We start from the raw sequence: 47,506 nt of genomic DNA on the forward strand, positions 1-47,506 counted from the left end.
CGGAGTCGGCCGACGTGAAGCCGATGGTGCTGCTCACCGGGTAGTTGCCGCCGCGGAGATAGACGTTGATGTCTCCGGTCATGTTGTCGTTGACCATTCGCACGACGTCCCGGGCGTGCTGCAGGGTCTTGAACGGCGCGGTGATCGTCCCGGGGTTGCCGTCGTTGCCGTTGGGGGCGACGTAGTAGGTCGCCTGGGTCGCGGCCGAGGCCGGGGCCGCCGTTGTGAGGGAGGTCAGCAGCACCACGGGGAGAGCCGTCACAAGCACTGCTGACAGCTTGCGGACGGTGGAGGTGACGGGCTTCATCGTCTCTCCCTCCTGCTGGTGCGGACGGTAGGGAAAGCGTTCAAGTGGCGGCTCCGGGGTGTTGTCAGTGCGGTTGACGTTGATCTTCAGCGTGTTGATCTTGAGCGTTCGGCCCTTGAGCGTTCCGAGGGCTCAGGAGCGTCGGTGAGCGGCACAACCTCGCGGATCGGGGAGTGACTTCGCAGCGACAGAAGTGGTGCGAGCCTCCCTCGTCAGGGACGCGGAGTGGGAGCCTGCCCGGCACGGGCAGCCCTCGGAAGAACTGATCGCGGCGCGGCGGTGCCCCGCGTGATGGTGATGCAGCACCACCACGCGGGACCGGTTGCGGGATCCGCCAACGGCCGACGCGACACTCAGATCCGCTTCGTCAGCTCACGGAGAACTGGCTGAACTTCGCGGTGCCGGGCGCTCCGGTGTGAGCATTGAAGAACATGCCCGCATCCTCGGTGCTGTTGGCACCGGTCAGCGTCGCGGTGCCCACCGTGGTCCAGGTGGTCCCGTTGGCCGAGTAGGAGCCGGTGACCGAGTCGCCGCTCCTGACCAGGCGGAGCCAGACCGGGGCGACGGTGCCGGTGCCGGTCTTGGTGGCGCCGGAGTCCACGTAGCCGTCGCTGTTGGAGTCCCATGACATCGTGACACCCTTGCTCGGTGTGGCGGCGAGGCTGACGTATCCGGTGGAGGAAGCGGTGCCGGTGATGTCGTTGCGCAGCATCAGGCCGGCCTTGCCCCAGGCGTTGGTGTTGTCCTGGCTGTCGACATGGACGGTGACGGTCGACGACGTTCCCGCCACGCCGGACTGGTAGGCCGCGGAGTAGTCGTCGTCGTGTTGCGTGCTCGAGGCCCATGTGTCGATGCCCGCGTTGGTCAGGGAGGTCACTCCCTGGCTCTGGCCCACCGCGGCCGGGATGGAGCTGTAGGCCTTGAAGGGGGAGGTGACGATCCGCAGGTCGCTGAAGGCCGCGCTACCGGCGGTGGTGCTGTGGGCGCTGTGGATGACACCGGCGTCCTGAGTGGCGGCCATGGACGGCAGGGTGACCGCCGAGCCGATCTGCGTGAAGCCGGCTCCGTCGGTGGAATAGAAGGCGGACACCTGGGTGGCCGTGCGGGTGAGCCGCACCCACACCGGCGCCTTGACCGTCGAGGACGTACACGACATCTGGTCCAGGTAGCCGTCCGCGGTGGAGTCCCACTGGAAGCACACGCCGTGGCTCGGGGTCGCCGTGGCGACCGCGTATCCCGGGGAAGAGCCGGTGCCGGTGAGGCTGTTGCGCAGGACGACGCCCGCCTTGGCCCAGCCGTTGGTGTTGTCGATGCTGTCGACCCGCGCGGTCACCGAGGTGCCGTTGACAGCGGAGTTCGCCAGGTAGGCGGTGCCGTAGGCGTCGTCGTGCTGTCCGCCCGCACCCCAGATGTCGGCTCCCGCGTCGGTGACGGTGAAACGACTGCCGCTCTGGCCGGTCAGGGCGGGAGTGGAGGAGTAGCCGCTGTAGGGGGCCGTGACAGGGTCCGTGGTCAGGGGCCGGTACTGGGGCTGGACGCCTGCGTTGTCCATGACCGTGCGGGCGCCGGAGGGCCAGTTGCCGTCGGAGACCACCACCGTGCCGCTCACCACATATCCGCGGCTGCCGTTGAAGAGGTTGGTCGAGGGCGTGGTCGTCCAGTTGTCCCGGAGGGTGAGGTCCTTGGTGTTGTTGTTGGAGTTGCCGTTCTGCTGGGAATACCGGCCCACGTTACGGAAGACGTTGTTGGTGTCCGTGAAGTACCTGGATCCCTCGTCGTGGTAGAAGCCGTAGTAGTTGTTGTTGGTGTGGCAGTAGTTGCGATCGAAGGTGCTGCCGGGTGACGCCGACAGGGTGTACATGCAGCCGCCGTCGTTCATCTGCTGCATGATGTCGTGGAGGTAGTTGTCGGTGATGTGGTTGTTCGCGGCGGTGGTGGGGGTCGAGTAGACGGGCTGGTAGTCGTACAGACCGCGGTTCACGTAGTCCTGGCTGCCGCCCGGGTCGTTGACGCCCCAGCCGTAACCGATGGTCAGCCCCGAGTAGGGCAGGTTGTACACCTCGTTGTGCGACACCGTGGCACCGTTGACGTAGGTGACCAGGATGGCCGACATGTCCCGGGTACTCGATCGCCACGTCGTGAATGACGTTGTTGCTCAGTGTGATGTTCTTGTTGGTCATCCGGCTGTCACTGGGGTGATGCGCGTCCGCCTGCAGCCCGCCGACCATGATGCCTCCGCCGGCGTCCTGGGTGAAGACGTTGCCGGTGGCGGTGACGGTGTCGGCACCGAGGCCGACCCCGGTGGCGTGCGCGTTGGCGTCCTCGCCGATGCCGAGGCCCACCTGCCCGAGGTTGGTGAACCGGTTGCCGGTGAAGGTGATGTTGTCGGCCGCCGACACCTGGACGGCGGCCGGCATCTGGTCCCAGTGGGGGCGGGTCGCCTCGAACAGCGGACAGCCGCCCTGGCAGGAGGTCAGCGCGTCGGAGGGACGGTCCCAGGTACCGGTCAGGTACGCGCCGGTCTGCTGGCTGGCGTAGCCGTAAGTGCTGGGGCCCAGCCAGCTGGTGCCCGAGAACTGCAGACCCGAGAACGTGATGTGGGTGGCGGGAGAGGCATAGTTCCCCCCGACGTCGACGAGTGACTCCAGCTTCGGCACCTCGACGTCCGCGGTGCTCATGTTCTGCCCCGCGAGCGGCTTGTAGTACAGGGTGCCGGAGCTCGTGTCGAGGTACCACTCGCCGGCCGTGTCGAGGAGTTCGTAGGCGTTCTCGATGTAGAGCGCTGCCGACCGGAAGGGTTTGGTCAGGGTGTCGTAGCCGAAGGTGTTGTCGTCCCAGGCCGGCTGATCCATGGTGATGGTGCCGTTGCTGATGCCGGACACCGGGGAGTAGCGGTCGGTGAAGGAGCCGATGCCGTGGATCTCGGTGCGGCTCGGGGCGGCCAGGCTGTTGAGGTAGTTCAGCGCGGTGTTGGTGAAGGTGTAGCCGCTGGTGGTAGCGGTCAGGTCGGCGCGGTTGATCGAGGAGCGGGCCCTGGTCGCCAGGACGCCGTCGACGTACAGCTGCCGGGTGTCGAACCCGGTCCCGACGTTGGCCTGCCAGATGTTCTTCGCCGAGTCGCGCAGCGTCCAGCCCGTGGCCCGCTGCGCGCCGGTGATGACCGGACGGGCGCCCAGCGCGGCCTTCCAGATCACCGAGTGACCGCCGGTGCCGGAGTCCGCCGCGGTGAAGGTGAGGGGGTCCGTCAGCCGATACGTGCCGTCGGCGACCTCCACGACGATGTCGCCCGTCATGGAGTTGTTCATGGCCCGGACGTTGGTCTTGGCCTGGGTGAGGGAGCACGGCTGGCTGGTCGAGCAGGCGGTACCGGTGCCGTTGGGGGACACATAGAGCGTCGCGGCAGTGGCGGCGAACGCGGGCACGGCCTGCGCGACGACAGCCCCGGCAGAGGCGGCGAGGAGCGCGAGTGCGGCCAGACATGGTCTGAGCCGGTCACGCATTGCGGGGCGGAAGCGGGTTGGGCGCATCTGAGACCTTCCGATGGTGCAAGAGGGCATGCGCGGGGCGTCCTCCCACTCATGGGGACACAGCCCTGCGGTGATTGCGGAGGTGATACGGCGACGTAACATTAGTCGTCATACGTATGCTGTCAATATGTCCGGCAGGAATCGATCTGCAGCACAAAAGAAACCCGCCCCCCGGCCTGACGGCTCGGGGGGCGGGTTCCGACGGGCGCAAGGGCCGGCCGGGATGCCCTCAGCTGGTGAGACCGGTGTGCGGGGTACGGCGGCGGCTCCAGGCTGCTTCGATATGGGCCGTCATGGCCTGCGCCGCGCCCTGGGGGTCGCGGGCCAGGAGCCGCTCGGCGATCCGGCGGTGCTCGGCGTTCGCCTGCTCGCAGGCGTGGCCGTCAGGAGTGCCGGTGTACAGGAACGTACTGCGGGCCTGGGTGTGGACGGTCCGGATGATGGAACGACCCAGCCTGTTCCGGGACGCCTGCATGATCCGGTCATGGAAGAGCACATCGGTCTCGACGAACCGGGCGGGAGTGGCGATCTCCTCGTCGAGGCGGCCGAGCAGCCGCTCCACCTCCCGGAGATCGTCATCGGTGGCGACCTCGGCGGCCTGGGCCGCCATCTGTGCCTCAAGGGCCGAACGCACGCCCACGAGCTGGTCCAGTACGACGAGTTCGTCGTCGTGCCGGACGGTGGCCGCCAGCACCACAGGATCCAGGAGATTCCACTCCTCGGACGGGGTGACCGTGGTACCGGAACCCTGCCGCGCCCGAACCAGCCCCTTGGCCTCCAGCGACTTGACCGCCTCACGGATCGTGATGCGGCTGACGCCGAACGTCTCGCACAGTTCGGGCTCGACCGGCAGGGTGGAGCCCGATGGAATGACACCCGAGACAATGCTGTCGGTGAGGGACTCCACCACCGCATGGGCCAGCCGCGCCGGGCGCTTGGGCCAGGGTTTCAGGGCCGACGGATCCTCGACGCCGCTTCGACTGCTCTTCGCCATATGGCCCCCTCACCGGTGTGGACGATCGCTGAGTCTACTGCTCCGAACACCTTGACAGCATTCGTATGACGACTTACGTTACATGAAAATTTCGCAGCAGCAGCTGCCACTGCAAGGGGTAACGACCGTGCGCATTGCCGACGTGGAGAGCTATCCGGTACGGGTTCCGGGCGCCAGTCCGCCGTTCGTCTGGCGTGACGGGCTGCTGGGCAGCCCGCCGGACGGCGAGGCCGCGGTGCTGCGCATCTGCACCGACGAAGGAGTCGAGGGCGTCGCGATGGCCCCCCGCCGGGGCAGCGCCGTCATCCTGGCGGACCTGCTGGACCGCTTCCTGCGCAAGGAACTCGTGGGCCAGGACCCGCTGCAGCGGGAATGGCTGTGGCACCGCATGTGGGAGCTGGACCGCACCGAGGAGCTGCCCCTCTACCTGCTCGGCCTCGTCGACACCGCGCTGTGGGACCTGGCCGGCAGGCTCGCCGACCGGCCCACCTGGCAGATGCTGGGCGGTTTCCGCACCTCGATCCCCGCCTACGCCTCGACTGTCACCTACTCCTCGGTGGAGGAGTACCTGGACATCGCCGACCAGGCCCTGGAGCTCGGATACCCGGCCATCAAGCTCCACGCCTGGGGCGACGCACGCCGCGACGCCCGACTGTCGGCGGCCCTGCGGGAACACGTGGGGGACGAGATCCCCCTGATGTTCGACGGGTCCGCCGGATTCGACCTCCCCGACGCGATCTACCTCGGACACGCCTTGTCCGACGCGGATTACCTCTGGTACGAGGAGCCGATCCGGGAGTTCAGCATCACCGCGTACAAGCGCCTCGCCGACGCGGTGGCGGTGCCCCTGCTGGTGGCCGAGACCTCCGACGGGGCCCACATGAACTCGGCCGACTTCATCCAGGCCGGCGCCGCCACCTTCGGCGTCCGCGCCTCCACCCAACTGCGCGGCGGCTTCACCGGCGCCATGCGCACCGCCCACCTCGCCGACGCCTACCGGCTGCGCGCCGAGGTGCACGGGCCGGAGATCCCCAACCGACACCTGTGCATGGCCATCTCGAACACCACCTACTACGAGTCCCTGGTCATGGGCAATCCCATCAGCCGCGAGAGCGGCATCGACGCCCAAGGAGTCGTCCACGCCCCCATAGGGCCCGGCGTGGCGCTGCCCGCCGGTCTGGTCTACCCACCCGTCCTTCAGCGGTTTGTCGACAAGGAGACCTTGACACCGCCGAAGGCCTGATCCGCCCAGTCCACCCCACTCTCACGATCGCCCCGTGCCCGCCCCTCCACGCCTTCGGTAACTGATCCCTCCACACCCCTCCTCTCCGGTGCTTGAGCCGACATCCCGCGGATCTCCGCAGAACGCTGACATGAGGTCAGTCATGAACAGCGACGTTCCCGTCACCTCCCGCCGCCAGGTCAGACGCGTTGCCGGTGCGGCCCTGGGCGCCGTCTCTCCCCTCTCGCGCTCGCCGCCTGCGGCAGCGCGGACCCCGCAACCGCCGGGGGCGTCCTCCTGCCCCGCGACCTTCAAGACGACTTCGAGGCCGACATGGCCGCGATCGGCACCGACGCGACCACCCAGGCCTGGAAGCTCACCGACCCCCCTGCCAGGAGGCCTGGGCCGATACCGGCACCCCGGGCCGCTGGTCCGACCAGACCGAGATCTGGCATCCGCACCCATCGCAAGGAAATACCCAGTGAAACTTCTACGAGTCGGCGCGCCCGGCGAGGAGCGTCCCGCAGTCCGCACCGAGGACGGCCGGCTGCTGGACCTGTCCTCCGTGACGTCCGACATCGACGGCGCCTTTCTCGCCTCCGGCGGTGTCGAGCGGGCCCGGGCGGAGGTCGCGGCGGGAAGTCTGCCCGAGCTGAGCCCGGACGGTCTGCGCATCGGTGCCCCTCTCGCCCGCCCTGGCAAGATCGTCTGCGTCGGCCTGAACTACCGCGACCACGCCGCCGAGACCGGCGCGGCGATCCCTCCGCGGCCCGTGGTGTTCATGAAGGACCCAGGCACCGTGATCGGCCCGTACGACGAGGTGCTGATCCCCCGCGGCTCCGTGAAGACCGACTGGGAGGTCGAACTGGCGGTCGTCATCGGACGACGGGCCCGCTACCTCGACGGACCCGAGGTCGCGCGGGACGTGATCGCGGGGTACGCGATCAGCCATGACGTCTCGGAGCGGGAGTTCCAGCTGGAGTACTCCTCACAGTGGGACCTGGGCAAGTCCTGCGAGACCTTCAACCCGCTCGGACCGTGGCTGGTGACCGCCGACGAGGTGGGCGACCCGCAGGACCTTGCTCTGCACCTGAGCGTCAACGGCGTGAAGCGGCAGGAGGGCCACACCAGCGACATGATCTTCCCGGTCGGCCACATCGTGTCGTACCTGAGCCAGTACATGGTCCTGGAGCCGGGTGACGTGATCAACACCGGTACTCCGGCGGGGGTGGCCCTCGGCCTGACGGGCACCCCCTATCTCCGCCCTGGCGACAGCGTCGAGCTCTCCGTCGACGGTCTCGGCGCCCAGCGCCAGACCTTCGGCCAAGCGTGAAAGGCACCCCTGTGAGCAGCTTGAGGAGCTTGAGCGGCCTGTCCGGGCTGAAGGCCGTCGTCACCGGCGGTGCGTCCGGCATCGGGCTGGCCACGTCCCGGATGCTGGCCGAGCACGGCGCCACGGTGGCCGTCCTCGACCTCGACCCCTCCGGCGCCCCCGAGCCGCTGCTCGCCATCAAGGCCGACCTCGGCGACGACGCCTCGGTCAGCTCGGCCGTGGCGGAGGCCGCCGAGCGGCTCGGTGGCCTGGACATCCTGGTCAACAATGCGGGCATCGGCGCCATCGGCACCGTCGAGGACAATCCGGACGAGGAGTGGCACCGCGTCCTCGACGTCAACGTCATCGGGACGGTACGCATCACCCGTGCCGCGCTGCCGTATCTGCGGCGCTCGTCGCACGCGGCGGTCGTCAACCTCTGCTCGATCGGCGCCACCGCGGGCCTCCCGCAGCGCGCCCTGTACTGCGCCAGCAAGGGTGCGGTCCTGTCGCTGACCCTCGCCATGGCCGCCGACCACGTCCGCGAGGGCATCCGCGTCAACTGCGTCAACCCCGGCACCGCCGACACCCCCTGGGTCGGCCGGCTCCTCGACGCCGCCGACGACCCGGCAGCAGAGCGTGCCGCGCTCAACGCCCGCCAGCCCATGGGACGCCTGGTCACCCCGGACGAGGTCGCCGCGGCCATCGTCTACCTCGCGAGTCCGGCCGCCGCGTCCGTCACCGGCACCTCGCTCGCGGTGGACGGCGGCATGCAGGGCCTGCGACTGCGCCCGGCCAACCAGTCATGAGGACCGCAACACTGGGCAGCAGCGCGGTCGAGGTCACGCAACTCGCGTTCGGCTGCGCGGGCATCGGCAACCTCTACCAGCCGGTCACCGACGAGGCCGCCCTCGCCACCGTGGAGGCGGCCTGGGACGCGGGCGTACGCACCTTCGACACGGCCCCCCACTACGGACTCGGGCTGTCCGAGCGACGCCTGGGCGCCGCGCTGCGCGGACGCGACCGCGACGCGTACACAGTCTCCACCAAGGTCGGGCGGCTGCTCGAACCCCACCCGGAGGGCGGCCGTGGCGTCGATCTCGCCCACGGTTTCGCCGTGCCCGACACCCACCGTCGCGTCTGGGACTTCAGCTCCGACGGCGTCCTGCGCTCCCTGGAAGCGAGCCTGGACCGTCTCGGCCTGGACCGTGTGGACATCGCCCTGCTCCACGACCCCGACGACCACGCCGAGCAGGCCCTCACCGAGGCCTACCCGGCGTTGGAACGGTTGCGCGCCGAAGGCGTCGTCAAGGCGATCGGCCTCGGCGTCAACCAGTGCGCGCTCCCCGCCCGCTTCCTGCGCGAGACCGACATCGACGTCGTGCTGCTCGCCGGCCGCTACACCCTCCTGGAGCAGGAGGGACTGGCGGAGGTACTGCCTCAGGCCGCCGCCCGTGGCAGGAGTGTCATCGTCGGCGGGGTGTTCAACTCGGGTCTGCTCACCGACCCCAAACCCGGGGCCATGTACGACTACGCGCCCACCCCGCCCCATGTACTGGACCGGGCGCTGCGCATGAAAGCGGTCGCCGACCGCCACCGCGTACCGCTGCGCGCAGCCGCTCTGCACTTCCCGCTCGGCCATCCGGCGGTCGCGAGCGTGTTGTCCGGCGCGCGTTCCGCCGAGGAGGTCCGGGACACGGTGGACCAGATGCGGCGCACGGTACCGGCCGCGCTCTGGGCCGAACTACATGCCGAGGAGCTGCTGCCCCCGCACGTCCCCGTCCCCGCCGCCGCACCTCAGTCGTGGGCGTGACCGCCATGGAGACGAGCACCGCCGAGGGCGTCATCGACGCACACCACCACGTGTGGGACCTCTCTGTCCGCGACCAGGACTGGATCACCGGACAGGAACTTGGCCTGCTGCGCCGGGACTTCCTGCTCGCCGATCTGGAGTCCGAGGCCCGGGCCGCCGGCGTCACGGCGACCGTCCTGGTCCAGATGATCGACGTGCCGGAGGAGACACCCGAGCTCCTGGCGTTGGCCCAGGGCAGCGACCTGGTGGCCGGCGTCGTGGGCTGGACCGACCTGACCTCCCCCGATGTCGCCCGCGCGCTCGCGGCGCTGCGGGAGGGGCCGGGAGGTGAGTACCTGGTGGGCATCCGCCACCAGGTACAGGGCGAAGCCGATCCTCGTTGGCTGATGCGGCCGGACGTGCTGCGTGGGCTCGCCGCGGTGGCCGAGGCGGGGCTCGTGTACGACCTGGTCGTCAGGCCACACCAGCTCGCGGCCGCGTATGAGACCGCCCGCCTGCTTCCCGGCCTCACGTTCGTACTGGATCACGCGGGCAAGCCCCCCATCGCCTCGGGCGAGCTGCGGGAGTGGGCGGGCGCGGTGCGCCTGCTGGCCGCACTGCCCAACACCGTCTGCAAGCTCTCCGGCATGGTGACCGAGGCCGACTGGGACCGGTGGAGCGTCGAGGACCTCCGGCCGTACGCGGACACGGTGCTGGACGCCTTCGGACCGCGGCGGCTGATGTTCGGCTCCGACTGGCCCGTCTGCCGACTGACCGCCACCTACGCCGAAGTAGTGGCCGCAGCAAGGGAGTTGACGGCCGAACTGCACGTCACCGAACGCCGCGAGGTCTTCACCGGCACCGCACTGCGGACCTACGGCCTGACCGCCACCGTCTCCCCGGCCGCTCAGGAAGCACCATGCGCATAGCTCTCTTCATCACCTGCTTCAACGACATGATGTTCCCCCGCACCGGCCGCGCGGTGACCGCGCTGCTGGAACGGCTCGGCCACACCGTGGAGTTCCCGCAGGCCCAGACCTGCTGCGGCCAGATGCACTTCAACACCGGCTACCGCCCCGAGACCCTGCCCATGGTGCGCCGCTTCGCGGAGGTCTTCGCGGACTACGACGCCGTGGTCACCCCTTCCGGCTCCTGCGCGGGCATGGTCCGCGACCAACACCGGGTGGTCGCAGCCCAGTTGGGGGACGCCGCGCTCGTCGAGGCGGTCGAGCGGGTGGTGCCGACGGTGTACGAGCTGTCGGAACTCCTCGTCGACGTCCTCGGCGTCACCGACGTCGGCGCCCACTTCCCGCACCGGGTCACCTACCACCCGACCTGCCACTCGCTGCGCATGCTGCGGGTCGGCGACAGGCCGCTCAGGCTGCTGCGCGCGGTGAAGGGCATCGACCTCGTCGAACTGCCCGCCGCCGAGTCCTGCTGCGGCTTCGGCGGAACCTTCGCGCTGAAGAACGCGGACGTGTCCAACGCCATGCTGGCCGACAAGATGCGCCATGTACTGGACACCGGCGCCGAGTTTCTGTGCGCGGGCGACAACTCTTGCCTGACCCACATCGGCGGCGGCCTGTCCCGGCTGCGTACCGGCGTCGGCACCATGCACCTGGCCGAGATCCTGGCCTCCACTGAAGGGAACGTACGGTGAGCGGCGCCGACAACGTCGTATGGCTGGGCACCCCGCCCTTCCCCGAGGCGGCGCGCACCGCGCTCGCCGACACCCGGCTGCGGGCGAACCTGCGCCGGGCCACCGGCACCATCCGGGACCGGAGGCTGGCGGTCACCGCCGAGCTGGACGACTGGGAGGACCTGCGGGAGACGGCGGCGGCCGTCAAGCGCCGCACCCTGCGTCACCTCGACCGCCATCTCCTGCGGCTGGAGGAGACGGTGACCGCCGCCGGCGGCACGGTCCACTGGGCGGCGGACGCAGCCGAGGCGAACGCCATCGTCACGCAGCTGGTCCGGGCGACCGGCGAGAGCGAGATCGTCAAGGTCAAGTCGATGGCCACCCAGGAGATCGGCCTCAACGAGGCGCTCGCCGAGGCCGGCATCCGCGCATACGAGACCGATCTCGCCGAACTGATCGTGCAGCTGGGCGGCGACCGCCCGTCGCACATCCTCGTACCGGCCATCCACCGGGGCCGCTCCGAGATCCGCGAGATCTTCCGGCGGGAAATGGGCAAGTGGGGTCGGCCCGCCGCCGAGGGACTCACCGACGACCCGCGCGACCTGGCCGAAGCGGCCCGGCTCCATCTGCGGGAGAAGTTCCTGCGGGCCAAGGTCGCCGTCTCCGGGGCCAACTTCGCCGCCGCCGACACCGGAACGGTGGTGGTCGTGGAGTCCGAGGGCAACGGGCGGATGTGCCTGACCCTGCCGGAGACCCTGATCACCGTCATGGGCATCGAGAAGGTCCTGCCCTCCTTCGCTGACCTGGACGTCTTCCTCCGGCTGCTGCCCCGCTCGTCCACGGGCGAGCGGATGAACCCGTACACGTCGTTGTGGACCGGCGTCACGGAGGGAGACGGGCCGCAGGACTTCCATCTCGTGCTCCTCGACAACGGCCGCACCGCGACCCTGGCCGACGAGGTGGGCCGGCAGGCGCTGTCCTGCATCCGCTGCTCGGCCTGCCTGAACGTCTGCCCCGTGTACGAGCGCACCGGCGGCCACGCCTACGGGTCGGTCTACCCCGGCCCCATCGGCGCCGTACTCACCCCGCAGCTCGTCGGCGTGGAGAACGCGACCTCGCTGCCCTTCGCCTCCACCCTGTGCGGCGCCTGCTACGACGCCTGCCCGGTCAAGATCGATATTCCGGAGGTACTCGTCCATCTGCGGGCGAAAGCCGTGGAGGCCAAGCGGCGGGACCGGCTGCTGCCCACCCCCGAGGCGCTCGCCATGAAGGCCGCAGGCGCGGTGCTGTCCTCCCCGAGGCGGCTGGCCGTACTCCAGCGACTCGCCGCCCTCGGCGCCCGGCTGGTGGCCCGCGACGGCCGGATCGGAGTCCTGCCCGGCCCGTTCGCCCGCTGGTCCGGCACCCGTGACACCCCCGCGCCTGCCCGCGAGTCCCTGCGCGCCTGGTGGCGACGGACGAGGGAAGCAGGCCGTACGACGACGGAAGGGAAGGGCCGATGAGCGGCCGCGACACCGTACTGGGCGACATCCGGAGCGCGCTGGCCGACGTACAGGGCGCCGAAGCCTCCGTCGACGACGGCCGCGTCCCGCACGATCCGCGCCGCCACCAGGCGGAACCGGACGTCGTCGAGCTGTTCATCGAACGCGCCGCCGACTACCGCGCCACCGTCGTCCGGGTTCCGCCATCCGATGCCGTCGCCGCCGTGGGCCGCGCGCTGGCGCGCACCGGAGCGAAATCCCTCGTACTGCCACCAGGTTTCCCCGAAGAGCTGATACCCGAGGGCGCCTGGTCCCGACTGCAGGACGCTCCACCACTGACCGTCCGACAACTCGACGCAGCGGGCGCCGTACTCACCACCGTCGCCGCAGCGATCGCCCTCACTGGCACGGTCGTCCTCGACAGCGGACCCGGACAAGGACGCCGCCTGCTCACCCTGCTACCGGACCAGCATGTCTGCGTGGTCAGGGCCGACCAGATCGCCGCTGATGTATCCGAGGCATTGAGCCTGCTCCACCCACGCCAGCCACTGACCCTGATCTCTGGTCCCTCAGCCACCAGCGACATCGAACTCGACCGCGTGGAGGGCGTGCACGGACCGCGGATCCTCGACATCGTCGTGGTCGTGGACGAGTAGGTCCGGGAGAGGGGACTATCCACAGGTTTGAACGCGCGCCAGGGCGCTTCGCCACCGGAGTGGCCGTCGTGCCTGCTCCCACTTGTCCATGACCGGACTGACGCATCGGGGCTGTACCTCGTGGCTACTGCGGCCCGTACTGGTGGACCGCATGCGACGCACTCGGGACGGGCCGCCTGCACACGGCCGCCCCCAGCCGCGACCGCCTGCGCTGAGGCCGCCCAGAGCCCGGACTGCCAGCCCTCATGCCTCAGTGGCATGCCCCACGGGAACAGGTGCCCACGGGAAAGGCCGGGGCCGTTTTCAGTACGGGCAGTTTCTTCCTCACTCCGACCGATCTCGGCTACAGCTCAGTGATCCGGGGGAACTCAGACCACAGCCGTCGGCTGCCACACCGCGTCGACTCCCCTACCCGCCCATGGGCGGCGTCAACGGCCTGACTGCGGAACTGCTCCTTCCGTTTCCCTGCGTCCTGCGAGCGTCCCGAATTCAGTGCCCATCCAGCCGCAGGGGCCACATGCAGCGGGTTCACTACCTACAGCCTGGAGCATCCACACAGGTCAGAGCCATTCGTACGTGGCCGCAGCCGCGGAAGAGGCGGGACTCACCCTCCTCCACTACGACCGCGACTTCGAAACCATCGCGCGCACGACAGGCCAGCCGGTCCGCACGATCTACCTCAGGCAGTAGAGCTCGCGCGGTACCGACGGGCACCGAGCCTCTCACCACCCCGGCAGCCTGGCGGTCAGTCCGCGGTGCCCTGGGCCGTCTCCCGACACCCAGGGGGTCGCCGGGCGACACCACTTCCGGATCCTCGCGTCCAGCCAGCGTCCAGAATTCGACGTCCGGACGCCCGCACAGCCCACCCACGACGCCGTCCTCCACTCGTGGGCTGACACGTCTGCGCAGGTCAGAGTGACCTCAACCCACACAGATGGCAAAGGAGTCGAACTCACGAGCAGCGGATTCAGCCCCGTGGACCAACGCCCTGAATCCGCAACCCCAGATGAGGCGTTTCCGCAGGTCAAAGCCCTGCGCAGTGGGGTGGGTGGGACTCGAACCCACGGCCGACGGATTATGAGTCCTTTGAGGATCTTGGCGACCCTTGTCGATCAATGCCAATCTTGGCCGTTTTCCCAGCTCAGGAGCGGTTTGACACCTCACCCCTTCTCAGCCCTTGTCGGTCTTTTCCGATCCTTGTGACCAACCTGCGTCCAGAACGCGTCCTGGAAGGACGAACCCAACCAGCTTCCGCGCCTCGAAACTCGCCCGCAGCGGATTCACCTTCCAGCGCACAGAGGCTCCGCCTCGGAACTCGGGGCGGAGTCTGATTCGAAAATCCCCCTACGTCGCACTTCAGACCGATTCCGATGATGGGAGGGACACTCTCTTTCTCACCCTCGCCAGCCATAGCGCCGCTCGGGCCGGCCGGCCGCGCCGTAGCGCAGGGCGACGGCCGCCGTGCCGGTGGTGTGGAAGTGCTCCAGGTAACGGCGGGCGCTGACACGGGAGATACCGGTGGCGGCCGCGCATTCGGCGGCCGACAGGGTGCCGTCCGCATCGCGAAGCGTGCGTTGGACGAGGTCGGCGGTCTCCACGCTCAGGCCCTTCGGGAGTCCGGCGACAGCAGCGGGGACAGACCCTGCGGACAGAGCCCGGTCGATGTCGGCCTGGCCGCGCACCACCGTGGTGAGAAGCCGGCCGCGCCGTGCGGCGTACCGGTCCAGGCGGGGCTTCAGGTCCTCATAGTCGAAGGGTTTGAGGAGGTAGTCCACGACACCGTGGCGGACCGCGCCGCGCACGGTGTCGGCCTCGCGCGCGGCACTGATGACCATGATGTCGCAGTCGTGTCCCGCGGTGCGCAGCCGCGGGATGACGTCCAGGCCGAAGACATCGGGGAGATAAAGATCGAGGAGAACGAGATCCGGGCGCAGTTCGTCGACTGCGGTGATGGCCTGCTCACCCGTGCCCGCGGTGCCGACGACCCTGAACGCAGGCACCCGCTCGACGAAGGTGCGGTGGACCCGAGCCACCATGAAGTCGTCGTCGACGACGAGAACGTCGATCGTGCCGGAGGTGTCCGTCAACGTGCTGCTCCTTCCTCGATTGCTTCCGTTGAGTGGCTCACGGACATGCGCGCGGTGAACCGGGCGCCTTCGGCGGTGTTGGTCACCCTGATCTCCCCGCCCCGTCGTTCACAGACGAGCTGGGTGAGTGCAAGGCCGATACCCCGCTCGCCCTCCGCGGCGGCCTTGGTGGTGAAACCGTGGTGGAAGACCTCCTGGGCGAGTTCGGGAGCCACGCCCGGGCCCGAGTCGCACACCACGATCTCCACGCTGGACGCGTCCTGCCGGAGTTCGACCTCGATCCAGGGTTCCCGGTCGTCGAGGCCGCTTCCGGCTGCGGCGTCGATGGCGTTGTCGACCAGGTTGCCGACCACGGTCGCCACGTCGGCGGCGTCCTCCGAAGCGAGCCGGCCGAGGGAGGTGACGTCCGAGATCTTCAGGGTGATCCTGCGTTCGGCCGCGAGGGAGTCCTTCGCCATGAGGAGGGCGGCGACGGCCGGATCGTGGATGCGGCGGCCGATGGTCATGTCCAGGGACTGGCGGCGCCGGGTGAGCGCCCGGACGTAGCGTACGACCTCGTCCTGCTCGCCGATCTGGATGAGTCCGGAGATGGTGTGCAGCTGGTTGGCGAACTCGTGTGTCTGGGCCCGTAGCAGCTCGGACGTGCTGCGGAAGGAGCCGATCTCGCGTTCCAGCCGAGCCAGTTCGGTGCGGTCCCGCAGCGTGGTGACCGAGCCGAGCAGGCGGTCGTTCTTCGTGACGGTCATCCTGTTCATCACCAGCACGCGACCGTGCCGGATGACCACTTCGTCGGGCCCGTGCTCCGCTTCGGGCCGGGTGCCGGTGAGTACGTCGTGAAGACGGCCGTCGATGCCGAGCTCGCCCAGCGTACGGCCCACGCACTCCTCGGGCAGGTCCAGCAGCTGTCTGCCCACCTCGTTCACCAGGGTGAGGCGCTGCTGGGGATCCAGGGCGACCACGCCCTCGGCGATCCCGTACAGCATGGCCTCGCGGTGTTCGGCGAGCCCGGTGATCTCTCGCGGCTCCAGACCGAGCGTCTGCCGTTTGACCCGTCGGGCCAGCAGCCAGGAGCCGGCGAGGCCCAGCCCGCTGGCGATGCCCAGGTAGGCGAGGAGATAGGAAGAAGCACCGCTGAGCCGCTGCCACACCGTCGGGGACGCCTCCCCGATCATGACGGTGCCCAGGGTGCGCCCCAGGCCCCCGCTCGCCGCGCCGAGCACCGGCACCTGCGCCACCAGTTCGCGGCTGCCGTCCCAGGTGAGCGAGCCGGACCAGCCCCGTCCGCGGGCCACCCCCGGTCCGAGCCGCAGCCGGTCACCGATGACCGTCGGGTTGGTCGAACTGACGATGCGACCGGAGGAGTCGGCGATCGTCACGGAGGTGATCCCGGACTGCACCAGCGTGGAGTGCGTCAGCGGGGCCAGCGTCTCCTCCGGCGCCGGTCGTGGGAGCTGGTTGCGCACCAGTGGATTGGCGGCCAACTGCTCGGCCAGCGCACTCACGCGGCGGCCCTCGACCCGGCTGAAGGTGGCCTCCGACTGGGCGAGCGAGAGCGCCGCGACCGCCAGCAGCACGACCACGACGATGGCGAGCTGCAACGCCAGCATCTCGCCCGCGAGGGTATGACGCCGAAAACTGGTGACCACAACGAACTCAATCTCTACTGCTGACACAAACTGGGCGGCTCGCACCACGGGCCGCACAATCATGACGTCCATCCCGACGGCTGCGGAAGAGAGGTGCCATGAGAGGTCGCTCGCACGCCCTTCGCGGCGCCCTCCTCGCGCTGTCACTGTTTCTCGTCACCGGTTGCCAGGTGCTGCCCGACGGGGAAGGGGCCGACACCGGGCTGCGGATCATGGTTCCGAACACCCCCGGTGGCGGCTACGACACCACGGCCCGCACAGTGGCCCGAGTGCTGCAGGAGACCGGTGTGGACTCCGGCGTGCAGGTCTTCAACCTGCCGGGAGCAGGCGGCACGGTCGGCCTGCAGCGCATCGTGAACGAGCGGGGCAACGGCCGGCTCGTTCTGCAGATGGGTCTCGGAGTGATCGGTGCGTCGCACGTGGCACACGCGAAGGCGTCCGTCATCGAGACCACTCCGCTGGCCCGGCTGGTCGAGGAGGCCGGCGCGGTGGTCGTGCGCCGTGACTCGTCCTACCGGTCGATCGACGATGCGATTGCCGCCTGGAAGAGGAATCCCGCGAGCCTGAAGGTCGGGGGCGGGTCCTCACCCGGCGGACCGGACCACCTGCTGGCCATGGAGCTGGCCAAGGCCGTCGGTATCAAGCCGCATCGGGTCGGCTACGTCGCCTATGGCGGCGGTGGCGGCGACCTGCTGCCCGGTCTCCTCGACGGCAAGGTCGACTTCGCCACCACCGGGTTCGGCGAGTTCCTCGACCAGATCGACGCCAGTCAGCTCAGGGTCCTGGCGGTGACCAGCCCACGACCGATCGACGCACTGCCCGGAGTACCGACCCTCAAGGCGTCCGGCATCGACCTGGTCTTCAGCAACTGGCGGGGAGTCGTGGCGCCGCCCGGCATCAAAGGCGCCGACCGGAAGCGGTGGATCGAAGCGCTGACCGCGATGCACCGGTCCCGGCAATGGAAAGCGGAACTCCGCCGCCATGGCTGGACCGACGCGTTCACCACCGGCGACGCCTTCGCCGCGTACCTGTCCGAACAGGACACATCTGTGGCCCGTCTCGTCAGGGATCTCGGACTGGACTGACCGGGCTACCGCCCGCCCCTCCTGACACCAGCCGCACAAACACCCTTCCGCGCTGCGGCTCACTTCGCCATGCCCATCACCTGTCCGTCGAAAGGCACCCGCATGACCACGCACACCTGGTGGTTGCTGCTCATCCTCACCATCGCGATCACGGCCCTGATCTACCTCATCAACTCCCGCTTGCGCATCCATCCGTTCGTCGCGCTCATCGTCGTCGCTGTCGGCACCGGCCTCGCCGCCGGTGAGCCCGCCGCCAAACTGGTGGAGTCCCTTGAGGACGGTGCCGGCGGCACCCTCGGGGACGTGGGCATCACACTGGCCCTGGGCGCCATGCTCGGGCGCCTGCTGTCCGACTCGGGCGCCACCGACGCCCTCGCCCACGCCCTGATCGACCGCTCCAGTACCCAAAGGCTGCCTTGGCTGGTCACGGCCGCGGCGTTCGTGATCGGCATCCCGATGTTCTTCGAGGTCGGCCTGATCGTGCTGCTGCCGCTGATCTTCAGCGTGGCGCGCCGGCTGGAGGCCCAGGGCGGCACGAAGGGCTCCCCCTACGTCCTGCTCGGCGTACCGGCCATCGCCGCGCTGTCCACCCTGCACGGCATGCTGCCGCCGCACCCGGGGCCGCTCACCGCCATGACCGGTCTCCACGCCGACCTGGGCCTCACCATGGTCGTCGGCTTCGTCTGCGCCGTCCCCACCGTGATCCTGGCCGGCCCCGTCTACGCCCGGTGGATCGCGCCGCGCCTTGCCGAGGTCCGCCCGGACGAGGCTCTTGTCGCGCAGTTCACGGGTGCGTCGCAGTCCGTCCGAGAGAAGTCGCCCGTCAGCGTGACGGCCGGCGCTCCGAATGCGTCATCGGCGGATACGGACGTCACCTCCCGTTCCCGGATACCGACCGGGCTGGCCATCACCGCGGTGCTCGTCCCTGTCGCCCTCATGCTGCTGCGTACCCTCGCCGAAACGGTGCTCGACGAGACGAGCACCGTGGGTTCCGCGCTGACCTTCCTGGGCGAACCCGTCGTGGCGATGCTCGCCGGGCTGCTCTTCGCTCTCGGCGTGACCACTCTGGGCACGGGCCGCTCCGGCGAGGAGGTCCGCGCATCCCTGACGGACAGCCTGAAGTCCATCGCCGCCATCCTGCTCATCATCGGTGGCGGTGGTGCGTTCAAGCAGGTTCTCCAGGACTCCGGCATCGGCGACGCGATCGCCTCCGCCGCCGAGGGGGCGCATCTGAACGTCATCGTGCTGGGCTGGCTGATCGCACTCCTGCTGTCGCTGACCACCGGTTCCGCCACCGTCGGCATCGTCTCCGCCACCGGCATCATCGCCCCCATGGTCAGCGGAGGCGGCCTGGAGGCATCGCTGCTCGTGGTGGCCATCGGGGCAGGCTCCCTCGGGCTGAACTACGTGAACCACGCCGGCTTCTGGCTGGTCAAGGAATCCTTCGGCATGGATCTCACCCAAGCCACCAAGACGCAGACGGTGGTGCAGACCCTGGTCAGCGTGCTGGGTTTGGGCATGGCCCTCCTGTTGTCCGTCTTTGCGTAGGAAGTGGACCGACCCGCACCGCGTCGGCCCACTGGGTCGGGAAATCCGCGAGACGCGCCGCGCATCGAAAGCCGCTCTCAGTGCGCCGCGTAGCGAGGAGGGCGGTGCCGGACCATGACAGTCCGGCACCGCCCTCCCACCGAACCTGTCAACGTTCACGTGGCAGGTCGAGCACCGCTCGATAGATGAGCAACGTGGCTCCGGAGCATCGCAGTTGAGCCGTCCGACGCCTTGATCAACGGATCGAGGACCCGAATGGGCGCCCGGCTCGGATTCCCGGACTGGTTCGGCCACCACTGGGATGCCTTCCTCGACTGCCTGCGCACGGTGGTGGACAACGCGGACCACGACCTGACGGTCGTCGTCCGAGAGGCCGGCGAGTTGCTCACCGACGAGCAGCCGGGCGTGCTGGGAATCTTTCTGGCCGTCCTGAGTCAGGTGAGGGATCGGCCCGGCACGGCACCTGGCTCGTCATTGCTCGTGGCCGACGCTTCCGACCGTCTGTCCGGTCTGGCACGGCGCATGACAGGGGCCGGCTGCTCCGTGGATCTCGACGGCGGCTGGAGTGCTTCTGCGTCCTTCTGATCAGCACGGCCACGGAGCTGACCGGCGCGAGCCGGGACTCACGCCGAAGGGGTGCCTCTCACGAGAGTGGTGCCCCTTCCGGCATGCAACGGTCGGACACGCGGTATCCCCCGAACGGTCAGCCCACGTCCAGTTCGAGCAGTCCTAGCCGCACAGCCTCACTGACCGTGCCGGCCCGGTTCTCGGTGCCGAGCTTGCGATAGATCCTGACCAGGTGGGTCTTGACCGTGGCTTCCGTGACGAACAGGGCCGAGGCGATGGCCCGGTTGCTGAGCCCCTCGGCGAGCAGTCGAACGACCTCGGACTCACGATCGGTGAACACGGGCCCCGGTTCGGCGGGCCGACCCACGAGGCGAGCCGCCGCCTCGGGGGCCAAGCCCATGCCGCCGGCAGCTGCGGCGCGCACGGCACGGAACAGCTCCTCGGGCGGGCCGGCCTTGAGGATGTAGCCCCGGGCGCCTGCCTCGACGGCGCGGACGACATCGCCACGGCCGCTGTAGCTGGTCAGCACGACGACATGGACGCCCGGTGCGGCGGCGGTGATACGGCGTGTCGCCTCGATCCCGCTGAAGCCGTCGTCCGACGTTGCGCCGTCCGTCAGCCGCAGGTCCATGAGCACCACGTCGGGCCGCAGTCGCTGGGCCAGCCGTACGGCCTCCCTGCCATCGCCCGTCTCGGCTATCACATCGAGGCCTGGCTCGCCCTCCAAGAGAGCACGCAGACCGGCTCGTACAACGGTGTGGTCGTCGACGATCAGCACCCGCAGCGTCTTCTCGGTCACGAGGCGCCGACCAGGTCGCGGTCGGCCACCGGCAGTACGGCCCGGACGCTGGTGCCGTGGCCCGGGGTGCTGTCGACGGTGAGCGTGCCGCCGAGGGAGCTCAGGCGTTCCCTGGCGGCGACCAGTCCGAACCCCCGGTTCGGGCTTACGGGTTGAGCGATCCGTTGGTCGAAGCCCCGTCCGTTGTCACGGACTTCGACAGCCGCCCAGCCGTCCCCGTGGGCGAGAGTGACATGGACGTGGGTCGCCCGGGCGTGTTCGCGGGCATTGGCGAGCAGGCCCTGAGCCACGCGCAGCAGCGTCACGGCACGTTCGGTGGGCAGGAGGTGAGGTGCTCCTTCCGCACGAAAGGCGACGTGCGGTGCGGTGGTGGCGGACTGCAGGCGGGTGCACAGCCCGCGCAGGGCGGTTTCCAGGTCGTCCCGCTCCAGGGCGGGCGGTGTGAGGTCGCTGATGATGCTCCGGGTCTCCTCCAGGTGCGCGCCGAGGGCCTGGGAGACAGCACGCACCTGGCGCAGGGCGGCGTCCGGGCTGCGTTGCCAGTCCCGCTCGGCGGCCTGAAGGAGCATGCGGCTGCCCGCGAGTTCCTGAGCGAGGGTGTCGTGCAGGTCCCGGGCGATTCGCGCCCGCTCGGCGAGCCGTCCGGCCTCACGCTGACGGTTCGCCAACTCACCGCGTGTGGACTCCAGTTGGCTGTTCAAACGTTGCTGGGAACGGTAGAGGACGACCGTGGCGCCAAGGGCGGCGAGCGGGGGCCCCAGCACATCGGCGTCGACGCCGCCGATCCGTACCAGCGAGGCGAGCAGCCCGGCCGTGATCGCGCCCACCGTCGCGACCGTCACCCCGCGCCCGGGCATCCGCAGTGCCAGCACCGCCAGCGGAACAGCGAGCCATGTGTAGGCGAAGGCGAGTGGTACCGGGATCTCCCAGGAGGTCCAGGCCCACAGAAGTACCAGCGTCCACAGCCAGACCGGCCGTCCCGCGGCACCGAAACGGTCCCAGCGGGCCGGCCCGGCCATGTAGAGCAGGCCGAGGGCGGCGGTAGCCGGTGCGACCCTCCAGCACAACTCGCTGTTCAGCTCGACGAGCCGCACGAGAGTGCCCGCGACCGGAAGCAGGAAGACCAGGTGCGCGAAGTGCCCCACGGTCGGGAACTGCCGTCGCTGAGCGACGGGATGGGAAGGGGACACACGGGCTCCCTGCGGCGGGCCGAACGCAGTCGACAACGGTGCCAGGAGTGTAGGACGCGTCTGTGTGCCCCCGGTAAACCACCCTCCACGTGGTCACCGCCCCGGGTGCAGGCCAAACCACCCCGGCGACGGGTCGCCCTTGACCTCACCGAAGTACAGGGCGAAGGTCTGCTTCAGCCGCTCGACCTCGGCCCGGTCCTCCATGAACTCCGGGAAGTCGTCGACGTGAGCGTTCGGGAAGTCCCAGACGGGCTTGAGGCTCGCGTTCGGAGTGATGTCCTCGCGGACCGACCAGCCGTTGAAGGCCGCTTTCTGGCGAGCCTCGGACAGTTGCCAGTTCATGTAGAGCTTGGCCGCTGCCGGATGAGCGGCCTGCTTGAGGATCGCAGCGCGCTGGCCCCAGGCCATGAAGGGCGCATCCTCCGGTGCGGATGCCGTCTGCGTCTGTCGGTCGGTAGAACGGGAGATGAGGGTGCCGGCTTGCACTTCGGCCTCGAGGTAGTCGCAGAGCCGGTCGAAGAAGGGGCCGCGATCGACGGCTGAGCCGGTGCCGACGATGTCAGCGAGTTCCGGCGTCTGGGGAAGCTCGGTGCTGATGAGGCGGCACAGCGCCGCCGTGCCGGGCCGCGAGACCAGGCAGGTGTAGTCGCGGCCGATGTGAGTCAGGCCGTTCCGGGGATCGCCGGGCGGAGGCGGCTCGACGTACTGCGCATGAAGAGGGTGCCGGTGGAGACGCGGGCCTCCCTGGTGATCTGGGCCAGGGAGGTCTTGTCGTATCCCTGGGCGAGGAAGAGGTCGCGGGCGGCGCGGATGATGCGCGCGTGGTTCTCCGCTTTGATCTGCGCGTGATACCTGGCCTCGCCCGTCTCCCAGCGCACCCTCGCTGTCAGAGGACGGTCTGGCCGCCGTCCAGGACAAGGTCCTGGCCCACGGTGAAGGCCGAGGCATCGGAGGCCAGGTACACGACGGCTTCCGCGATCTCTCCGGGCATACCCATGCGTCCCACAGGGATGCCGGAGCTGATCGCCTCCAGCATCGCCGCGCGCTGCTCTCCGAACTTGGAGTACAGCGGGGTGTCCACCGGCCCAGGGCTGATCGCGTTGAACCGGATGCCGTGCGACTTGAGCAGGTCCGCGTTCCACGACCGCATCAGGGAGCTGACAGCCGCCTTCGTCGCGGCGTAGGCGTTCGACCGCCCGTAGCCGCCGTGCGCGCTGGCGGACGAGTTGAGGATGACCGAGGACGAGTTGGCCAGCACGGGTATCAGGGCCTGCGTGAGGAAGAAGACGCTCTTGACGTTGATGTCGAAGAGCCGGTCGAAACTGTCCTCCGTGTGGTCCTCGAACGGCCGCCAGTCCGAGACGCCGGCGTTCAAAAAGGCCACGTCCAGCTCTCCGAAGTGCTCACGCACCCGCTCCGCCAGGCCGCGCTGCGCATCGAGGTCGCGCGCATCCGCCCGGACCACCGGCACCCTGTCCCCGAGGACCTGTCGCGCCTTGTCGATGCTGGCCGGGGTTACGCCTGTGACCAGCACGTCCGCCCCCTCCGCGACAAAACGCTGCGCGGTCTCCAGACCGATCCCGCTCGTGCCGCCGGTGATGAGGGCGCGCTTGCCCGCAAGACGATTCATGTGTCTGTTCCTTGTCGAGACGCGAGATAAGTCGATGGACTTACCAAGTGGGGGTAGCTGCTGCACTCCCCCCTCATGGCAAGTGGATCCACTTGCCATCAAGGGAGATTTGTTGATCACGTGGACGTGAGCGAGGTGCCGCGCATGCGTGAGCTGCCGGAACCCACCGACTGTTCACCGGCCCTTGCCGCAACCGCCCAGGACCTGTCGGCGGTTCGGGGGCTGCACGCCGGCGTCACGCCCGATGATCACGACTCGATACGCGCCCTAGACGAGGCGCGGGGCGTGCTGGATGTCGTCGGGGGTGATGCGGAAGTCGTCGGGATAGGCATCGGGGTCGGCGGCGGCGGGTTCGGTGGACCGCCAGGCGTACCAGCACCGGGAGCAGGAGCGCATGACCCAGTGCCCGGGGACGGGCGACTCGGCGACCAGGCTGATGTCCGGCGAGCTGCAGCGGGGGCAGGTGTGGGGTGTGGTTGCGGCGGTCATCGCAGCATCTCCTTGAGGGTGCGCTCCCAGTCGGCGGTCTCCGGGTAGGGGGTGATGAGCTGGTCGTCCTCACCGCGGATGTCCGGGGGCCTGGGGGTCGTGGCGTCCAGGATGAGGCGGGTCGTGATTCCCTGGGGATCGCTGGCGGGGTCCAGGGGGTTGCCGAACATCCGCGGGATGCTGATGGCGTCGTGCTGGGGGTTGAACTTCACGGACAGGGCCCACATGACCTGTTCCAGGTTGAACGGGTCGACGGTCTCGTCCACGACGACGACGAGCTTGGAGTAGCCGATGCCGTGCGGGGTCGTCAGCGCGCGCAGGCCGACGACGCGACCGAACCCGCCGTGGCGAACCTTGGTGGAAATGATGTTGACCATGCCATGGGTGTACATGGCGTTGACGGCCTGGACCTCGGGGAATGCCTCCTTGAGCTGCCGGTAGATCGGCACGGAGGTGTTGAGTGCCATCAGGTAGTCGATCTCGGTCCAGGGGAGGCCGAGGTAGAGGTGTTCGAAGATCGGGTTGCGGCGCATGTGGACGCGGTGGACCTTGACGACGGGCAGGGCGCGGCCGCCGGAGTAGTGGCCGGTGAACGCGCCGAAGGGGCCTTCGAACTCGCGGTCTCCGTAGAGGACTTCGCCTTCCAGGACGACCTCGGATCCCCAGGGCACGTCGAGTCCGGTGTGCGGGGCCTTGACGATCGGGTAGGGGACGCCGCCGCGCCAGGCGCCGGCCATCTCGTACTCGGACTGGTCGTAGGCCAGCGGGGTGCTGGCGACGAGGGTCAGGACGGGGTCGTTGCCGATGGCGATGGCGATCGGCAGGCCGGTCTTCTTGCCGTCGGAGGCCATGATGTGGTGGCCGAAGTCGTGCGGGGGTCCGGACTGCAGGCCGAGGTGGTCGGGTCCCTTGACCTGCATGCGGTAGATCCCGACGTTCTGCTTGCCGAAATTGTCCGGGTCGGCGGAGTCGCGGGTGATGACGGCTGCCTTGTCGATGTACGGGCCGCCGTCGGCGGGGTTGAGGCGGAAGACCGGCAGCAGCTCGAAGAGGTTGATGTCCTCGGAGATGGTGATCTCCTGCCACGGTGCCTCGGTGCGGCGGTCGACCGGCACAGGGAACTTCTGCCAGCGGTCACCGAGCTCGAAGAACTGCTTTTTGAGGGAGGTCTCCTTGGGAAGGCCGAGCATCAGTGCGTGGTTGGCCCAGGAGCCGTGGACGTTGAGCGCGACGCGTGCATCACTGAAGCCCTTGATGTTCTCGAACAGCAGGGCCGGTGCCGTGTTGCCGTCGAGGTTGGCGACGGCACGGCCGGCAGCGCCGAGATCGGGCTCGGGCTTGACTTCACGGTCGATGCGCAGCAGCTGCTTGTCGGCTTCGAGCGCGCTCAGGAAGCTGCGCAGATCGTCATAGGGCGCTTGCATGAGATACCTCCCGGGAGGCGGGTGCGTCTCCCTCGATGCAGATGAGGCTTGGGGTGGCGGGAGCGTTCTTCCGAGGCGGCGGGCCTTCCCAGCGGGGAGTGTCGGACAGTTCCAGGTCGAACTGGTCCAGCAGCCGCGCGACCGTGTGGTCGACGATCTCGTCGACGGATTCGGGGCGGTGGTAGAAGGCCGGCATGGGCGGCACGATGGAGGCGCCCATCCGGGACAGGGCCAGCATGTTGTCCAGGTGGATCTCGCTGAGCGGCGTCTCACGGGGTACCAGCACCAGTCGGCGCCGTTCCTTGAGGGTGACGTCGGCGGCCCGGCCGATGAGTCCTTCGCCGTATCCCATGCGGATGGCGGCCACCGTCTTCATGCTGCACGGAGCCACGATCATGCCGTCGGTGCGGAACGATCCGCTGGAGATGGCGGCGGCCTGGTCCTTCGGGCCGTAGGTCCGCGTGGCAAGTGCACGGACGTCGTGGACGGAGTAGTCGGACTCCATCTCGATCGTGGCTCTGGCCCACTGGCTGAGTACGAGATGGGTCTCCACGTCGAGTGTGCGCAGCGCCTCCAGCAGCCGTATGCCGATGATCGCGCCCGTGGCACCGGTCATGCCTACTACCAGTCGCATCGGCCCTCCTTCGAGCAACACTCCGTACCCGGAATGTAAGAACACGGAATGTCCGTGCCTGGACTAAGGTAGAGGCAAGGAAGCGCGAAGCGCAAATGCCGATGCGCAGAAGTGAAGGGCTGGACATGCAGGAGACGAACAGGCCGGGTCGGGCGGGGCTTGACTCTCTCGACCCCCTCAAAGCGACAGGTCACCTGCTGCGACGGGCGAATCAGCGCTTCGCGGCGCTCTGGTCCGGCGCCATGCCTGGAGGCCCGACATCGCCCCAGCTCGCCGTCCTGGCCCTGCTCGCGGACGAGCAGCCGCTGGACCAGCAGACCATCGGGGAACGCGGCGGCTTCGACAAGTCGACCTGCGGCTACCTCATCGACCGCATGGACCGCGCCGGCCTCATCCATGCGGCCATCGACCCCGCCAACCGGCGCCGCAAGCTCGTACACCTCACCCCGGAAGGCCGTAGCACCCTCAACGCAGCACTCCCCGTAATGCGCCAGGTGGAAGACGCCATGACGGCATCACTGACCCAGAGCGAGAGAACTCAACTCAACCGCCTGCTCGCCAAAATGCTCACCCTGCAGGGCGACGGCTCTGCACCCTGAGGTTCCCTCGCGGGGGTGGACCGGGCGCCGAGCCGACACGAAGGCTTTATCCCAACGACGAGCCCGAGAACAACAGTTGAGGTCCTCTCCGTCGGCCACCCCACGTGCAGCTAGTGCCGTGACCGGTATGGGTCGCCGGGTAGGAGCGGAGGAACGCGGTGTTCATTGAGAGGTCCGGGAAGCGGTCCAGGACGTGCTCGATGCGGTCGAGCTTGGCGTCGCGCTCGGGGTCCGGGGACTCCTTCCACGTCTTGGTGCGCTGGAAGGTGATGCCGCGGCGGGCGAGCAGGCACCGTAACGCCTCACGGCCGATCCGGATCACGCGGCCATGCACTTTGCGCAGGTAGGCGGCGAGTTTGCGGATCGACCAGTGGGTGAACGGTTGGCCGAGCTTGGTTGGGCGGGTGGCGGCCGTCTGGACGACGAAGTCCTCGTCGTCAGGACTGAGAAGGCGGGGACGGCCTCCCGCCCACCGAGGGTCCAGACAGGCCAGGCCGATCTCGTTGAACCGATGTATCACGTCTCGGACGGTGTCCTCGTCGGCCTGCACCACTTGGGCGATCACCGGGACCCGGTTCCCGCCGGCCGAGGCCGGCAGCGTCATCGCCCGCCGGAACCGCACCGAACTGGTGCTGCCCCGGCGCACGATCTGCTGCAGCTTCTGCCCCTCCTGGTCGGTCAACCTGTGCACACGGACAGGCTCAGCCACCACGCCCCCAACGGCGGACCCCACGCACGCCACCACACATCCAACCGCCAGGCAGGGCTCCGGCCGGAGCCGGCGTCATGCCGCCGTGCGCTCGCCGGCCGGTCGGCGGCGCAGTTCGGGGCGCTCGATGGCCGGCGGCTGGTAGGCGTGGTCGAGGGTGCCGGTGTCGGTGCCGGGCGGTGCGATCGCGTCGATCCGGTCCAGCACATCGTCGGTGAGAGTGACGTCGGCGCCCGCGAGCAGGTCGTCCAGGTGTTCCATGGTCCGCGGTCCGAGGAGGGCGGACGTCACGCCCGGGTGGGCGAGCACGAAGCCCATCGCGAGATGCGTGAGCGGCAGGCCGGCCTCCTCGGCCAGCGGGATGAGCTGCTCGACCACGTCGAGCCGACGGTCGTCCGTGTGCTGCCGGAAGCCGAACTTCGACCGGTGCGTCGCGGCCTCCTGGCCCTTGCGGTACCGCCCCGTCAGCAGGCCGCCTCCGAGCGGCGACCAGACCAGGGTGCCCATGCCGAACTCCTGCGCCACCGGGAGCACCTCGCGCTCGATGCCCCGGTTCAGGATCGAGTAGACCGGCTGCTCGGTGCGCGGCCGGGCCAGCCCGCGCCGCTCGGCGACCCAGTGCGCCCGGACGATGTCGGAGGCCGGCATGGCCGACGTGCCGAAGGTGCGGATCTTGCCGGCCCGCTGCAGATCGGTGAGGACCGCGAGGGTCTCCTCGATGTCCGTGTCGGGGTCCGGGCGGTGGATCTGGTAGATGTCCACGTGGTCGGTGTCGAGGCGGCGCAGCGAGTCCTCCAGCGCGCGCACCAGCCAGCGCCGGGACGAGCCCTGGTGGTTCGGCTCGTCGCTCATCGGGAACCAGGCCTTGGTCGCGAGCACGACGTCGTCCCGCCGCCCCTTCAGCGCCCGGCCGACGATCTCCTCCGACTCGCCGTGCGCGTACATGTCGGCGGTGTCGACGAGATTGATGCCGGCGTCGAGCGCTCGGTGGATGATGCGGACGCAGTCGTCGTGGTCGGGGTTGCCGAGGGCGCCGAACATCATCGCGCCGAGGGCGTAGGGGCTGACCTTGATCCCGGTCCGGCCGAGGCTGCGGTAGCGCATGGTGTCTCCTTCAGGTCTTACAGGTCTCACTGCTGTGTCGCTGACACCAGCCTGTCTGTCGTTCGCCGGACTATGAATACTTGTGAATCCGAATTTCTTGCGCGAGAGTACGGATATGGATCCCGACCGACTCTCCGAGGCACTCGATCTGGTCGAGGTGCGCAGCGTGCTGACCGGCGGCGTCGCGGCCCGCGGCGGTTGGTGGGCCCGCGGCCCGCTGGCCGATCCGGTCAAGTTCTTCGCGATGGTGAGCGGGCGCGCCCGGCTCACCACCGACGGCGTCGCCGAACCGGTCGACCTCGTGGCGGGAGACGTGGCCATCCTCACCGGGCGCTCGTGGGTGGCCTTCGAGGCCGGCACAGCGCCGCGCCACGAGGTCCAGCCGGAGTCGGACTTCTCCACCGCCCGCTTCGCGGGCTCGGACCCGGCTGTCGACGACGTCGTGATCGGCGGGGCCGTCAGCGTGAACGAGGCCGGGCGGACGCTCCTGCTGGAGTCGCTTCCGCCGGTGGCCCACATCCGGTCCTCCGTCGCCGGAGACGGGGACCGGCTGCTCGCCGCCGTGCTGCGGCTCTTCGACGAGGCCACCGACGACCGGCTCGGCTCGGCCTTCGCGATCCGGCAGTACAGCCAACTGCTCCTGCTGGAGGTGCTGCGCTGCTACGTCGACCAGACCCTCCTGCCCTCCGGCTGGCTGCGCCTGCTCGTCGACGAGCGCCTGCGCCCCGCCGTCGACCTGCTCCACGGCCGCCCCGAACACGCATGGGGGCTGGAGGAGTTGGCGCGCGCCGCCGCGATGTCCCGGACCACATTCGTGGAGCGGTTTCGCGAGGCCGCCGGTGTACCGCCGCTCACTTACCTGGGCCGGTGGCGCATGCTGCTGGCCCAGCGCGCGCTGCGGAACGGCGACGCCCGCGTCGCGGCGCTCGCCGCCGAGCTGGGCTACGGCTCGGAGAGCGCGTTCAGCACGGCGTTCAAGCGCGTTATCGGGGAGTCGCCGCAGCGCTACCGGGCGCGCGTGCGCCAAGAGGCCGTTCCGATCCCGGGCCGGTGACGGAGATCAGCCCTGAGCGGAGCCAGCGCGCCTCGGGTCGTGCCCCCAGCGCAGGTCCTTGTACCGCTCACCGCCCTTGAGCAGCTGGAACCACGTGTTCAGGTAACCGTCGGGCTGCTGCGCGTCCGCGACGAGGGAGACGATCCGCTCCACGTCGGCCGCGAGCGGGCCGCCGTCCTCGGACGTCTCCTGGGCGAGCTGCCAGGCCGCGGCCTCCAGCCACTTGTAGACGTCCGAGTCCACGAACGGGTACGCGCCCCGGAACGCGCCCTCGGCGGTGCCCGCCACCACCCGCAGGTTGTGCAGGTTCCCCGCCGACTCCAGCAGGCCGGGGCCCTGCGGGATGGACGTGCGCGAGTTCACCTCCCGCCGGGTGCCCCAGAAACCGGCGGTCACCTCGACGAAGGCGGGGGCCAGTGCGGCCTTGGCGCCTGGACCGGGGCGAATCGGGCCCATGGGAGCGTGCCCCGCTTCGGACGAGGCCGAGGGCGTGGAGGAGGACACGGCGGAACGTGGGCGGGACATGGCTCTCCGAAGAGGTAGATGGGGGAACGGGTAGAGTCCGGCGCACGTCGGATGTCGCGCGTCCTGGGAAACGGACTGGCGGTGCTCCGCTTGTCGAACCCGTTTGAGCAAACGATTTCCTGCCGAGAAACGCAGGTAGCCCGGGAGTAGCCGTCAAGAGGGCAGGACAAGTTTTTCCGGCTTGCTGTCGGGGCTGGTCAGTAGCCGGGAGCGATGCCAGGATATGCACCACTGACGACGTCTAGGAAAAGGATTGCGCGTGGCCGCCGTTCCAGGGTCTCCCCAAGCCGGGCGGGCGAAGCTCGCCGATGTCGCCAAGCTGGCCGGCGTCAGTGTCGGGACGGCCTCGAAAGCGTTGAGCGGCAGCGGCAGGATGCGGCCCGAGACGCGGCATCGCGTCCTGGCCGCCGTCAAGGAGCTGGACTTCCGGCCCAACCAGAATGCGCAGAGCCTGCATACGGGCCGCAGTTGGACTGTCGGGCTGATGACGACCGACGGCATCGGCCGCTTCAGCACCCCTGTGCTGCTTGGCGCCGAGGACGCGCTCGGCGCCGGGAAGATCTCCGTGCTGCTGTGCGACACCCGTGGCGACGCCATCCGCGAGCAGCACCATCTGGGCAACCTCATGGACCGACGGGTGGACGGCATCATCGTGACCGGCCGGCGCACCGATCCACGCCCTCCTTTGACGGGCATTGAGCAGATACCGACGGTCTACGCGCTCTCGCCGTCCACCGACCCGGACGACATGTCGGTAGTGTCCGACGACCGCAGCGGAGCGCAACTGGCAGTCGAGCACCTGCTCGCGACGGGCCGCACCCGGATCGCACATGTGACCGGCCCGGCACATCACGCGGCCGCACGCGACCGCGCCCAGCACACCGTCGAGCTGATCGAACGCTCTTCGCTGGAGCTCGCCACCGGCCGGGTCCACTTCGGCGAGTGGAGCGAGGCATGGGGACGCCGCGCCGCCGAGGCGATCCTGCGTACCGCACCGGACACGGACGCCTTCTTCTGCGGTAACGATCAGATCGCCAGGGGCGTCGCCGACAGCCTGCGCGAGAACGGCGTGGATGTCCCCGGCAAGGTGGCGGTCGTGGGCTACGACAACTGGGATGTCATGGCCTTGGCGTGCCGCCCGCCCCTGACCACGATCGACACGGACCTCGCCGAGATCGGCCGACAGGCCGCGCTGCGGCTACTGGACGCCATCGGCGGCAACCCGGAGCCAGGCATGCGCACCGTCCCCTGCCGCCTCGTCGTCCGCGAATCGAGCTGAGCCGCCGCGAGGTCCGGCCGCACACACCGGGTTGCGACCTTTCGCAACGAGCGCCGCCCCTGCCGAGGGACGAGCCGGAAGCCGTAAGCCGGCGTCCCCGGCGTCCGTCGACCGATCGACGAGCCCCTCCGCGAGACACCCCACGTCGCGGCGTAGTCGGTGAGCGTCTCCAGATCGACGGGGCAGACCTCCAGCGTGTGGGCGCCCAGGGCGCAGGGGGTGCCGGGGCCGAGGTGGTAGGTGTAGTCCTCCATGAAGGACGTGCCGCCGGCCTGGCCGAGGCCCATGACCTTCATCGCGCGCAGCAGGGCGGAGGTCTTCCAGTCGCCTTCGCCGCCGAAGCCGCCCTCGGTGAGGAAGGTCCGCAGGCCGAGTTCGAGACGGGCCGCGTACAGCAGGGAGTCGTGGCGGATGCCGCCGGGGCGCAGGGCCGGGACGACGTCGTACGATTCCACGTACTCTGCGGCGAGTTCGGCGGTGGCCTTGTCCTCGACCTGGTCCACGACGGCCACCAGGTCGTTGACGGCGTAGGTGTTGACGGAGAAGCCGAACCGCAGCTGGGCCTCCACTTTGTCGCCCTCGGTGACGGCGACGTCGCGCATGTTGTCGCCGAAGCGTGCGAGGCGCAGGGTGCGGGAGGCGTGGCGGCCGGCGGCGGCGCGGGCCCAGGCCGCGATGCGCCTGACGACGCGGAGGTCGGTGGCGTGTCCGGCGACGATCTTGCGGTCGACGCCGACGCGGGACTCGATATGGCCGAACTCCCGGTCGCCGTGGGCCGCCTGGTTGAGGTTCATGAAGTCCATGTCGATGCTCGACCAGGGCAGCGACAGGTTGTACTGGGTGTGCAGGTGCAGCAAGGGCCGGTCCAGGGTGCTGAGACCGGCGATCCACATCTTCGCGGGCTCGCGTCCCACGACAGTTCCTTGAGGACCGGGTCGAAGTAGCTGACCTCCTCGGCGTAGTTGTCGAGGTAGCCGCGGTTTGCGGACGGGCACGGGGACGCCCTTGATCTCCAGTGCGTCGAGTCCGCCGGGGCGGGTGACGACGACGGCCCGCATCGTCGCCGGTGCGGCGTCACCGGCTGCTGTCGGTTGGCTCATGTCCAGTACCTCACTCCGTGTTGTCCCCTGAGTTGTTCCGTATCGCCCGCCGGCCGTCAGGGGCGGTCGATGCCCTCCCACAGGTCGAGGGCCTGTTGGTAGTGGGCGGTGCCCTCGAAGGGAGAGTTGCCTACGGTTTCCGCGGTGGGTTTGTCCGTGACGGTGGGCCACAGACGGGTCTGCTCGCCGGTGGCGAAGTCGAGGACGATGTCGCGGACACGGGTGTCACGGTCGGCCTGCTCGGCGCTGCGGCCCGGCCTGTCCTGGCCGACCAGGGCGTACATCTCGGTGCCGTGCACGGCGGGTGCGCCTTCGGCGGGGCCGATCAGGAGGAGATGGGCGGTGCCGCCCGCGGCGGCGTGCGCCAGGGCGCCGCGAGCGGCGGGGAGCGCGAAGAGGTAGTCGGCCATGAGCGCGGCGCGGACCTCGGCCGGGGTACGGCCGCCCTCGTCGTAGGCGTCGACGATCTTCTGCGCGCGGGAGCGGGAGATGCACCACCCCGCCACCTCGTCGACGATGCGGTCGAGGGTGTGCGGGTCGAAGCGGTCGAGGTCGTTCGCCACCCACCAGCCCATGTCGTCGCTGGCCATGCTCAGCAGCACGTCGACGTCGCGGTGCGCGCCCGAGGCGAGGACGTCCATGGGATGGGCGTGCACCACCGCGCCGGGCTGCCCGATGTCCAGGACGACGCCGGTGGCCTTGTTGTCCACCCCGCCACGGACTCCGAGGTCCGTAGGTGCGACCTTGCGCAAGGCGTCCCTCAGGGAGGTCGCGTCGAGGTCGAGCAGCTTCTCCGGGTTGTCCGCGACGCCGAGTTCGGTGACGAACCTCTGCGCGAGCTCCTCGGCCCACCAGGCCGGGACGCTACGAGCGGGCCCGCCGGAGAACCCGGCCAGGCACCGGTACAGGCCGTCGGCGGAGGAGGCGCCGAGCAGCCCGAAGGTGGAGTAGGCACCGGCGCTGTGGCCGTAGACCGTAACCTGGTCGGGGTCGCCGCCGAAGTGGGCGATGTTCTGCCCGACCCAGGTCAGCGCGGCGATGACGTCCTGCAGGAAGAGGTTGCTGGCTTCGGTGAGCCGCCCGCCGTACTGCGACAGCGAGAGCGCGCCCAGGGCGCCGAGCCGGTAGTTGACCGACACACTCACCACACGCCCGGACGCGGCGAGACCAGAGGCATTCGAGGTGATCTGCGTGTTCGCGCCGTACTCGAATCCGCCGCCGTGGATGTACACGGCCACCGGGAGCGCCTTGTCGGCCGGCTCCTCGGGGGCCCACACGTTCAGGTTCAGGCAGTCCTCGCCCATCCCGCTGTCCGCCTCGAGCCAGTCGCCGCTGTCGGGCTGGACGCAGACGACGCCCTTACGGTCGTAGGGGAGGCTTGGATCGAGGTCCGCGACCACTGGCCGGCGGTACCGCTCGGCGGTGGCGTACGTGATCCCCCACCAGGACCGCACCCCTGGTGCAGTCGGAGCCTTGGGAGCGGAGGCGGTCATGACATGTCCTTCCAGCGCGATTCGGATGCTTCGCGCGGTGAGTCGGCGGCTGGTCGCTCGCGGTGACCTCTCCCATCGTTTCCCGGGATCCGACAAAACGCCCGGCGCGCAGCGGTCACCTGATGGTCAGCAGGTGACACTTTCCTTGCTTGTCTTCCTCTCGTGGCCCAGGCAGTCGAGGGGGCTCGAGTGGACTGGGGACTGCCATCGGCGGGCCCGGGGGAGCGGTTGGAGGCGGCGGAGACGGCGATGAGGTCGCGGGCGTCGTCGAGGTCGTTGGCGTAGTACTCGCGTTCCTTCGCCGTCCAGGCGGAGGTGCCGGAGTCCGAGGCTTCGGCGAGCGGGACCAGGTGGTCGACGTCGAGTTTGCGGGCGGCGTCGAAGTACTGGTCGTCGTAGGTGCGCTTGCTCTCCGATCAAGGCCTGGTGGAGAGGGCCGATCGCGAGACGTGTGCCGAGTCCTCAGCATGGGAGGTTTCCGAACAGTCCGCGAACGGTCCCTCCGGCAAGCCTAGTTGCGGGACGGCGGGGACCAAGGCGTTCGTCATCCTGGACGGCACTCTGTTGTCCATCGATCGCGTCGCCACCGACCGCCCGTAATACTCAGGCAAGCACAAACGCCGCGGTATGAACGTCCAGGTCATCACGGATCCGTTCGGAGGCTGCTCTGGGCCTCGCCGGCCCTGCCAGGCGCCGTCCACGGCATCAAGGCCGCCCGCCTCCACGGCATCATCGACGCACTGACCCAAGCCCGCGTCCGGACCTGGGCCGACAAGGGTTACCAGGGAGCCCGGGGCACGATCCGCGTGCCCTACCGAGGCCGCTGGAGTACGCTTCCGGCAGGGAAGAGGGCCGTGAACACCTCCCACGCCAGGATCCGAGCCGTCGGCGAGCAGGCCAACGCCGCCCTCAAGAGCTGGCGGCTCCTGCACAAACTCCGTTGCAGCACTTCCCGCATCACCGACATCGTAAAGGCCGTCCTGGCCTTGCAGCTCGCCGTGTCGGCATGAGGTTGGCCAAGCCCGCAGCATGGACAAGGGCAGTACCGACAGCAACTACGCCAAGGGAGCCGGCGCACTGTGGCAGACGTCAGGGTCACCTACGACAAGACCGCGAACGCGGCATACGTGTACTTCACCGAACCGCAGGCATGCGTGAAGTCCACGCACATGTACCCCTGCGACCCGGTGGACGTCGACGGCATGATCAACCTCGACTTCGACGAACACGGCCGCCTCATCGGTATCGAGGTGCTGGCAGCCAGTTCGAAATTGCCCGAGTACCTGCTCCAGTCCGCAGAGCGCCTGGACAGGGAAGGCGCATAAAGCATGCGGAGCGTGGCCTGGCCGTTGCGGCCACTCCACCGCGCGCTACCGCAGGTTGGAATAGGCTCCCTACGTTGTTCTGCGGGACGTGGTGAGCTCCTCGTATGAATCACCCACCCAGGGGCGCCGGGTGTGGTTCAAAAGGCTCTGCCGCTTGTGGCTTCCAGTGATTGTCCGCTCGGCTCCCCACGACGACGCGGCTGTCGATTAGGAATTGCGGATGATCGCTGAGTAGGGAATCGACTGCGAGGTCGTCCGTCGGGAGGCACCGGCGCCACACCGCACGGAGGCGCCACATGGCCATCATCTGGGCCGGCATCGACGCAGGAAGGACCCACCACCACTGCGTCGCGATCGACGAGAGCGACCGTCGGCTGCTGTCCCGACGCGTCGCCAACGATGAACCCGAACTCCTCGAACTACTCACCGAAGTCCTGGCCCTGGGCGACGAGGTGAACTGGGGCATCGACCTGTCCGATGGCGGCGCCGCCCTGGCCATTACGATCCTCCTCAACCGCGACCAGCCGCTGCACCACATCTCCGGCCGGGCCATCCACCGCACCTCCGAGAGCTACCGCGGCGAAGGCAAGACCGACGCCAAGGACACCGCCGTCATCGCCGACCAGACCCGCATCCGCCGCCACCTACAACGCTTACGCACCGGCGACGAGACCGTCACCGACCTCAAGATCCTCACCGGCCGTCGCCCGGGCCTGGTCGCCGATGGCACCCGCACCGTCAACCGGCTCCGCGCCCAACTCACCGACATCTTCCCCGGCCTGGAGCGGGCGAGGCCGCGGACGCCAGCACACCAGCCTGCCCGGCGAACAACTGACCGCCCAGCTGGTGCGCACCCTGGCGGCGGAGGTGATAGCCCTCAACCAGCAGGTCGCCGAGCTCGACAAGGCGATCGAGGCCCGGTTTCGCGAACATCGGGACTTCGAAGTACTTACCAGCCAGCCCGGCCTGGTCATGATCCTCGGTGCCGAGTTCCTTGCCGCGACCGGCGGCGACATGCGTTTCTTCGGCACTCCGGACCGCCTCGCAGGCTCCGGCGGCGTTGCTCCCGTTCCCCGCGACTCCGGAAAGATCAGCGGTATCCACCGCCGCCCACGTCGCTACAACCGCAGACTCCAACGAGTCTTCTACATCTCTGCGTTGTTCAGTATCCGTCACTGCAACGACTCCCGCCGGCTCTATGACCGCAAACGCTCCGCGGGCAAGCGTCACATCCAGGCCGTCCTCGCCCTGGCATGTCGCCAGGTCAACGTCCTCGGGGCGCTCCTACGCGACGGACGGACCTACGAGGCCGTGCCTCCCGCCGCTCACGCGGCTTGACGAACAGCATGAGGAATCACTGAGGTTTTCTCAGCGAAATGATCTTCACGAAGTGGCCTGTCGCGGGCGGACGGCGTCACATACCTGGCGGGATGGCGAACGGGTCATACCCCTCGGGCATGAAGCAGCCGTAGTCCTGCAGTGGTTGCGGATCGTTCAGCACGATGCGCTTGCACTCGCCCGCAGGGGAGAGTCCGTCTGGGCGGTCCAGAACTCGTTGGCCAGGGAGTCCGGCGGACGTCGGCGCGTCGGCTGCGAGCCGACCGAAGCGGTCCAGCAGAGCCCATACAGCGTCGTAGACATCGCGGATGTCCTCGGCTGCCCTCTCCTCGCTGATCTCAGGGGAGGCTTCGCGGTACGCCGCGCGGGCCGAAGCGACAAAGCGCTCCGGATCGACGATCACCACGTCCTGGCGCATCCGAACGCTGATCGTCATACCCGTCATCGGGGCTGCCGTCTCATCCATCGCCCCACGGTACTGCGTCGGAAACGCGACAGAGACGGATTCTCCCCTGAGTACGGCCGGCAGGGCACGCCCCAGCTCTGAGATCCGCTGGCCACTCGGTTCAAGGACAGACGTCGAACCATCTCGATCGGTATGAAGCCCCTGGTAGGACAGGTCAACCAAGATCATGTCCGCAGCAACCACAGGCTTCACGCTGGTCACCTACGTTGCCACGCTCGACGTTCCGCGCCACGTGGTGGAGTTCCTCGCTCGCCTACGGGCCACCCACGGGTGCCGGATCGGAACTCCAAGACGCTCCCGGGCGCTCGGACCGTTTCGGCAGGCCGTGCTGGTGCTGCGCTGGTTCCGCGAGCGCGGTTGCGTGCACTGCTTGGCCCGCGACGCCGGCGTCTCCCAGGGCGCCGGCTACCGCTACCTGCACGAAGGCATCGACGTCCTCGCCGACCAGGCACCTGATCTGCAGGAAGTCCTGACCCGGTGTCAGCGCGAGGGCATGACACACGCGATCCTTGACGGCACGCTGGTCGAATCGGACCGCCTTGCCGGCGTCCGCGAGAACGAAAACGACCTGTAGTTCAGCCAGAAGCACAAGGCGTTCGGCGGCAACGTCCAGTTCCTGTCGGCCCCGGCCGGCACGCCACTGGGCGGAGGAATACGCGACGTCTGAACATGCGAGCTCACCAGTCTCGACCCCAACACCGTCATCCACTAAGGGAAGGACGGTGCCCTCACGGGCCCGGACAAGGAGCACGCCGAGACCTCGAAGCTCGCCCTCCACCTGCTCCAGAGCGGACTCGTCTACATCAACACCCTGTTGCCGCAACAAGTCCTCGCCGAACCTGCCTGGGCGAAGAAGCTCAGCGCGGAGGACCGGCGCGGGCTGACCGTCGTGTTCGGGTCGAACATCAACGCGTACGGCACCTTCCATCTCGGCATGGACAAGCGGCTCGACCTGGGGCTTTCGGTCGGTATGCCCCGGCCACGCTCTCCCGAGTCCGCCTCAGCACTGCCGAGCTGAACGCGTAGGTGGAGGGTCAGAACTGACGTCGGTCGCGGCGACGCACCGCGGCTAGGCGCATGAACGTCTTCCACGGCTCGGTCACTTTCGCCGCCGGTTCCGCCCCCGGTCGGCCTCAGCTCACCGCCTTCTTCACGAGGGCGCTGATGAGCTGTTCGTCGGCCGCGGTCAGTTCCTTCAGGGCGTAGGCGGTCGGCCACATCGCGCCCTCGTCGAGTGCCGCCTGGTCGCTGAAGCCGAGCGTGGCGTACCGCGACTTGAACTTCTCCGCGCTCTGGAAGTGGCAGACGACCTTGCCGTCCCTGGCGTACGCGGGCATCCCGTACCAGAGCTTGGGCGCGAGGTCGGGAGCGGCGGTCCTGACGATCTCGTGGATCCGCTCGGCGAGGACCCGGTCCGCTTCAGGCATCTCGGCGATCTTCGCGAGCACGTCCTGCTCCGCTGCAGCCTCCTTCTCCGCCCGGGACGAACCACGCCGCGCCGCCGTCTTCTGCTCGCGTGCGTGCTCCTTCATCGCGGCCCGCTCCTCGGCGGTGAATCCGTCGTACTTCTCGGCGGTCGTGCCGGAGTTCCCGGCGGGCGACTTCGTGGAGGGCATAGCAGGTTTCCTCTCGTACAAGGTGAGACACGGCGGTGCGGAAGTACAGGATCGGAAGTCAGGACGGTGTGGGAGCGGGCGGCGCGGCGGCCTCCCAGGCGAAGCCGTCCGGGTCGGTGAAGGCGTCGGCGGTGCTGCCGAGGACGATGCGGTGCGAGCCGGTGCCGTCGGTGGGGACGCCGAGGTCCTTGGCCAGCGCGTGGCGCTTGTACAGCGCCAGCTTGACGGGGCTGGACTGACCGGGGGTGAACTCGGCGTACTTGCCGCCGAAGCTCTTGGCCACGGTCAGGCCCCGGCCTACGTAGAACTGCTTGGTGGCCTTCACGTCCTCGACACCGAGCAGCAGGACGACCTCGTCGATCTCGCGGGTGGCGGGGCCGGTGTCCTTCTTCGCCGAGGTCGCGATCTTCCAGATCGTCCCGTCCGGGGCCTGGACGACGCCGCCGTAACCCCACAGCGACTTCGTGGCGGGCTTCAGCACCGCGGCACCGGCGTCCACGGCGGCGGCGACGAAGCCGTCGACGGTGGCCGGCCCGGACACCGTGAGCGCCAGGGTGAAGCCGCGAAATCCAGTCGAGTGCGCCTCGGACGCCCGCAGGCGTATGTACGTGTCCACGCCGAAGGCACCGTAGAAGCGGCGGGCGGCCTCGGGGTCGGCCACCTCAACGGTGACGGACGCGAGGATCGTGTGGGCTGCGGTGGAAGTGGTGGTTGCCATGTCCATCACGCTAGGGGCTGGGCGGTGGCCGGGGCTTCTCGATTCCTGACCGGTCTCGCCACTTGCTTGGCCACGCACGCGGGCATCCCCTTCACCGTGATCGCCGAGCCCGCGTCACGGGCCTTATCCGCGGCATCGGCAGGGTCGGACGCAGCATCTGCCGCCTGGTGCCGGAAGGCCCCGGGAGGCATGCCGACCAGCTCGGTGAGCCCTCGACGCGGGCGAAGACGCGCAACTGGCCGCAACCGTCACCAAACTCCGTGACCTACCAAGGGTTACGCCGCCCTGCCCCATCTTCGACCCGACTGGAGACGACGTGACTACCCCCACACCGCCACCCGGCTGCATGCCGCGGACACGAGCGTGACCGTCCTGAGCAACACCCCCTCCGTCACCGACTGGGCCCGCCGATACTTCGGGTCCTGGTGGAACGCCTTCCAGGTCCCCGCGGGCAGCGTCTGCGCCGGACCGCTCGTCACCGCCGACCTCGACGACCAGGCGTACGCCGACCTCAACGCGCTGGTCACCGCCTGCCCTCACGACGAAGTCACCTACGCCAAAGCCCGGCTGCTGCTCGCCCGGGACAGCACGGGCACCATCACGGGTGTCTCGCCCGAAGAGGGCCTGGCCTACCGCTCCGAGCAGCTCGGCGAGCACGTCACCATCGCCGGACGTACGTCCGAGCAGCTGGCACTGGCCACGGCCCGGATCGCCCGGGAGATGATCCGGGCGGCTCTGCTGCGGGAGGAGTGGACGCTCCTGCACGCCTCTGCCGTCGTCCGCGACGACCAGGCGCTGCTCGCCTTCGGCTCCAAGGGAGCGGGCAAGACCACCACCACGCTGCTGCTGGCCAGCCGCGGCGCCCAGCTGCTCGCCAACGACCGCGTGTTCGTCAAGGTAATCGGCGATGAGCTGCGCGTGCTGCCATGGCCGTCGGCGGTGGCCGTCGGGCTGGGCCTGCTCGACGCACTCGGCCTGTACGGCGTCGTGCGCGAGCGGCTCCAGGCGGGCGAGCAGCTCCACCCCACGCAGCACCAGGACGTCACCGACGCGCTCCTGGCCGACCGACGAGAGCCGCTGTGGGAGCCGAGCGGCAAGCGGGAGATGAAGGTGCAGGTGTTCCACGACCAGTTCTCCACCTGGTTCGGCATGGAGCTGGCAACCGGCGGACGCGCGGCAACGCTGTTGTTCCCCCGCATCGACCCTTCCGCCGCGCCGGCCGTGGTCGACGGATCCCGGCCCCTGGGCGAGGACGACTTCATGAGCGGCGCGACGGAGGCCCGCTACCCCGACCACTTCGGGCTTCCCGGACTTGGCCGACACTTTGCGCGAGGTCCATGTTCCGCCGGCCTGGCCGGACGCGGGCGCGTTCTTGGGTGAGGCCGTCGACTGGTTTGTCCTGCACCCGGCTACCTCGCAGAGTGAGCGGGTCTGGTGCGAGTCCGGCGTCGAGCGCCTCGCGGACACCGAACAGCTCAATCGCCACGCTCGAACAGCAGGTGATCGACCTGGGACTCGACGCCCCGACGCCCGCGGCCGGGGGCTTGCCCATGCCTGCGCGTGAGTGGGCCGGCACGCTGCCGCGCGTGCTGGGCCCTCGCGCTTCGCCCATGTGTTTGCAGGCCGCCTCGTTTGGCCGGGAACTTCTCCACTGGCAGCTCATGAGCTCCCTCAACCCACCTACGGACAGCGGCATTTCGGCTTCGGTATGCCCCTGCCCGCCCAGGTGGCGTCTGCCCATCGCGCGCCTCGGATTCATCAGGTGGTGTGGTTTATCCGTGGTTTGACCATCTCGCTCATTTTGTCCGCTGATGATCGAGGAGCGGCCGGTTGCCGATCGGGGAAACGTGCGCGTGATCTCCGGCGTGCCTGCCGTATGCACTGTCCGACCAAGAGGAATGGTTCATCGTGCATTTGACTCCGCATGAGCAGGAGCGCTTGCTGATCCATGTCGCGGCCGACGTTGCACAACGGCGCCGCGAGCGTGGGCTGCGCCTCAACTATCCAGAAGTGATGGCCCTGCTGACGGTGCACGTCTTCGAGGCGGCGCGGGACGGCAAGACGGTCAGCGACATCATGGACTCGGGGCGGCAGTTGTTCACCCGCGAGGATGTGATGGACGGCGTTCCGGAGATGATCAAGAACGTCCAGGTGGAGGCCACCTTCCCGGACGGCACCAAGCTGGTCACCATCCACGACCCCCTTCCGGAGGCCGCAGAGGAGCCCGAGGTCTACCCGGGCAAGGTCGAGCACCCCCGGCCGCCCCGCAAGCCCGACTCCCCGGTCGACTGCGACGACAGCGACACCTCGCCCGTCTGCTGCGACGAGCAGGACGAAGCGGCCTCCCGGTACGACGCGATCTACTTCAACGTGCACCTCGACGGGGACACGCAGGGCGTCAGCCTGCAGAGGGATGCCACCACCTTGCCGGGGCCGGGCAAGACGAAGATCAAGGTGAAAAACGAGTCGGACCGTCCCGTTCAGGTCGGCTCCCACTATCACTTCGCCGAGGTCAACCCGGGGCTCAAGGTCGTCAGCGTCGAGGTTCCTGCCGGTCAGACGGTCCCGGATGACCGCAGTCTGTGGAACTGCGAGGCGGCGAAGGGCCGACGGCTCAACATCGCCGCGGGCACGTCCGTGCGCTTCGAGCCGGGCGACGAGTGCTGCGTGGAGCTGGTGCAGATCCAGGGTGATGTCACGGCCGGCGGCAGCACCAGTGACCTGACCAAGATCCAGGGACTGCGCGAGGGGATCGTTCGATGAGCAACCCGCAGGGACAAGGTCAGGGGCAGAGGCCGAAGCCGGTGGAGGGCCGGCCGAAGCCGAGCAATGAGCTGACGAGGGCGGATTACACCGCGTTGTACGGGCCGACCACGCGGGACCGGGTCCGGCTCGCCGACACCGACCTCACGTTGGAGATCGAGGCCGACTGGAGCGGCGGCCCTTCGTGCAGCGGCAACGAAGTGATCTTCGGCGGCGGCAAGGTGATCCGCGAGTCGATGGGCATGTCGCACCTCGCCCGGGACGGAAAGCGCAGCGACGGCACCGCCACGGACTACCGGCCCGTGGACACCGTCATCACGGGCGCGCTGATCCTGGACTGGTGGGGCGTGGTCAAGGCCGACATCGGCATTCGCGACGGCGAGATCACGGCCATCGGCAAGGCGTACAACCCCGAGACGATGGACCCGATCCCGAGCAACAGGTTCGAGATGCCGATCCGTACGTCTCAGGGCAATACGGTGCCGGTTCCGGTGACGCCGGTGAGTTTCGTCATCGGGCCGAGCACGGAGGTCATTTCCGGCAATGGGCGGATCCTCACCGCGGGTGGGGTGGACACTCATGTCCACTTCATCTGCCCTGGGGAGATCCACGAGGCTCTGGCCTCGGGTGTGACCACCCTGATCGGCGGCGGCACGGGACCGGCCGAGGGCAGTACGGCCACGACCGTGACCCCGGGCGCGTGGCACATCAGGCGGGTCTTCGAGGCGCTGGATGAGTTCCCGGTCAACATCGGTCTGCTCGGCAAGGGCAGCACGATGAACGAGTACGAGCTCAACGCGCAGGTGGACGCCGGTGTCTGCGGCTTCAAGATTCACGAGGACTGGGGCGCCACGCCCGCCGTGATCGACCGGGCGCTGGACGTCTGTGAAGAGCGCGGTGTCCAGCTTGCTCTGCACGCCGACTCGCTGAACGAGTCGGGGTTCCTGGAGAGCACGCGTGCGGCCTTCACGGGCGACGGCAGGGACGCAAACGGGAAGTTCACGAAGAAGAAGGCACGCTCCGTCCACATCTTCCATGTCGAGGGTGCCGGCGGTGGTCACGCGCCGGACATGATCGAGCTGGTCAAGGAACCGAACGTCTTGCCGGCCTCGACCAACCCGACGCGTCCCCTGACGGTCAACACCGTCAAGGAGCACGTCGACATGATGATTGTGTGCCATCACCTCAACCCGGAGATTCCGGCGGACATGGCTTTCGCCGACTCCCGGATCCGGCCGTCCACCATGGCCGCGGAGGACCTTCTCCACGACATGGGCGCCATCTCCATGATGTCCTCCGACGCCCAGGCGATGGGCCGCATCGGCGAGATGATCATGCGTACCTGGCAGACCGCGCACGTCATGAAGAGCCGCTACGGGGCGCTGAAGGAGGACCTCGAAGCCGCGAAGGTCCGCATGATCACCGACGACACGAACCACTCGTTCAACGACCAGCAGCGGAAGCCGAACGACAACTTCCGGGCGCGCCGGTACGTCGCCAAGTACACGATCAACCCGGCGATCACGCACGGCGTCGACGGCCACGTCGGCTCCGTGCAGATGGGGAAGCTCGCCGACCTGGTGCTGTGGGAGCCGAAGTTCTTCGGCGCCAAGCCGCACATGGTTCTCAAGGGCGGCCAGCTCGCGTACGCGCAGGTCGGCGACGCCAACGCGTCGATCACCACGCCGCAGCCCTACCTGCCGCGCCCGGTCTGGGGCTCCACCGGCCGCTCCCCGGGACGCAACTCGGTGAACTTCGTGGCTCCGGGCGTGGCCGGCAAACTGAACGGGGACGGCACCAGCAGCAATCCGGGTCTCGGTCTCGGCAAGGACTTCGTGGACATCGTCAGCACCCGGGGCGTCACGAAGGCCGACATGAAACTGAACGACACCGTGCCCGACAGCCTCGAAGTCGACCACAACAGCTTCGAGGTCACCATCGGCGGTGCGACCACGTCCGACGCCCGCACCGAACTCAACGGTGCGACCGTGCCGCGTTCCTACGTCACCGAAGTACCTCTGGCACAGCGGTACTTCCTCTTCTAAAACCGCCACCTGCCCGGCCGACCGTGCAACAGCCCGGCGGCCGAGCCCGGGCGGGCACGCCATGCCCGCCCGGGCCGGGCACCACTTCCGACCCTGTGAAAGGCAGCCGCTCACCCATGAGCCGTGCAGCCCTGCTTCTGCTGGCCGACGGCCGCTTCCCCGCCGGAGGGCACGCCCACTCCGGCGGCGTCGAAGCCGCAATCGCCCACCAAGCCGTACACGACACCGACACCCTTCAGGCATTCTGCCGCGGCCGTCTTCACACCACCGGCCTGACCACGGCCGGCCTGGCCGCCGCGGCTGCCACCGGAGTCGACCCGCTGCTGCTGGACGAGGCCGCCGACGCACGCACCCCCGTCCCCGCTCTGCGCGCCGTCGCCCGCCGGCTCGGCCGGCAGATGATGCGCGCAGCCCGTGCCACCTTCCCGTCCCAGGACCTGGAACGGCTGGCCGCCGAACGCCCCCAGGGCGCCCACCAGCCGATCGTGCTGGGCCTCGCCGCCCGGGCCGCCGGGCTCACCCCGCTGGACGCCGCCTACGCCGCCGCATACGAGAACGCCAGCTGCCCGGCCACCGCGGCAGTGCGCCTGCTCAGCCTCGACCCGCTCAACGCCTCCGGGCTGCTGGCCCGCCTCAGCTGTGACATCGACGCCGTCGCCACAGCCGCCGCCCAGGCCGCGGGCCGCGCCACGACCGAGGGCATCGACGCCCTGCCGTCGGCGTCCTCGCCGCTGCTGGACATCACCGGCGAACAGCACGCCGCCTGGATCGTCCGGCTCTTCGCCTCCTGAACTTCCCTTCCTTTCCCACCAGGAGTTCTACGTGCACCTCGACCACTCCGCGACCACACAGCGCCACACCCACAGCGCCGAGCCCCTCCACCCCGACGGTCGCCGCCGAGCGTTGCGTGTCGGCCTGGGTGGGCCCGTAGGCTCCGGCAAGACCGCCAGCGTCGCCGCGCTCTGCCGCACCCTGCGCGACTGCTGGGCGATCGCCGTCGTCACCAACGACATCTACACGCGCGAGGACGCCGAGTACCTGCTGCGCGAGGCCGTGCTGCCGCCCGAGCGGATCACCGCGGTGGAGACCGGCGCGTGCCCGCACACCGCGATCCGTGACGACATCTCCGCCAACCTCGAAGCGGTCGAACACCTGGAAGAGACCCTTAACCCCCTCGACCTCGTGCTCATCGAGTCCGGCGGCGACAACCTCACCGCCACCTTCTCCAAGGGCCTCGTCGACGTGCAGATCTTCGTCATCGACGTCTCCAGCGGGGACGACATCCCCCGCAAGGGCGGCCCCGGCATCACCACCGCCGACCTCCTCGTCGTCAACAAGACCGACCTCGCCCCGCACGTCGGCGCCGACCTCGCCACCATGGCCGCCGACGCCGAACGGCAACGCGGCGACCTTCCCGTCATCTTCACCAGCCTCATCTCGGACGACGGCATCCGCGAGATCGCCGACTGGGTCACCGGCCACCTCGCCGAGTGGCGCGCCAAGGCGGCCGTATGAGCCCCGCCGCACAACTCGTCGATGACCGAGCAGCATTGACCGGAGCCCTCTCCGGCGCCGAGGAGCCCGCCGGGCACCCACACGGGGTGCGGGCCTCAGCCCGCATCCACGCCACGTACAACGGACGCGTCACCACGCTTCCGCAGCTCCGCAGTGACGGCCCGTTCCACCTCCGACGCATGCGCACCCACGGGAACTCCGCCAAGGTGGGGATCATCGGCGCGATGAGCGCCCCTCTCGGCGGCGACCGGCTCACCATCGGCGTCACCGCCGGCGACCGGGCCGTACTGGAGGTCACGACGGCCGCCGCCACACTCGCCCTGCGCGGCCCCACCACCGCCCCGGCCACCTACGACGTACATCTCACCGTCGGGGAACACGCCAGTGTGCGCTGGCTGCCCCAGCCGCTGATCAGCGCCGCCGGCAGCAACCTCCGGCAGACTTGCACCGTCGAACTCGCCTCCACCGCCCGGCTGTTGCTGCGGGAGGAGCAGCTCCTGGGCAGGGCCAACGAGGATGCAGGCCATCTCGTCAGCCGACTCCTGGTCCACCGTGCCGGAAGACCGCTGCTCGACCAGCAGACGGCGTACGGGGACCCGGAGCCCGGCTGGGACGGCCCGGCCGTCCTGCACGGACACCGCGCCGTAGGCCAACTCCTGCTCGTGGACCCCGAGATGAGCATCCGCCGCGGCCCCGTCCTGCTCCGCGAGGGCTCCCGGGAGGGGTGCGCCGTCCTCGCACCGCTGGCCGGCGGCCCGGCGCTGCTCGCCGCCGCCGTCGCACCGACCTCCTCGGCCCTGCGGGACCTGCTCGACGAGGCCCTCGCACACGCCCTCCGGGAGTAACGCGGATCGCCTGTCGCCCCTCGGCTAGGGCGTGTCATGAAAGTGGATCTTGGTCGTGAATGATCACGCCTTGTGGGGCGTGGAGATCTGACGAACGACCAGTGGGCCCGGCTCAAGCCGTCGTTGCCGCAGGGCATCAAGCCGGGTCGCCCGCTGGTGTGGACGTGGCGGCAACTGGCGCAATCGCGCCTACCTGCACAGACGTGGCATCAAGGCGACCATTCCGGTCCCGGCGGACCGCGTCCGCAACCGCCAGAAGCTCGGCTCCCGAGGCGGCCGGGCGCCGAAGTTCGACAGGACCGACTACCGCGAGCGCCACGCCGTCGAATGCGGGAGTGCCATGGAACGGACGCCGAGGCGAAGGCCAAGACTGACAAGGTCGACGCCCGCATCCTGGCCCATCTCCGATGAGTAGTTCGCAGCCCCAGCTCCCCGCACGGTCCCCGGTCTCTGGAAGGAGCTCGGCGGCTCGCATGGTGAGAGAGAGGTAGTCGTACGGACGGCTCATGTCACGATCATGACGTCATCGTGGAGATGTGCGACGTACTCCGGCAGATGCACCGGGCTTTGCCCTATTGCGTGGACACTCGCGTGTTATGCGACCAGCTCCAGGCTATCGATGGTGGTGGCGTGCTGCCGTTCATAGTCGACTGGGCTTCGGTAACCCAGTGCCGAGTGGCGCCGCCTGCGGTTGTACCAGGCCATCCAGGCGAAGACCGCCATGCGGGCCTCGGACCTGGTCAGCCATCGTGCACCGTAAAGCAGTTCGCGCTTCAACGTGGCGAAGAAGGACTCCGCCAGGGCATTGTCGTAGCTGGAGCCGACTCGGCCCATGGAGCGGCGTATGCCGTGCGTGCGGCAGACCTCCGCGAACGCCGCAGATGTGTACTGGGCCCCGCGGTCCGAGTGGAACACGACACCGCGCATGACACCGCCGCGGGCCTCGACGGCAGACGTCACCGCGTCGACGACCAGACCGGCTC

At 69.1% G+C, this 47,506-nt stretch carries 41 protein-coding genes and 11 pseudogenes; 27 read left to right on the plus strand and 25 right to left on the minus strand.

From position 1 onward, the window contains the following. The 4 genes and pseudogenes from ACIBTS_RS44785 to ACIBTS_RS44800 all read right to left on the minus strand — a co-directional run. Positions 1-307: pseudogene (locus ACIBTS_RS44785) on the minus strand (right-handed parallel beta-helix repeat-containing protein); the annotation flags it as partial. Positions 308-674: 367 nt separating this feature from the next. Further along, positions 675-1,859: a DUF1349 domain-containing protein gene (locus ACIBTS_RS44790; RefSeq protein WP_399327148.1), complete on the minus strand. Its 1,185-nt coding sequence runs from the start codon at positions 1,857-1,859 to the stop codon at positions 675-677. 178 nt (positions 1,860-2,037) lie between these two features. After that, positions 2,038-3,729, minus strand: coding sequence for a right-handed parallel beta-helix repeat-containing protein (locus ACIBTS_RS44795; protein ID WP_399327080.1), 1,692 nt, complete (start codon positions 3,727-3,729; stop codon positions 2,038-2,040). Between the two features lie 334 nt (positions 3,730-4,063). Beyond that, positions 4,064-4,828 (minus strand): FadR/GntR family transcriptional regulator, encoded by a 765-nt coding sequence (locus tag ACIBTS_RS44800; RefSeq protein ID WP_399327082.1) that lies wholly within the window; start codon positions 4,826-4,828, stop codon positions 4,064-4,066. Between the two features lie 127 nt (positions 4,829-4,955). On the opposite strand from ACIBTS_RS44800, the gene ACIBTS_RS44805 reads away from it, so the two are divergent. From ACIBTS_RS44805 to ACIBTS_RS44845, 9 genes and pseudogenes are all read left to right on the plus strand, one after another. Then, entirely contained in the window at positions 4,956-6,071 is a 1,116-nt protein-coding gene (locus tag ACIBTS_RS44805) for an enolase C-terminal domain-like protein (RefSeq protein WP_399327084.1), read from the plus strand. 460 nt (positions 6,072-6,531) lie between these two features. Continuing rightward, positions 6,532-7,383 (plus strand): fumarylacetoacetate hydrolase family protein, encoded by an 852-nt coding sequence (locus ACIBTS_RS44810; protein WP_399327086.1) that lies wholly within the window; start codon positions 6,532-6,534, stop codon positions 7,381-7,383. Positions 7,384-7,412: 29 nt separating this feature from the next. Further along, positions 7,413-8,171, plus strand: coding sequence for an SDR family NAD(P)-dependent oxidoreductase (locus tag ACIBTS_RS44815; protein ID WP_399327088.1), 759 nt, complete (start codon positions 7,413-7,415; stop codon positions 8,169-8,171). Next, positions 8,168-9,175 carry an aldo/keto reductase gene (locus ACIBTS_RS44820; protein ID WP_399327090.1) on the plus strand — a complete coding sequence of 336 codons (1,008 nt, stop codon included), beginning with the start codon at positions 8,168-8,170 and terminating at the stop codon, positions 9,173-9,175. Before ACIBTS_RS44815 ends, ACIBTS_RS44820 begins: the two co-directional genes overlap by 4 nt. A 5-nt stretch (positions 9,176-9,180) precedes the next feature. Next, a complete protein-coding gene (locus ACIBTS_RS44825) occupies positions 9,181-10,083 on the plus strand; it encodes an amidohydrolase family protein (RefSeq protein WP_399327150.1) in 903 nt (300 codons plus the stop codon). Next, on the plus strand, positions 10,074-10,814 hold the full coding sequence (locus ACIBTS_RS44830) for a (Fe-S)-binding protein (RefSeq protein WP_399327092.1): 741 nt from the start codon (positions 10,074-10,076) through the stop codon (positions 10,812-10,814). The genes ACIBTS_RS44825 and ACIBTS_RS44830 overlap by 10 nt, the downstream gene beginning before the upstream one ends. Beyond that, the gene (locus tag ACIBTS_RS44835; RefSeq protein WP_399327094.1) at positions 10,811-12,295 is read left to right on the plus strand and encodes a LutB/LldF family L-lactate oxidation iron-sulfur protein; all 1,485 of its coding nucleotides are present in this window, start codon (positions 10,811-10,813) and stop codon (positions 12,293-12,295) included. Before ACIBTS_RS44830 ends, ACIBTS_RS44835 begins: the two co-directional genes overlap by 4 nt. Further along, positions 12,292-12,930 carry a lactate utilization protein C gene (locus tag ACIBTS_RS44840; protein WP_399327096.1) on the plus strand — a complete coding sequence of 213 codons (639 nt, stop codon included), beginning with the start codon at positions 12,292-12,294 and terminating at the stop codon, positions 12,928-12,930. The genes ACIBTS_RS44835 and ACIBTS_RS44840 overlap by 4 nt, the downstream gene beginning before the upstream one ends. Before the next feature lie 576 nt (positions 12,931-13,506). Beyond that, positions 13,507-13,620 (plus strand): annotated as a pseudogene (locus ACIBTS_RS44845) (VapC toxin family PIN domain ribonuclease); the annotation flags it as partial. Positions 13,621-14,324: 704 nt separating this feature from the next. On the opposite strand, the gene ACIBTS_RS44850 reads toward ACIBTS_RS44845, so the two are convergent. Continuing rightward, positions 14,325-15,017, minus strand: a complete 693-nt coding sequence (locus tag ACIBTS_RS44850; protein ID WP_316770436.1) for a response regulator — start codon at positions 15,015-15,017, stop codon at positions 14,325-14,327. Further along, on the minus strand, positions 15,014-16,663 hold the full coding sequence (locus ACIBTS_RS44855) for an ATP-binding protein (protein WP_399327099.1): 1,650 nt from the start codon (positions 16,661-16,663) through the stop codon (positions 15,014-15,016). The genes ACIBTS_RS44850 and ACIBTS_RS44855 overlap by 4 nt, the downstream gene beginning before the upstream one ends. 98 nt (positions 16,664-16,761) lie before the next feature. On the opposite strand from ACIBTS_RS44855, the gene ACIBTS_RS44860 reads away from it, so the two are divergent. The 3 genes from ACIBTS_RS44860 to ACIBTS_RS44870 all read left to right on the plus strand — a co-directional run bounded on the left by ACIBTS_RS44860 (position 16,762) and on the right by ACIBTS_RS44870 (position 19,881). After that, entirely contained in the window at positions 16,762-17,748 is a 987-nt protein-coding gene (locus tag ACIBTS_RS44860) for a Bug family tripartite tricarboxylate transporter substrate binding protein (RefSeq protein ID WP_399327101.1), read from the plus strand. Between the two features lie 102 nt (positions 17,749-17,850). Then, complete coding sequence (locus ACIBTS_RS44865) at positions 17,851-19,296, plus strand: GntP family permease (RefSeq protein ID WP_399327103.1); 1,446 nt, start codon at positions 17,851-17,853, stop codon at positions 19,294-19,296. Positions 19,297-19,551: 255 nt separating this feature from the next. Beyond that, positions 19,552-19,881 carry a barstar family protein gene (locus ACIBTS_RS44870; RefSeq protein ID WP_390667783.1) on the plus strand — a complete coding sequence of 110 codons (330 nt, stop codon included), beginning with the start codon at positions 19,552-19,554 and terminating at the stop codon, positions 19,879-19,881. A gap of 118 nt (positions 19,882-19,999) precedes the next feature. Here ACIBTS_RS44870 and ACIBTS_RS44875 read toward each other — a convergent pair whose 3' ends face one another. The 9 genes and pseudogenes from ACIBTS_RS44875 to ACIBTS_RS44915 all read right to left on the minus strand — a co-directional run bounded on the left by ACIBTS_RS44875 (position 20,000) and on the right by ACIBTS_RS44915 (position 26,029). Further along, positions 20,000-20,662, minus strand: a complete 663-nt coding sequence (locus tag ACIBTS_RS44875; protein WP_399327105.1) for a response regulator — start codon at positions 20,660-20,662, stop codon at positions 20,000-20,002. Next, positions 20,659-21,852 carry a histidine kinase gene (locus ACIBTS_RS44880; RefSeq protein ID WP_399327107.1) on the minus strand — a complete coding sequence of 398 codons (1,194 nt, stop codon included), beginning with the start codon at positions 21,850-21,852 and terminating at the stop codon, positions 20,659-20,661. Before ACIBTS_RS44880 ends, ACIBTS_RS44875 begins: the two co-directional genes overlap by 4 nt. 93 nt (positions 21,853-21,945) lie before the next feature. After that, a pseudogene (locus tag ACIBTS_RS44885) lies at positions 21,946-22,275 on the minus strand (ABC transporter substrate-binding protein); the annotation flags it as partial. 105 nt (positions 22,276-22,380) lie between these two features. Beyond that, positions 22,381-22,518, minus strand: a pseudogene (locus tag ACIBTS_RS44890) (TetR/AcrR family transcriptional regulator); the annotation flags it as partial. Continuing rightward, complete coding sequence (locus ACIBTS_RS44895; RefSeq protein ID WP_399327152.1) at positions 22,515-22,730, minus strand: helix-turn-helix domain-containing protein; 216 nt, start codon at positions 22,728-22,730, stop codon at positions 22,515-22,517. The pseudogene ACIBTS_RS44890 and the gene ACIBTS_RS44895, both read right to left, overlap by 4 nt. An 8-nt stretch (positions 22,731-22,738) precedes the next feature. Beyond that, the gene (locus ACIBTS_RS44900; protein ID WP_399327109.1) at positions 22,739-23,482 is read right to left on the minus strand and encodes an SDR family oxidoreductase; all 744 of its coding nucleotides are present in this window, start codon (positions 23,480-23,482) and stop codon (positions 22,739-22,741) included. A gap of 267 nt (positions 23,483-23,749) precedes the next feature. Then, complete coding sequence (locus tag ACIBTS_RS44905) at positions 23,750-23,971, minus strand: non-oxidative hydroxyarylic acid decarboxylases subunit D (RefSeq protein WP_399327111.1); 222 nt, start codon at positions 23,969-23,971, stop codon at positions 23,750-23,752. Continuing rightward, complete coding sequence (locus tag ACIBTS_RS44910) at positions 23,968-25,395, minus strand: non-oxidative hydroxyarylic acid decarboxylases subunit C (RefSeq protein ID WP_399327113.1); 1,428 nt, start codon at positions 25,393-25,395, stop codon at positions 23,968-23,970. Before ACIBTS_RS44910 ends, ACIBTS_RS44905 begins: the two co-directional genes overlap by 4 nt. Further along, positions 25,379-26,029 carry a non-oxidative hydroxyarylic acid decarboxylases subunit B gene (locus ACIBTS_RS44915; RefSeq protein ID WP_399327115.1) on the minus strand — a complete coding sequence of 217 codons (651 nt, stop codon included), beginning with the start codon at positions 26,027-26,029 and terminating at the stop codon, positions 25,379-25,381. The genes ACIBTS_RS44910 and ACIBTS_RS44915 overlap by 17 nt, the downstream gene beginning before the upstream one ends. Positions 26,030-26,271: 242 nt before the next feature. On the opposite strand from ACIBTS_RS44915, the gene ACIBTS_RS44920 reads away from it, so the two are divergent. Next, positions 26,272-26,628, plus strand: coding sequence for a MarR family winged helix-turn-helix transcriptional regulator (locus ACIBTS_RS44920; protein WP_399327117.1), 357 nt, complete (start codon positions 26,272-26,274; stop codon positions 26,626-26,628). Between the two features lie 172 nt (positions 26,629-26,800). On the opposite strand, the pseudogene ACIBTS_RS44925 reads toward ACIBTS_RS44920, so the two are convergent. Continuing rightward, positions 26,801-27,337, minus strand: a pseudogene (locus ACIBTS_RS44925) (transposase); the annotation flags it as partial. 75 nt (positions 27,338-27,412) lie between these two features. Next, positions 27,413-28,441: an aldo/keto reductase gene (locus ACIBTS_RS44930; protein ID WP_399327118.1), complete on the minus strand. Its 1,029-nt coding sequence runs from the start codon at positions 28,439-28,441 to the stop codon at positions 27,413-27,415. Between the two features lie 115 nt (positions 28,442-28,556). Here ACIBTS_RS44930 and ACIBTS_RS44935 point away from each other — a divergent pair, with 115 nt between their 5' ends. After that, the gene (locus ACIBTS_RS44935; protein WP_399327120.1) at positions 28,557-29,495 is read left to right on the plus strand and encodes an AraC family transcriptional regulator; all 939 of its coding nucleotides are present in this window, start codon (positions 28,557-28,559) and stop codon (positions 29,493-29,495) included. Between the two features lie 6 nt (positions 29,496-29,501). On the opposite strand, the gene ACIBTS_RS44940 is transcribed toward ACIBTS_RS44935, so the two are convergent. Beyond that, a complete protein-coding gene (locus ACIBTS_RS44940; protein WP_399327122.1) occupies positions 29,502-29,951 on the minus strand; it encodes a beta-L-arabinofuranosidase domain-containing protein in 450 nt (149 codons plus the stop codon). 328 nt (positions 29,952-30,279) lie between these two features. On the opposite strand from ACIBTS_RS44940, the pseudogene ACIBTS_RS44945 reads away from it, so the two are divergent. Continuing rightward, positions 30,280-31,236, plus strand: a pseudogene (locus ACIBTS_RS44945) (LacI family DNA-binding transcriptional regulator); the annotation flags it as partial. Here ACIBTS_RS44945 and ACIBTS_RS44950 read toward each other — a convergent pair. Further along, positions 31,122-32,399: a hypothetical protein gene (locus tag ACIBTS_RS44950; RefSeq protein ID WP_399327125.1), complete on the minus strand. Its 1,278-nt coding sequence runs from the start codon at positions 32,397-32,399 to the stop codon at positions 31,122-31,124. The pseudogene ACIBTS_RS44945 and the gene ACIBTS_RS44950 sit on opposite strands and share 115 nt — an antisense overlap. A 56-nt stretch (positions 32,400-32,455) precedes the next feature. Next, on the minus strand, positions 32,456-33,892 hold the full coding sequence (locus ACIBTS_RS44955; protein ID WP_399327127.1) for a carboxylesterase family protein: 1,437 nt from the start codon (positions 33,890-33,892) through the stop codon (positions 32,456-32,458). A gap of 525 nt (positions 33,893-34,417) precedes the next feature. On the opposite strand from ACIBTS_RS44955, the pseudogene ACIBTS_RS44960 reads away from it, so the two are divergent. The 3 genes and pseudogenes from ACIBTS_RS44960 to ACIBTS_RS44970 all read left to right on the plus strand — a co-directional run. Next, positions 34,418-34,902 (plus strand): annotated as a pseudogene (locus ACIBTS_RS44960) (transposase family protein); the annotation flags it as partial. A gap of 69 nt (positions 34,903-34,971) precedes the next feature. Further along, positions 34,972-35,217, plus strand: a complete 246-nt coding sequence (locus ACIBTS_RS44965) for a DUF2283 domain-containing protein (protein ID WP_399327129.1) — start codon at positions 34,972-34,974, stop codon at positions 35,215-35,217. A gap of 296 nt (positions 35,218-35,513) precedes the next feature. Then, positions 35,514-36,555: pseudogene (locus ACIBTS_RS44970) on the plus strand (IS110 family transposase). A 76-nt stretch (positions 36,556-36,631) separates the two neighbouring features. Here the strand turns inward: ACIBTS_RS44970 and ACIBTS_RS44975 are convergent. Beyond that, positions 36,632-37,021, minus strand: coding sequence for a hypothetical protein (locus tag ACIBTS_RS44975; protein ID WP_399327131.1), 390 nt, complete (start codon positions 37,019-37,021; stop codon positions 36,632-36,634). Between the two features lie 166 nt (positions 37,022-37,187). Between ACIBTS_RS44975 and ACIBTS_RS44980 the strand changes: the two genes are divergently transcribed. Together ACIBTS_RS44980 and ACIBTS_RS44985 are read left to right on the plus strand one after the other, a co-directional pair. After that, complete coding sequence (locus ACIBTS_RS44980; protein ID WP_399327133.1) at positions 37,188-37,595, plus strand: hypothetical protein; 408 nt, start codon at positions 37,188-37,190, stop codon at positions 37,593-37,595. A gap of 150 nt (positions 37,596-37,745) precedes the next feature. Next, positions 37,746-38,039, plus strand: a pseudogene (locus ACIBTS_RS44985) (Tn3 family transposase); the annotation flags it as partial. Between the two features lie 115 nt (positions 38,040-38,154). Here the strand turns inward: ACIBTS_RS44985 and ACIBTS_RS44990 are convergent. From ACIBTS_RS44990 to ACIBTS_RS45000, 3 genes and pseudogenes are all read right to left on the minus strand, one after another. Then, positions 38,155-38,637, minus strand: coding sequence for an iron chaperone (locus ACIBTS_RS44990; RefSeq protein ID WP_399327135.1), 483 nt, complete (start codon positions 38,635-38,637; stop codon positions 38,155-38,157). Between the two features lie 58 nt (positions 38,638-38,695). Continuing rightward, the gene (locus tag ACIBTS_RS44995; protein ID WP_399327137.1) at positions 38,696-39,361 is read right to left on the minus strand and encodes a glyoxalase; all 666 of its coding nucleotides are present in this window, start codon (positions 39,359-39,361) and stop codon (positions 38,696-38,698) included. Further along, positions 39,361-39,561, minus strand: a pseudogene (locus tag ACIBTS_RS45000) (AraC family transcriptional regulator); the annotation flags it as partial. The gene ACIBTS_RS44995 and the pseudogene ACIBTS_RS45000, both read right to left, overlap by 1 nt. A 157-nt stretch (positions 39,562-39,718) precedes the next feature. Here ACIBTS_RS45000 and ACIBTS_RS45005 point away from each other — a divergent pair. From ACIBTS_RS45005 to ACIBTS_RS45035, 7 genes and pseudogenes are all read left to right on the plus strand, one after another. After that, a complete protein-coding gene (locus tag ACIBTS_RS45005; protein ID WP_399327138.1) occupies positions 39,719-40,735 on the plus strand; it encodes a hypothetical protein in 1,017 nt (338 codons plus the stop codon). A 528-nt stretch (positions 40,736-41,263) separates the two neighbouring features. Further along, positions 41,264-41,560, plus strand: a pseudogene (locus ACIBTS_RS45010) (urease subunit gamma); the annotation flags it as partial. After that, entirely contained in the window at positions 41,546-42,118 is a 573-nt protein-coding gene (locus ACIBTS_RS45015) for an urease subunit beta (RefSeq protein WP_399327154.1), read from the plus strand. The pseudogene ACIBTS_RS45010 and the gene ACIBTS_RS45015, both read left to right, overlap by 15 nt. Beyond that, positions 42,115-44,163 carry an urease subunit alpha gene (locus ACIBTS_RS45020; protein ID WP_399327140.1) on the plus strand — a complete coding sequence of 683 codons (2,049 nt, stop codon included), beginning with the start codon at positions 42,115-42,117 and terminating at the stop codon, positions 44,161-44,163. Before ACIBTS_RS45015 ends, ACIBTS_RS45020 begins: the two co-directional genes overlap by 4 nt. 116 nt (positions 44,164-44,279) lie before the next feature. Beyond that, positions 44,280-44,954, plus strand: a complete 675-nt coding sequence (locus ACIBTS_RS45025) for an urease accessory protein UreF (protein ID WP_399327142.1) — start codon at positions 44,280-44,282, stop codon at positions 44,952-44,954. Between the two features lie 31 nt (positions 44,955-44,985). After that, positions 44,986-45,678 (plus strand): urease accessory protein UreG, encoded by a 693-nt coding sequence (gene ureG / locus ACIBTS_RS45030; RefSeq protein ID WP_399327144.1) that lies wholly within the window; start codon positions 44,986-44,988, stop codon positions 45,676-45,678. After that, positions 45,675-46,523 (plus strand): urease accessory protein UreD, encoded by an 849-nt coding sequence (locus tag ACIBTS_RS45035; protein WP_399327145.1) that lies wholly within the window; start codon positions 45,675-45,677, stop codon positions 46,521-46,523. The genes ureG and ACIBTS_RS45035 overlap by 4 nt, the downstream gene beginning before the upstream one ends. A 594-nt stretch (positions 46,524-47,117) precedes the next feature. Here ACIBTS_RS45035 and ACIBTS_RS45040 read toward each other — a convergent pair. Then, on the minus strand, positions 47,118-47,506 hold a 389-nt coding region (locus ACIBTS_RS45040; protein WP_399327147.1), incomplete at its 5' end, for an integrase core domain-containing protein.

The sequence above is a fragment of the Streptomyces sp. NPDC050121 genome, assembly GCF_044460385.1.
Lineage (GTDB): Bacteria > Actinomycetota > Actinomycetes > Streptomycetales > Streptomycetaceae > Streptomyces > Streptomyces soliscabiei.

Coding starts and splice junctions, on each gene's coding strand:
- ACIBTS_RS44790 (WP_399327148.1), bottom strand. CDS start 1,859: ATGGACAACGCAGGCGTCCAGCCCCAGTACCGGCCCCTGACCACGGAC.
- ACIBTS_RS44800 (WP_399327082.1), bottom strand. CDS start 4,828: ATGGCGAAGAGCAGTCGAAGCGGCGTCGAGGATCCGTCGGCCCTGAAA.
- ACIBTS_RS44820 (WP_399327090.1), top strand. CDS start 8,168: ATGAGGACCGCAACACTGGGCAGCAGCGCGGTCGAGGTCACGCAACTC.
- ACIBTS_RS44825 (WP_399327150.1), top strand. CDS start 9,181: ATGGAGACGAGCACCGCCGAGGGCGTCATCGACGCACACCACCACGTG.
- ACIBTS_RS44830 (WP_399327092.1), top strand. CDS start 10,074: ATGCGCATAGCTCTCTTCATCACCTGCTTCAACGACATGATGTTCCCC.
- ACIBTS_RS44840 (WP_399327096.1), top strand. CDS start 12,292: ATGAGCGGCCGCGACACCGTACTGGGCGACATCCGGAGCGCGCTGGCC.
- ACIBTS_RS44860 (WP_399327101.1), top strand. CDS start 16,762: ATGAGAGGTCGCTCGCACGCCCTTCGCGGCGCCCTCCTCGCGCTGTCA.
- ACIBTS_RS44865 (WP_399327103.1), top strand. CDS start 17,851: ATGACCACGCACACCTGGTGGTTGCTGCTCATCCTCACCATCGCGATC.
- ACIBTS_RS44870 (WP_390667783.1), top strand. CDS start 19,552: ATGGGCGCCCGGCTCGGATTCCCGGACTGGTTCGGCCACCACTGGGAT.
- ACIBTS_RS44900 (WP_399327109.1), bottom strand. CDS start 23,482: ATGAATCGTCTTGCGGGCAAGCGCGCCCTCATCACCGGCGGCACGAGC.
- ACIBTS_RS44905 (WP_399327111.1), bottom strand. CDS start 23,971: ATGACCGCCGCAACCACACCCCACACCTGCCCCCGCTGCAGCTCGCCG.
- ACIBTS_RS44910 (WP_399327113.1), bottom strand. CDS start 25,395: ATGCAAGCGCCCTATGACGATCTGCGCAGCTTCCTGAGCGCGCTCGAA.
- ACIBTS_RS44915 (WP_399327115.1), bottom strand. CDS start 26,029: ATGCGACTGGTAGTAGGCATGACCGGTGCCACGGGCGCGATCATCGGC.
- ACIBTS_RS44920 (WP_399327117.1), top strand. CDS start 26,272: ATGCCTGGAGGCCCGACATCGCCCCAGCTCGCCGTCCTGGCCCTGCTC.
- ACIBTS_RS44930 (WP_399327118.1), bottom strand. CDS start 28,441: ATGCGCTACCGCAGCCTCGGCCGGACCGGGATCAAGGTCAGCCCCTAC.
- ACIBTS_RS44935 (WP_399327120.1), top strand. CDS start 28,557: ATGGATCCCGACCGACTCTCCGAGGCACTCGATCTGGTCGAGGTGCGC.
- ACIBTS_RS44940 (WP_399327122.1), bottom strand. CDS start 29,951: ATGGGCCCGATTCGCCCCGGTCCAGGCGCCAAGGCCGCACTGGCCCCC.
- ACIBTS_RS44950 (WP_399327125.1), bottom strand. CDS start 32,399: ATGAGCCAACCGACAGCAGCCGGTGACGCCGCACCGGCGACGATGCGG.
- ACIBTS_RS44955 (WP_399327127.1), bottom strand. CDS start 33,892: ATGACCGCCTCCGCTCCCAAGGCTCCGACTGCACCAGGGGTGCGGTCC.
- ACIBTS_RS44975 (WP_399327131.1), bottom strand. CDS start 37,021: ATGGATGAGACGGCAGCCCCGATGACGGGTATGACGATCAGCGTTCGG.
- ACIBTS_RS44980 (WP_399327133.1), top strand. CDS start 37,188: ATGTCCGCAGCAACCACAGGCTTCACGCTGGTCACCTACGTTGCCACG.
- ACIBTS_RS44990 (WP_399327135.1), bottom strand. CDS start 38,637: ATGCCCTCCACGAAGTCGCCCGCCGGGAACTCCGGCACGACCGCCGAG.
- ACIBTS_RS44995 (WP_399327137.1), bottom strand. CDS start 39,361: ATGGACATGGCAACCACCACTTCCACCGCAGCCCACACGATCCTCGCG.
- ACIBTS_RS45020 (WP_399327140.1), top strand. CDS start 42,115: ATGAGCAACCCGCAGGGACAAGGTCAGGGGCAGAGGCCGAAGCCGGTG.
- ACIBTS_RS45025 (WP_399327142.1), top strand. CDS start 44,280: ATGAGCCGTGCAGCCCTGCTTCTGCTGGCCGACGGCCGCTTCCCCGCC.
- ACIBTS_RS45035 (WP_399327145.1), top strand. CDS start 45,675: ATGAGCCCCGCCGCACAACTCGTCGATGACCGAGCAGCATTGACCGGA.